This is a genomic window from Fibrobacter sp. UWR2 (assembly GCF_002210285.1).
In the GTDB taxonomy this organism is placed as follows: Bacteria; Fibrobacterota; Fibrobacteria; order Fibrobacterales; family Fibrobacteraceae; genus Fibrobacter.
Window position 1 is genome coordinate 1 of sequence record NZ_MWQE01000012.1, and the last position, 57,671, is coordinate 57,671.

At 54.4% G+C, this 57,671-nt stretch carries 48 protein-coding genes (1 of these 48 running past the window's edge); 36 read left to right on the forward strand and 12 right to left on the reverse strand.

Translation table 11 applies throughout. From position 1 onward, the window contains the following. The 3 genes from B7994_RS12780 to B7994_RS12790 all read left to right on the forward strand — a co-directional run. A partial coding sequence (locus tag B7994_RS12780; protein WP_198957849.1) for a PLP-dependent transferase occupies positions 1-240 on the forward strand: 240 nt, incomplete at its 5' end. Positions 241-332: 92 nt separating this feature from the next. Further along, entirely contained in the window at positions 333-1,493 is a 1,161-nt protein-coding gene (locus B7994_RS12785; protein ID WP_088638856.1) for an iron-containing alcohol dehydrogenase, read from the forward strand. A 58-nt stretch (positions 1,494-1,551) separates the two neighbouring features. After that, a complete protein-coding gene (locus B7994_RS12790) occupies positions 1,552-2,109 on the forward strand; it encodes a carboxymuconolactone decarboxylase family protein (protein WP_088638857.1) in 558 nt (185 codons plus the stop codon). A gap of 78 nt (positions 2,110-2,187) precedes the next feature. Here the strand turns inward: B7994_RS12790 and pdxT are convergent, their stop codons facing one another. Together pdxT and pdxS are read right to left on the reverse strand one after the other, a co-directional pair. Next, entirely contained in the window at positions 2,188-2,802 is a 615-nt protein-coding gene (gene pdxT / locus B7994_RS12795) for a pyridoxal 5'-phosphate synthase glutaminase subunit PdxT (protein ID WP_088638858.1), read from the reverse strand. Further along, positions 2,802-3,680 (reverse strand): pyridoxal 5'-phosphate synthase lyase subunit PdxS, encoded by an 879-nt coding sequence (pdxS, locus tag B7994_RS12800; RefSeq protein ID WP_088638859.1) that lies wholly within the window; start codon positions 3,678-3,680, stop codon positions 2,802-2,804. Before pdxS ends, pdxT begins: the two co-directional genes overlap by 1 nt. Positions 3,681-3,820: 140 nt before the next feature. On the opposite strand from pdxS, the gene B7994_RS12805 reads away from it, so the two are divergent. Further along, on the forward strand, positions 3,821-5,245 hold the full coding sequence (locus B7994_RS12805) for a PLP-dependent aminotransferase family protein (RefSeq protein WP_088638909.1): 1,425 nt from the start codon (positions 3,821-3,823) through the stop codon (positions 5,243-5,245). A gap of 1 nt (position 5,246) precedes the next feature. Here B7994_RS12805 and B7994_RS12810 read toward each other — a convergent pair whose 3' ends face one another. Together B7994_RS12810 and B7994_RS12815 are read right to left on the reverse strand one after the other, a co-directional pair. Next, positions 5,247-6,023 (reverse strand): hypothetical protein, encoded by a 777-nt coding sequence (locus tag B7994_RS12810; protein ID WP_144063894.1) that lies wholly within the window; start codon positions 6,021-6,023, stop codon positions 5,247-5,249. Positions 6,024-6,124: 101 nt separating this feature from the next. After that, entirely contained in the window at positions 6,125-7,054 is a 930-nt protein-coding gene (locus B7994_RS12815) for a LysR family transcriptional regulator (RefSeq protein ID WP_088638861.1), read from the reverse strand. Positions 7,055-7,193: 139 nt separating this feature from the next. Here B7994_RS12815 and metE point away from each other — a divergent pair, with 139 nt between their 5' ends. The 6 genes from metE (at position 7,194) to B7994_RS12845 (ending at position 16,526) form a co-directional block, all read left to right on the forward strand. Beyond that, the gene (metE, locus tag B7994_RS12820) at positions 7,194-9,467 is read left to right on the forward strand and encodes a 5-methyltetrahydropteroyltriglutamate--homocysteine S-methyltransferase (RefSeq protein ID WP_088638862.1); all 2,274 of its coding nucleotides are present in this window, start codon (positions 7,194-7,196) and stop codon (positions 9,465-9,467) included. 263 nt (positions 9,468-9,730) lie between these two features. Then, positions 9,731-11,017, forward strand: coding sequence for an O-acetylhomoserine aminocarboxypropyltransferase/cysteine synthase family protein (locus tag B7994_RS12825; RefSeq protein ID WP_088638863.1), 1,287 nt, complete (start codon positions 9,731-9,733; stop codon positions 11,015-11,017). Between the two features lie 24 nt (positions 11,018-11,041). Further along, a complete protein-coding gene (gene cysK / locus B7994_RS12830) occupies positions 11,042-11,968 on the forward strand; it encodes a cysteine synthase A (protein WP_088638864.1) in 927 nt (308 codons plus the stop codon). A gap of 132 nt (positions 11,969-12,100) precedes the next feature. Continuing rightward, the gene (locus B7994_RS12835; RefSeq protein ID WP_088638865.1) at positions 12,101-13,663 is read left to right on the forward strand and encodes a phosphomannomutase; all 1,563 of its coding nucleotides are present in this window, start codon (positions 12,101-12,103) and stop codon (positions 13,661-13,663) included. A 109-nt stretch (positions 13,664-13,772) separates the two neighbouring features. Continuing rightward, positions 13,773-15,725, forward strand: a complete 1,953-nt coding sequence (locus tag B7994_RS12840) for a glycoside hydrolase (RefSeq protein WP_088638866.1) — start codon at positions 13,773-13,775, stop codon at positions 15,723-15,725. A gap of 21 nt (positions 15,726-15,746) precedes the next feature. After that, the gene (locus tag B7994_RS12845) at positions 15,747-16,526 is read left to right on the forward strand and encodes a hypothetical protein (RefSeq protein WP_144063895.1); all 780 of its coding nucleotides are present in this window, start codon (positions 15,747-15,749) and stop codon (positions 16,524-16,526) included. Positions 16,527-16,879: 353 nt separating this feature from the next. Here the strand turns inward: B7994_RS12845 and B7994_RS12850 are convergent, their stop codons facing one another. Both B7994_RS12850 and B7994_RS12855 read right to left on the reverse strand, forming a co-directional pair. Then, on the reverse strand, positions 16,880-17,209 hold the full coding sequence (locus tag B7994_RS12850) for a hypothetical protein (protein ID WP_088638868.1): 330 nt from the start codon (positions 17,207-17,209) through the stop codon (positions 16,880-16,882). Positions 17,210-17,252: 43 nt separating this feature from the next. Further along, complete coding sequence (locus B7994_RS12855; protein ID WP_088638869.1) at positions 17,253-18,203, reverse strand: hypothetical protein; 951 nt, start codon at positions 18,201-18,203, stop codon at positions 17,253-17,255. Positions 18,204-18,372: 169 nt separating this feature from the next. Between B7994_RS12855 and uvrC the strand changes: the two genes are divergently transcribed. Beyond that, positions 18,373-20,232, forward strand: a complete 1,860-nt coding sequence (gene uvrC, locus B7994_RS12865) for an excinuclease ABC subunit UvrC (RefSeq protein WP_088638871.1) — start codon at positions 18,373-18,375, stop codon at positions 20,230-20,232. Positions 20,233-20,313: 81 nt separating this feature from the next. Here the strand turns inward: uvrC and B7994_RS12870 are convergent, their stop codons facing one another. Continuing rightward, positions 20,314-21,186, reverse strand: coding sequence for an FISUMP domain-containing protein (locus tag B7994_RS12870; protein WP_088638872.1), 873 nt, complete (start codon positions 21,184-21,186; stop codon positions 20,314-20,316). Positions 21,187-21,254: 68 nt separating this feature from the next. Here B7994_RS12870 and B7994_RS12875 point away from each other — a divergent pair, with 68 nt between their 5' ends. Continuing rightward, positions 21,255-21,647, forward strand: coding sequence for an NADH-quinone oxidoreductase subunit A (locus B7994_RS12875; protein ID WP_088638873.1), 393 nt, complete (start codon positions 21,255-21,257; stop codon positions 21,645-21,647). A gap of 147 nt (positions 21,648-21,794) precedes the next feature. On the opposite strand, the gene B7994_RS12880 is transcribed toward B7994_RS12875, so the two are convergent. After that, positions 21,795-22,901: a hypothetical protein gene (locus tag B7994_RS12880; RefSeq protein ID WP_088638874.1), complete on the reverse strand. Its 1,107-nt coding sequence runs from the start codon at positions 22,899-22,901 to the stop codon at positions 21,795-21,797. A gap of 164 nt (positions 22,902-23,065) precedes the next feature. Here B7994_RS12880 and B7994_RS12885 point away from each other — a divergent pair, with 164 nt between their 5' ends. The 4 genes from B7994_RS12885 to B7994_RS12900 all read left to right on the forward strand — a co-directional run bounded on the left by B7994_RS12885 (position 23,066) and on the right by B7994_RS12900 (position 30,520). After that, on the forward strand, positions 23,066-24,589 hold the full coding sequence (locus B7994_RS12885) for a hypothetical protein (protein ID WP_088638875.1): 1,524 nt from the start codon (positions 23,066-23,068) through the stop codon (positions 24,587-24,589). 4 nt (positions 24,590-24,593) lie between these two features. After that, entirely contained in the window at positions 24,594-25,778 is a 1,185-nt protein-coding gene (locus tag B7994_RS12890; RefSeq protein WP_233143216.1) for a sialate O-acetylesterase, read from the forward strand. A gap of 118 nt (positions 25,779-25,896) precedes the next feature. Beyond that, complete coding sequence (locus B7994_RS12895) at positions 25,897-27,726, forward strand: ATP-binding cassette domain-containing protein (protein WP_088638876.1); 1,830 nt, start codon at positions 25,897-25,899, stop codon at positions 27,724-27,726. Positions 27,727-27,826: 100 nt separating this feature from the next. Beyond that, a complete protein-coding gene (locus B7994_RS12900; RefSeq protein ID WP_088638877.1) occupies positions 27,827-30,520 on the forward strand; it encodes an Ig-like domain-containing protein in 2,694 nt (897 codons plus the stop codon). A gap of 65 nt (positions 30,521-30,585) precedes the next feature. Here the strand turns inward: B7994_RS12900 and B7994_RS12905 are convergent, their stop codons facing one another. Next, positions 30,586-31,758: an acetate/propionate family kinase gene (locus B7994_RS12905; RefSeq protein ID WP_088638878.1), complete on the reverse strand. Its 1,173-nt coding sequence runs from the start codon at positions 31,756-31,758 to the stop codon at positions 30,586-30,588. Between the two features lie 66 nt (positions 31,759-31,824). Here B7994_RS12905 and B7994_RS12910 point away from each other — a divergent pair, with 66 nt between their 5' ends. From B7994_RS12910 to B7994_RS12995, 18 genes are all read left to right on the forward strand, one after another. After that, complete coding sequence (locus tag B7994_RS12910; protein ID WP_088638879.1) at positions 31,825-32,370, forward strand: phosphatase PAP2 family protein; 546 nt, start codon at positions 31,825-31,827, stop codon at positions 32,368-32,370. A 24-nt stretch (positions 32,371-32,394) separates the two neighbouring features. Next, positions 32,395-33,111 (forward strand): histidine phosphatase family protein, encoded by a 717-nt coding sequence (locus tag B7994_RS12915; protein WP_233143217.1) that lies wholly within the window; start codon positions 32,395-32,397, stop codon positions 33,109-33,111. Positions 33,112-33,149: 38 nt separating this feature from the next. After that, on the forward strand, positions 33,150-33,905 hold the full coding sequence (locus B7994_RS12920; protein WP_088638881.1) for a co-chaperone YbbN: 756 nt from the start codon (positions 33,150-33,152) through the stop codon (positions 33,903-33,905). Positions 33,906-33,986: 81 nt separating this feature from the next. Next, positions 33,987-35,972 (forward strand): FISUMP domain-containing protein, encoded by a 1,986-nt coding sequence (locus B7994_RS12925; protein WP_088638882.1) that lies wholly within the window; start codon positions 33,987-33,989, stop codon positions 35,970-35,972. Then, entirely contained in the window at positions 35,972-37,927 is a 1,956-nt protein-coding gene (locus tag B7994_RS12930; RefSeq protein WP_088638883.1) for an FISUMP domain-containing protein, read from the forward strand. The genes B7994_RS12925 and B7994_RS12930 overlap by 1 nt, the downstream gene beginning before the upstream one ends. 14 nt (positions 37,928-37,941) lie before the next feature. Further along, entirely contained in the window at positions 37,942-38,922 is a 981-nt protein-coding gene (locus B7994_RS12935; RefSeq protein ID WP_088638884.1) for an SIR2 family protein, read from the forward strand. A gap of 61 nt (positions 38,923-38,983) precedes the next feature. Then, entirely contained in the window at positions 38,984-39,583 is a 600-nt protein-coding gene (locus B7994_RS12940; RefSeq protein WP_088638885.1) for a flavodoxin family protein, read from the forward strand. A 77-nt stretch (positions 39,584-39,660) separates the two neighbouring features. Continuing rightward, complete coding sequence (locus tag B7994_RS12945; RefSeq protein WP_233143218.1) at positions 39,661-40,137, forward strand: RNA polymerase sigma factor; 477 nt, start codon at positions 39,661-39,663, stop codon at positions 40,135-40,137. Further along, positions 40,134-40,940: a hypothetical protein gene (locus B7994_RS12950; protein WP_144063896.1), complete on the forward strand. Its 807-nt coding sequence runs from the start codon at positions 40,134-40,136 to the stop codon at positions 40,938-40,940. Before B7994_RS12945 ends, B7994_RS12950 begins: the two co-directional genes overlap by 4 nt. A 1-nt stretch (position 40,941) precedes the next feature. Further along, on the forward strand, positions 40,942-43,257 hold the full coding sequence (locus B7994_RS12955) for a caspase family protein (RefSeq protein ID WP_144063897.1): 2,316 nt from the start codon (positions 40,942-40,944) through the stop codon (positions 43,255-43,257). Positions 43,258-43,436: 179 nt separating this feature from the next. Then, positions 43,437-45,917 carry a TonB-dependent siderophore receptor gene (locus B7994_RS12960; protein ID WP_088638910.1) on the forward strand — a complete coding sequence of 827 codons (2,481 nt, stop codon included), beginning with the start codon at positions 43,437-43,439 and terminating at the stop codon, positions 45,915-45,917. Continuing rightward, on the forward strand, positions 45,901-47,535 hold the full coding sequence (locus tag B7994_RS12965) for a hypothetical protein (RefSeq protein ID WP_088638889.1): 1,635 nt from the start codon (positions 45,901-45,903) through the stop codon (positions 47,533-47,535). Before B7994_RS12960 ends, B7994_RS12965 begins: the two co-directional genes overlap by 17 nt. Positions 47,536-47,609: 74 nt before the next feature. Further along, the gene (locus tag B7994_RS12970) at positions 47,610-48,446 is read left to right on the forward strand and encodes a DUF3450 family protein (RefSeq protein ID WP_088638890.1); all 837 of its coding nucleotides are present in this window, start codon (positions 47,610-47,612) and stop codon (positions 48,444-48,446) included. Then, the gene (locus B7994_RS12975; protein WP_088638891.1) at positions 48,443-49,957 is read left to right on the forward strand and encodes a MotA/TolQ/ExbB proton channel family protein; all 1,515 of its coding nucleotides are present in this window, start codon (positions 48,443-48,445) and stop codon (positions 49,955-49,957) included. The genes B7994_RS12970 and B7994_RS12975 overlap by 4 nt, the downstream gene beginning before the upstream one ends. Continuing rightward, positions 49,954-50,634: a MotA/TolQ/ExbB proton channel family protein gene (locus tag B7994_RS12980; protein WP_088638892.1), complete on the forward strand. Its 681-nt coding sequence runs from the start codon at positions 49,954-49,956 to the stop codon at positions 50,632-50,634. The genes B7994_RS12975 and B7994_RS12980 overlap by 4 nt, the downstream gene beginning before the upstream one ends. 8 nt (positions 50,635-50,642) lie before the next feature. Continuing rightward, positions 50,643-51,047 (forward strand): biopolymer transporter ExbD, encoded by a 405-nt coding sequence (locus B7994_RS12985; RefSeq protein ID WP_088638893.1) that lies wholly within the window; start codon positions 50,643-50,645, stop codon positions 51,045-51,047. Positions 51,048-51,127: 80 nt separating this feature from the next. Beyond that, the gene (locus B7994_RS12990; protein ID WP_233143219.1) at positions 51,128-51,709 is read left to right on the forward strand and encodes an energy transducer TonB; all 582 of its coding nucleotides are present in this window, start codon (positions 51,128-51,130) and stop codon (positions 51,707-51,709) included. Between the two features lie 26 nt (positions 51,710-51,735). After that, positions 51,736-52,809, forward strand: a complete 1,074-nt coding sequence (locus B7994_RS12995) for a lipopolysaccharide assembly protein LapB (RefSeq protein ID WP_088638911.1) — start codon at positions 51,736-51,738, stop codon at positions 52,807-52,809. A gap of 48 nt (positions 52,810-52,857) precedes the next feature. On the opposite strand, the gene B7994_RS13000 is transcribed toward B7994_RS12995, so the two are convergent. Both B7994_RS13000 and B7994_RS13005 read right to left on the reverse strand, forming a co-directional pair. Continuing rightward, positions 52,858-54,651 carry an FISUMP domain-containing protein gene (locus tag B7994_RS13000; protein WP_088638895.1) on the reverse strand — a complete coding sequence of 598 codons (1,794 nt, stop codon included), beginning with the start codon at positions 54,649-54,651 and terminating at the stop codon, positions 52,858-52,860. 121 nt (positions 54,652-54,772) lie between these two features. Continuing rightward, on the reverse strand, positions 54,773-55,636 hold the full coding sequence (locus B7994_RS13005; RefSeq protein WP_144063899.1) for a hypothetical protein: 864 nt from the start codon (positions 55,634-55,636) through the stop codon (positions 54,773-54,775). Positions 55,637-55,785: 149 nt separating this feature from the next. Between B7994_RS13005 and B7994_RS13010 the strand changes: the two genes are divergently transcribed. Then, a complete protein-coding gene (locus B7994_RS13010; protein ID WP_088638897.1) occupies positions 55,786-56,853 on the forward strand; it encodes a glucokinase in 1,068 nt (355 codons plus the stop codon). A 41-nt stretch (positions 56,854-56,894) separates the two neighbouring features. Here B7994_RS13010 and B7994_RS13015 read toward each other — a convergent pair whose 3' ends face one another. Continuing rightward, positions 56,895-57,503 (reverse strand): hypothetical protein, encoded by a 609-nt coding sequence (locus B7994_RS13015; RefSeq protein WP_144063900.1) that lies wholly within the window; start codon positions 57,501-57,503, stop codon positions 56,895-56,897. Between the two features lie 112 nt (positions 57,504-57,615). Between B7994_RS13015 and B7994_RS13020 the strand changes: the two genes are divergently transcribed. Continuing rightward, positions 57,616-57,671 carry the 5' portion of a DEAD/DEAH box helicase gene (locus tag B7994_RS13020; protein WP_088638899.1) on the forward strand. 1,417 nt of this gene lie beyond the right edge of the window, so 56 of the gene's 1,473 nt are visible here — the first part of the coding sequence; its start codon is at positions 57,616-57,618; its stop codon lies beyond the right edge, outside the window.

The window sequence follows — 57,671 nt, forward strand, 5'->3', positions numbered from 1 at the left end:
AAGGGCGGCCAGGAAGAAGCCTTCAAGTTCATCGATAGCCTCAAGATTTTCAGCTTGCTCGCTAACGTCGCCGACGTGAAGAGCCTCGTGATTCACCCGTACACCACCACGCATTCGGAACTCACTCCGGAAGAATTGGCTGCAGCCGGAATTACGCCGGCAACGATCCGCGTGTCTATCGGTACGGAACATTACGAAGACATCATCGCCGACCTCGAAAACGGATTCGCGGCAATTTAGTTTGGTTACGTGAAGTATCCTGATCCGGCAGCGTTTTCACCATTAGGAAACGACTGTCGGGCTGGATTCTTTTTTTTTGTACGGAGAATACAATGATAGATTTTGAATACTACAACCCGGCGAAAATTGTATTTGGCGAACATAGTGAACAGAAGCTGAAATCGCTTTTGGCTTCGTTCGGGGTGAAGTCGCTCCAGCTTGTTTACAGCGGAGACTTTATCAAGACGCTCGGCATTTACGACGCTATCAAGGATGCTGTCAATGAACTCGGGATTCGCTTTTCCGAAAACGGAAACGTGGTGCCGAACCCATCCATCGACCTGGTTCGCGAACTCGTGAAGCAGGGCAAGGAAAACGGGGTAGACTTCGTCTTGGCCGTCGGCGGCGGAAGTTCCATCGATACCGCGAAGGCGGTGGCACTCGGAATACCTTACCAGGGAGATGTGTGGGATTTCTTTGAAAAGGGAATCTCACCGGAACAGGTATTGCCGATTGGTGTCATCGCCACGACGGCATCGAGCGGTTCCGAAACATCCAATGCGGCAATCCTTTCGAGTGGTGAATGGAAGCTCGGTTTTGAAGATGACCGAATCATTCCGAAGTTCGCCATCATGAACCCCAAATACACGGTGGGCCTGCCGGCATACCAGACTTTCGTGGGCATCGCTGACGTGCTTTCGCACTTGTTGGAACGCTATTTCTCGGACGAGAAATATTCCGACACCACGGACTACCTGATAGAAGGCGCGATTCGTGCGTTGCTCGTGAATGCAGACAAGCTCATCGCCAACCAGAAAGACGTGAACGCCCGCGGAGAAATCCAGTGGCTTGCAAGCGTCGCTCATGGCGGGTTCCTGGATGCAGGGCGTCGTGCGGACTGGGGCTCGCATCGAATCGAACATGAACTTTCTGCCCAGTACAACATCACTCACGGCGAAGGCATGGCGGTGGTGACTGTTGCTTGGACAAAGTACATGGCGGTGAAAAAGCCCTGGAGGCTTGCGCTCCTTGCGAGCCGTGTGTTCGGTGTAGATTCCTTCAACTACAGTGAAACCGAACGTGCGCTGATCCTTTCGGAAAAGCTTGCGGCATTCTTCAAAAAACTGGGGCTCGCGACGACGCTTGCAGACTTGAAGATTGGCGATAAGGACTTCGACGCGATGGCTGCCCGTGCTACGCGCAATGGCAAGGTCGGGCACTACGTGCCGCTGGATGCTGCCGCCATCAAGGAAATTTTGAAAATCGCACTGTAATCAAAAAACTTAAACAAAAACAAAACGGTGCCAACGCACCAAAAGGAGAGTACAAACAATGGCAAGAGTAAAATTTATTGAATCGGTTGACGAAGCTCAGGGCAAGGCCAAGGAAGCCTACGAAAAGCTCGTTTCTACAGGCAAGATCACCAACATGAAGCGTGCGTTGTTGCAGGACTACGCGACGTTCGACGCCTTCATGGGCTGGTATACCAGCTGGGCCCGCCTCGTGGAAATCATCGGCCAGCGCGCTGCTACGGTCTACGCCCACGCGGTTTCTACCACCAACAGCTGCCAGCTCTGCTCGCTGTTCTTCATCAGCGACCTGAAGGCTCTCGGAATCGACCCGAACGGGTTCGAATACGAGAAGAACGAAGAAATCCTCGTGAAGCTTGCAAGGCAAATCGTGAAGGACCCCACCTCCGTTCCGGATTCTTACTTCGAGGAACTGCACAAGTTCTACAACGATTCCGAAATCGTGGCCATCGTGGGCTTTGCCGCCCAGATGATTGCGACGAACAACTTCAACTCCGTGTTGAAAATCGACGTGGACCATCGCTTGCTCCCGATTGTGGGTGAATTCAAGCCTGCCACCTGGAGAAAGGACATCAAGTAGTTTTGTACTCTCCGCACAAAAGGGACGTCTCTGGAAAAAAGCGATGTTTTTCAGAGGCGTCTTTTTTTTGTACATTCCCTATGCAGCGACCAGGTCCAGGAAATATCGGTGGATGCTTGTGTCGCTGTTGAGTTCCGGGTGGAACGAGAGTGCGATTTGATTCCTGTATTTCACGGCGACAATCTGCTCGGTGTTTGCGCTATCGGAATTTCCGTTTGTACTTGCCGTCCGCGAAAGAATCTCCACATCGTCGCTGACGGATTCGAAGAATGGGGCACGAATAAATGTCTGCGGGACCTTCCCGATATGCGCGACCTCATTTTCGGTGAAAAAACTGCCGAGCTGTCGGCCGTAAGCGTTGCGACGGATAATGGCGGGGAGCGTCGCGAAGTGGGCGTCTTTTTCGCCTGCGATTTTTTCGGCAAGCAGGATGGCGCCTGCACATGTCGCAAGTACGGGCAATCCAGCTTGAATTTTAGCCCTGAGCGGTTCAAAAAGCCCGAGGTCGCGCAGGAGTTTCCCTTGTACGGTACTTTCGCCTCCGGGGAGAACGAGTCCGTCGATAGTGCGGTCCAAGTCTCGCAGCTGGCGGATTTCAAAGACATCGGCGCCGAGCGCTTGCAGGATGCGTTCATGTTCGATGAATGCCCCCTGTACCGCTAGCACGCCGATTTGCGGCTTGTCAATATTCATTATTTCCCCCTTTCGGCCATGAGCAGAGCAATTTCCTGTTCGTTGATGCCGACCATGGCTTCGCCCAGGTCTTCGGAAAGCTTGGCGATGAGTTTTGCGTCGGTGTAGTTGGTGACTGCCTGCACGATGGCGGCGGCGCGTTTGGCGGGGTTGCCCGACTTGAAGATTCCGGAACCCACGAATACGCCTTCGGCGCCGAGCTGCATCATAAGGGCGGCATCGGCAGGGGTGGCGACGCCCCCGGCGGCGAAGTTCACCACCGGGAGTTTCTTGTGGTCGTGAACGTAGCGCACCAGGTCGTACGACACCTGGAGTTCCTTCGCACGGTTGAAAAGTTCGTCTTCGCGCAGGCTCGAAATGCGGGCGATTTCCTGGTTCATGAGGCGCATGTGGCGTACGGCCTGGACGATGTCGCCCGTGCCCGGCTCGCCCTTGGTGCGAATCATGGAGGCGCCTTCTTCGATACGGCGGAGCGCTTCTCCCAAATCTTTTGCACCGCAGACGAACGGAACTTCGAAATCGCGCTTGTTGATGTGGAAAACGTCATCGGCAGGGGAAAGAACTTCGCTTTCGTCGATGTAGTCAATTTCGATGGCCTGCAAAATCTGCGCTTCTGCAAAGTGACCGATGCGACATTTTGCCATGACCGGGATGGAAACGGCGTCCTGGATTCCCTTGATCATTTTCGGGTCGCTCATTCTGGAGACTCCTCCGGCGGCTCGGATGTCGGCCGGGATGCGTTCAAGGGCCATGACGGCGGCGGCGCCTGCGGCCTCGGCAATTTTGGCCTGTTCGGGGGTGGTCACGTCCATAATGACGCCGCCTTTGAGCATTTGGGCAAGATTCTTGTTGAGTTCGTAACGGTTCTGGTCTGCCATGTAAATCTCCTTGAAAAAGTGAATCGTTTGTTTTCAAGGCGTAATTTAAAACATTCCCTAGACTTGCTCAATATTCAGTTTTTTATTATTTTAATAAGGTCAGTTTAATACCAGATATACAAATAGAATAAGGTCAGATGATGTTTAGTTATGATATGTCTAAGGCGGGTGCAAACAGCCTCTACCATTACCTTTACCAGTGCATCAAAAAGGATATCGTAAGCGGGAACATCCTTGCCGAAGAGCAGCTCCCTTCCAAAAGGAATTTGGCACGGAATTTGGGCGTCAGCGTAGTGACTGTCGAAAACGCTTATGCGCAACTCCTGACGGAAGGCTTTGTCTATTCGCTCCCTAAGAAGGGATTTTTTGTCGCTGATATCAATGCTTCTGTAAAATCTACTACACAGCGCAAGCGAAAGGTGCCGCACACCCGTAGGTTCCGTGCGGGTATGCTTGAAGAATCGGAACATACAGATTCCAAATACATCGCCGACTTTGCGAGTAACGGGGCCGATATCGAGGCGTTCCCCTTTACCACTTGGGCAAAGATTACTCGCGAGGTTCTTTGCGAAAGGCAGAGGGATTTGCTGAAGGTCTCTCAAGGCTCTGGCACATTGGAATTGCGCTGCGCTATTGCCCGCATGCTCCGGGAATTCAGGAATATTCAGGTGGCACCGGAGCAGATTGTGATAGGTGCCGGTACGGACTATCTGTATGGGCTGCTAGTCCAGTTGCTCGGCTTTGACAAGTGCTATGCCGTCGAGGATCCGGGCTGGGCCAAGATTTCGAAAATATATGGCCAGTACGGTGTCAAGGTTTGCCACATTCCTATTCAAGGTGATGATTTTACCGATGCTGTGAAAAAGTCCGAAGCGGACATCGTTCACATTTCCCCGTCGCACCATTTCCCGACGGGAAAGGTGATGCCTGTGGGAGAGCGTTATCGCTTGCTCAGTTGGGCGGCAGAATCCCCGAAACGCTATATCGTAGAAGACGACTACGACAGCGAATTGCGCATGACCGGCAAACCGATTCCCGCCTTGCAGAATATCGATGTTACCGAAAAGGTCATCTATCTGAATACATTTTCCAAGACAATGACGTCGGCCATCCGAATCGCATACATGGTGCTCCCGCCGCACCTTGCCGAAAAATTTCGCGACGAGCTTTCGTTCTATTCGTGTACAGTATCGAATCTTGACCAATACGTGATGGCGAAATTTCTGAATCTCGGGTATTACGAAACGCACATCAATCGCATGCGCAACTTATACCGCGCCAAGCGCGATGCGTTGCTGACTGCTATTCGCAAGAGCCGCCTTTCCGATGTTGCAAGTATTTATGAAGAAGATGCTGGCTTGCATTTTATTCTGGAAGTCCGCACCAAATGCTCCGACGATGAAGTATGCAGGCGCCTGCGTCAAAAGGGTGTCAACATAAAGGCTCTCTCGGAATACTATTTCAAGGCTGAACCTTCCGTGCACAAATTCGTCATCAACTATTCTTCTGTTGAAAAGAAGAACATGCAGAAGGCTGTGCAGGCGCTGGTTCAGGGTTACATCTAACCTAATACTTTTTGTTTACGGTTCGCCCGAGAAGGTCAAACGAACGGCTCTTCGGGAGAACAGAAGCGCGGATTCCCTTTTTGCGGATGGCCGTCGTCTCTTGCTTCGTATAGGTGAAGTAATAGTAAGTCGTGAATTCGTCCGATTGAATTTTCAGGGTATAGTTGTTTTCGCTGGAGGCGTACGTGATGGTCGAAACCGTATCACCCTCGGAAGAGGTTTCGTAACATTTGGAATCGCTTGAATCGCTTACGTACACGTCTATTGAACGAATTCCTGATTCCTTGTCGGCCCCTTTATAGGTTGTATGCACAATGGAATCGCCTGTAAGGATTATTTCGGAATATCCGGATGTCCCGAAGTCTAGGCTTTTTGTCAATATTTGCGCCGCGTTGGCTGTAAGCTTGATGGAACGTTGTTGCCCCAATGTTCCAAAGCCGTAAAAGTCTTCAGAAATATACGTGGTGTCTGCAGACGAAGAATCCTTCATCAAATATTCATAGCCTGTTTTAGTCAGCTTGTTGGGGTCTTGATTCCAGTAGTACTTGTATTCTGTTGTCGAATTGTCCTGATAGGATGTCGATTGATAATTGTCGAGTCTGCCTTCGGCATAGGAGTATTTCATTGAGCCTACTCCGGGCATGGAAAGGGAATCTAGCTGGAATTCGGCATTAGGCTTCAAGTATAAATTGGACAGAATTTGGAAATAGAGGCCGGTGCAGGAATTTGCCGACGCATATTGCATTGCTGCCAAAAGGCAGAATAAGATTTTTTTCATGTTCCCTCCATATTTTTACTAACGCATCTAAAATTAGTTTTTATTGAAAGGATAATGTGTGCCGAACTTTTTTACGTGACAGGCGTCATTGAAAAATGTTGTCAGGAATCATCTCTTTTTTCTTTGACATGGCAGTGCCGCATTAGGGCGGCGATATAAGCTTGGGCGTAGCGCGATGGCGTTACGCTTTTTCGCATTACGTAGCCGATGGTCATCTTGTCGATTACAGAAAGCGGCTTTGCGATAATTTCCTTGCCGTTTAGCTTGTGGCTGATGACGCCGGAGCAGATGGTGTAGCCGTCGAGGCCAATCAGCAAGTTGAAAAGTGTGGCGCGGTCACGGACTTTTATATTTCGCGGGCAGTCGAAGTCGATGGCGGTGAGCGGTTCTTCGGCGAAGTAGAAGGAATTGAAGTTGCCTTGTTCGTATGTCAGGTACGGGAACGGTTTTAGATCGGCAAGCGTGATGCGTTCCTTTTTGGCGAGCGGGTTCTTGGACGACATGAACACGTGCAACGGTGTAGTGAACAAGGGCTCGAATACCAAGTTGTTTTTCCGAATCAGGTTGCGAATGACTTTTTCGTTTTTGCCGCTCAGGTAGAGCACTCCAATTTCACTTTTCATCTTGGTGACATCATCGATGATTTCGTTTGTCTGCGTCTCGCGGAGCGTGAAGTCGTAACTGGGGCCGCCAAACTTGCGGATAACATCGACAAAGGCGTTTACGGCGAAGGAATAGTGCTGGCAACTGACGGAAAAAATCGTGTTCCCGTTTTCGCCCCCCTTGTAGTGTTCTTCGAGGAGCGAGGCTTGTTCAAGAACCTGACGCGCATAGGAGAGGAACTCGTCGCCTTCGTTCGTGATGGTGACGCCCTTGTTGCTGCGAATGAAAATCGTTACACCCATTTCTTCTTCGAGTTCGTGAATAGCAGCTGTCAGGCTGGGCTGCGATATAAAGACTCGCTTGGATGCTTCGGTGATATTTAGCGTGTCGGCGACCGCTACGGCGTATTTAAGTTGTTGTAAAGTCATAGTGTTATTTTATTGCTGGTTATCCACCATAGATTTAAACTATGGTGATGTGATAAAAAATAGTATTTTACCTATTTCAAAAAAGATGGTATATTTGCACACGAACAAAATAACATATAAAAAAGGTAGGTAAAGCGGTATGACAACGAAAAAAACATCAGTAATTGGTTTCCCGCGTATTGGTAAGGCTCGTGAACTCAAGTTTGCAAGTGAAAAATTCTTCAAGGGCGAAATTTCTGAAGCAGAACTGCAGAAGACGGCGGCCGAAATCCGCCTGTACGGTTGGCAGAAGCAAAAGGCGGCTGGCATTGACTTCATTCCGTCCAATGATTTTTCGTTCTACGATAACGTTCTTGATACGGCGTTCTTGCTCGGGGCCGTGCCTGCGCGCTACAAGGAACTTGGACTTTCTGAACTTGAAACGTATTTTGCCGCTGCGCACGGCTATCAGGGCGAAAAGGGCGATGTCAAGGCCCTCCCGATGAAGAAATGGTTCAATACGAACTATCACTATATTGTTCCCGAATTGGACGACTCTACTGAACTTGCTGTTGCAGGCGATGTGAAGCCCCTTCGGGAATACAACGAGGCGAAGGCCGCCGGGGTACATACAGTGCCTAGCCTCGTTGGACCTTATACCTTCTTGAAGCTTGCCCGCTACAATGGCAAGAGGAATGCTTCTGCATTCGCGACACCTGCGGTGAACGCCTACTTGAAGCTGGCCGAACAGCTGGCGGCGGCCGGAGCCGAGTGGGTTAGCTTTGCCGAACCCGCGCTCGTCTTCGACTTGAGTGAAGAAGACAAGCAGTTCTTCAAGGCCATCTATAGCGCCCTTCTGGAACAGTTGCACGCGAAGGCTTCGGTTAAGGTCCTTTTGCAGACTTACTTCGGTGATATCCGCGATGTCTATCAAGAAGTCGTTTCGCTCGGTTTCGACGGTATCGGTATCGACTTTGTCGAAGGCATCAAGTCCCTTGAACTGCTCAAGACGGGCTTCCCGAAAAACGCCACTTTGTTTGCGGGCGTGGTGAACGGCAAGAACATCTGGCGCGCCGATTACGAAAAGAAAAATCTCCTTCTGATTGAAATCGAGAAGGTTGTCGATGCTTCCCGCCTGGTTGTGGGTACTTCGTGCTCGCTGTTGCATGTGCCGTATACGGTTGCTGCTGAACAGAAGCTCTCTCCGGAAATCTTGAAGCATTTTGCCTTTGCCGAAGAAAAGCTTGTGGAACTTTCTGATATTGCATCGGAAAATCCGGATGCCATCGAAAAGAACAGGACGCTCTTCGGGATCGACCGCGTGAAGGCTACACCTTCGGTGCAGTCTGCGCTGGCTGCCCTCAATGATTCTGACTTTGTGCGTAGCCCTGCCCGTGCGGAGCGCCGCAACATCCAGGCTGCCGAATTTAACCTCCCGGCTTACCCCACGACGACTATTGGGTCGTTCCCGCAGACGGCCGAAGTCCGTGCGAACCGCGCCGCCTTCAGGAAGGGCGAAATCACCCGCGAACAGTATGTGACGTTCAACCAGAAGAAGATTGCGCAGTGCATTGCCCTGCAAGAAAGCATCGGCCTCGACGTGATTGTGCATGGCGAATTCGAACGCAACGACATGGTGGAATATTTCGGTACGCAGATTGACGGGTTCATCTTCACGCAGAACGCCTGGGTGCAGAGCTACGGCACGCGCTGCGTCAAGCCGCCTGTAGTGTGGGGCGATATTCACCGCAGCAAGCCAATCACTGTCGAGTGGTCCGTGTTTGCGCAGAAGCAGACGAGCAAGCCCGTGAAGGGTATGCTTACCGGCCCCGTGACAATCCTCAACTGGTCTTTCCCGCGCGAAGATATTTCGCTCAAGACGCAGGCACAGCAGATTGGCCTTGCCATCCGCGACGAAGTTTTAGACCTCGAAAAGAACGGCATCAAGATTATCCAGATTGACGAAGCCGCCCTCCGCGAAAAGCTGCCGCTGCGCAAGAGTGACTGGCACAAGGAATACCTCGACTGGGCTATCCCCGCGTTCCGCCTGGTGCATGCAAAGGTCAGGCCCGAAACGCAGATCCACACGCACATGTGCTACAGTGAATTCAACGATATCGTGAAGGATATCGATGCGATGGATGCCGATGTCATCACGTTCGAGGCAAGCCGTTCCGACCTCAAGCTGCTCGATGCGCTCAACGAAGCCCGTTTTGAAACGCAGGTGGGCCCGGGTGTGTACGACATTCATTCACCGCGCGTGCCTTCCGTGGATGAGATTGTGAAGACAATCCACAAGATTATAGACAAGGTTCCGCAGGCTAATGTGTGGGTGAACCCCGATTGCGGCCTCAAGACCCGTGGCGAAGCAGAAACGACCGCAAGTCTCAAGAACCTGGTTGCCGCAGCAAAGCAGTTGCGCGCCGAAGTCTAAGAAATTTCCGTTTTACACCTCAACAAGTCCTGCAGGCTCCCCCGCTTGCAGGACTTTTACGCTTTTAGGGTGATTTTTGTTGATTTGGGGCGTTTTAATAGCCTTTTCCTATACACTAGTTATAGGCAAAAACTATTGGTAAGAAAAATGTAAGAAAAATTGACTCCGTTTTCGTTATTTCCCTATTGAAAAGGTAGGAAAAAGGTTCTAATTTACACCCAGTACAGAAAATTAATCACCCCGATTAAAAAGGAATTTCACAAATGACAACACAGAACAAACTCCATTTCGAAACGCTTCAGCTCCACGTTGGCCAGGAACAGGCAGACCCCGCAACCGATTCCCGCGCGGTTCCTATTTACCAGACCACCTCTTACGTTTTCCACAGCGCTCAGCACGCCTCTGACCGCTTCCATCTGAAAGATGCGGGCAACATCTACGGCCGCCTCACCAACACGACGCAGGACGTTTTTGAAAAGCGCATCGCCGCTCTCGAAGGCGGTATCGCTGGCCTCGCCGTCGCTTCCGGTGCAGCTGCCCTCACTTACGCCATCACGGCTCTCGCCCGCAAGGGTGACCACGTGGTTGCCCAGCGCACCATCTACGGCGGCACCTACAACCTCTTGCAGCACACGCTCCGCCCGTTCGGCATCGACACTACGTTCGTGAACACCCGCGACCTGAAGGAAGTCGAAAGCTCCATCAAGGACAACACGAAGCTCGTGCTCATCGAAACTCTCGGCAACCCGCACTCCGACATCCCGGATATCGAAGCGATTTCTGAAATCGCCCACAAGCACAAGATTCCGGTGCTCATCGACAACACCTTCGGTACTCCTTACCTGATCCGCCCGCTGGAACACGGCGCCGACATCGTGATCCACTCCGCCACCAAGTTCATCGGCGGTCACGGTACGACCCTTGGCGGCATCATCGTCGATGGTGGCAAGTTTGACTGGGCTGCAAGTGGCAAGTTCCCGCAGTTCACCGAAACGAACCCGAGCTACGGCGTTCCGTTTACCGCTGCTGCCGGCGCTGCTGCCTACATCGTTTACATCCGCGCTATTCTCCTCCGCGACGAAGGTGCTGCGATTTCCCCGTTCAACGCTTTCCTCCTGCTTCAGGGCACCGAAACGCTTTCGCTCCGCCTTGACCGCCATGTGGAAAACACCAAGAAGGTTCTCGAGTTCCTCGTGAAGCACCCGAAGGTCGCGAAGGTGAACCACCCGAGCTTTGCCGACCATCCGGACCACAAGCTTTACGAACGCTACTTCCCGAACGGCGGCGGTTCCATCTTCACGTTCGACGTGAAGGGCGGCCAGGAAGAAGCCTTCAAGTTCATCGATAGCCTCAAGATTTTCAGCTTGCTCGCTAACGTCGCCGACGTGAAGAGCCTTGTGGTTCACCCGTACACCACGACCCACTCGGAACTCACTCCGGAAGAACTCGCCGCTGCAGGCATTTCTCCGGCAACGATCCGCCTCTCCATCGGTACGGAACACTACGAAGATATCATCAACGACCTTGACCAGGCATTGAACAACATTTAATTAAACAAAAAAAGGAATTTCACCATGTCAAAAATTTATACCTCTGCCGACCAGCTCATTGGTCACACCCCGCTTCTCGAACTCACCCACGTCGAAGAAGGCCTCGGCGCCAAGATTTTGGCGAAGCTCGAATACTTCAACCCCGCAGGTTCCGTGAAGGACCGTATCGCCAAGGCGATGCTCGATGACGCCGAAAAGAGCGGAAAGCTCAAGAAGGGCGCTGTCATCATCGAACCGACTTCCGGTAACACCGGCATTGGTCTTGCTTCCGTCGCCGCTGCCCGCGGTTACCGCATCATCATCGTGATGCCGGAGACCATGAGCGTGGAACGCCGCCAGCTGATGAAGGCCTACGGTGCCGAACTTGTGCTCACCGAAGGTGCGAAGGGCATGAAGGGCGCTATTGCCAAGGCCGATGAACTTGCTAAGGAAATTCCGAACAGCTTCATCCCGGGCCAGTTCGTGAACCCGGCCAACCCGGCTGCCCACAAGGCTACCACTGGCCCCGAAATCTGGGAAGATACCGATGGCAAGGTGGACATCTTTGTTGCCGGTGTCGGTACGGGTGGTACTGTTTCTGGCGTGGGTGAATACCTCAAGAGTCAGAACCCGAACGTGAAGGTCGTGGCCGTTGAACCTGCCAGCTCTCCGGTGCTCAGCAAGGGCGTCGCAGGCTCCCACAAGATCCAGGGCATCGGTGCGGGCTTCGTTCCTGATACGCTCAACACCAAGGTCTACGACGAAATCATCGCTGTCGAAAATGAAGCTGCTTTCGAAGCCGGCCGCGAAATCGGCAAAAAGGAAGGCGTGCTCGTGGGTATTTCTTCCGGCGCTGCTCTCTGGGCTGCAAAGGAACTCGCAAAGCGCCCCGAAAACAAGGGTAAGACGATTGTCGCTCTCCTCCCGGATACCGGCGACCGCTATCTCTCTACCGCCTTGTTCGCAGATTAGTGTATAACTTTCACATCTCCGGCCCCCTGGGTTTTATACCTGGAGGGCCTTTTTCTATTTTTCAATTGCGAAACTTTCGGCATGGCGCGCAGTTAAAAAATGGAAGCGCCTGTTGAACAAAATGAGGTGTTTATGAGCGTTACGATGCAAGAAGTGATGAAACAGTCCGGCGTGGCATTCGGCACGAGCGGAGCCCGCGGCCTGGTGACCGCGATGACGGACCGCGTGTGCTATGTTTATGCACGCTCGTTCATCAAGTACTGCGAACAGAGCTACAAGTGTGAACACGCGATTGCGATTGCGGGTGACTTGCGCCCGAGTACGGAACGCATTTTGAAGGCGCTCGTGAAGGCGGGCGAGGACAGCGCGTGGAAGGTTGTGTACTGCGGTCGCATTCCGAGCCCGGCGATTGCGCTGTACGGCATCGACAAGGCGCTCCCGACCATCATGGTGACGGGCAGCCACATTCCGGCCGACCGCAACGGCATCAAGTTCAACCACCCGCAGGGTGAAATTTCCAAGAAGGACGAACAGGGAATCGTCTCGCAGGCGGTGGACTTTGACGAAAATATTTTTGATGCGAACGGCATGCTGAAAAATGCGCCCGCTCTCCCGGCAGTCGAGATGGAAGCCGAAGAAAATTACTGCAAGCGCTATCCGGAATTTTTCGGTACCAAAGCCTTGCAGGGCCTTACCATTGGCGTGTATCAGCATTCCGCCGTGGGCCGCGACATCGTGGTGAAGGTCTTGGAAAGCCTGGGCGCTACGGTGAAGCCTTTTGCCCGCAGTGAAACTTTTATTCCGGTGGATACGGAAGCGATTCGCAAAGAAGATGAAGAACTTGCCCGCGAATTTGCGCACAAGGATTTTGTGGATGCGATTTTCAGTACCGACGGCGATAGCGACCGCCCGCTCTTGGCAGACGATGTGGGCATGTGGCTGCGTGGCGACGTGCTGGGCATCCTCGCTGCCCAGGCGCTTGGCGTCAAGCGCATTGCAACTCCGGTGAGTTGCAATACGTCGCTCGAAAAATGCGGCAGCTTCGAGAAGATTTGCCGCACGCGCATCGGTAGCCCGTATGTAATCGCCGGCATGGAAAGCCTGGTCGACAATGCCGACGCATCCGTGTCCGTCGCAGGCTACGAGGCCAACGGCGGCTTTTTGCTGCAGACGAATTTAACGCGCGAATTTATTGATAGCGATGGTCGCGGCGGCGAGATGCGCGCGACCCGCACGCTGCCGGCGCTGCCGACCCGCGATGCGTTGCTCCCGATGATTGCCGTGATGGTCCGCGTGCGCGAAGAACGCATGTGCGTGGTAGACCTGCTCAAGAAACTCCCGAAGCGCTTTACTGTGAGCGACCGCCTCAAGGAATTTCCGACCGAAATCTCGAAGGCAAAACTTGCCGAAATCCGCGAACAGAAACTCGGTGCAAAACTCTTCGGTTCCTTGACAGCGAAACCCTCCAAGTTCAAGCCCAAGGACGGTTCAACTCCGAGGCCCTTCCATGGTGAAGTTGTCGCCATCGATGAGACGGATGGTTACCGCATGGAATTTGATTCCGGCGATATCGTGCACCTGCGCCCGAGCGGCAACGCTCCGGAATTCCGCTGCTACGTGGAAACCGAGGCCAAGGACCGCTCCGACGAACTGCTTGCGGGCTGCATGAAGGTTATGGAAGGCTGGCGCAAGTAAGTTGCCGGTTTTTGTAAATCAGGCCGAAAAAGTCCACATTTGACAATCGACTCCAGTTAGGGTATATTTAGATATATGCCCTTTTCGGCATGTGGAATGGAGTTGGTCTATGAATTTTCTTTCGCACAGTCATGTTGTTCCGTGCGTTGCTGCGGCTGTATTCGCGACGGCTTTTTCGTCGTTGGCCTTTGCACAAACTAAGGTCGTTGTCGACCCCGGCAAAAAATACCAGGTTTTCGAAGGCTGGGGCACGAGCCTCTGCTGGTGGGCCGTGAAGGCGGGCGCCTGGAGCGAGGCGAACCGCAGCAAGCTCATCGGTGCGATTGCCGACCCCGATACGGGACTGGGCTACACGATTTTCCGCTACAACATCGGCGGCGGCGACCAGCCGGGCCATGACCACCTCACGAAGGGTGACGGCGGCGGCAAGGTTCCGGGTTACAAGCCGACAGAAAAAGGCGATTACGACTGGACGGCCGACCCGTACCAGCGCACGATTGCATTGGAACTCGCCAAGCGCGTGAAGGACCCGATTTTCGAGGCATTCAGCAATTCGCCCCCGTGGTGGATGACCAAGAGCGGCTGTGTTTCGGGAAGTAGCGACGGCAGCGACAACCTCAAGGAAGACTACTTTGACGACTTCGCGGATTACCTCTCCGAAGTGGCGCTGCACTTCAAGACGGAATGGGGGCTCACGTTCCGCACGGTGGAACCTTTCAACGAGCCGAGCGCCGGCTGGTGGAAGTCGAACGGCGGGCAGGAAGGCTGCGGTTTCAAGAACAACCAGTCCAGGATGATTGTGGAACTCGGCAAGGCGCTCCAGAAGAAGGGGCTCTTCCCGGAGACGTCGGTGAGCGCTGCCGACGAGACGTCCATCAAGCAGGCGCACGACCAGCTGGGCAACTACACCGCGGAGGCGCTCTCTTACCTGGGTCAGGTGAACACGCACAGTTATTCCGACGGCAGCTACCGCAAGCAGCTTTTCAACCGCGCCTTCGGCCTGAACAAGCGCCTTTGGCAGTCCGAAACGGGCCCGCTCAGCAAGAGCGGCGACGAGCACATCGCGCTCTGGATGGCGAACGTGATTATCCAGGACCTGCGCGACATGCATGCGGAAGCGTGGATAGACTGGCAGATTGGCGACCCGGCCGAAAACTGGCGCAGCCTTGCGCTCAACCACAGCAAGCAGACCTTTACGCCGAACGCGCGCTACTACATGCACGCCGCATTCAGCCGCTACATCCGTCCGGGGTCCCGCATTATCGATAGCGATAACGGCAATACGCTTGCGGCACTCACGCCCGATGGCGCCCTGGTGCTTATCGTGCGCAACAGCGGCTCTAGCGACGTGAAGTATGAATTCGACCTGGGCGAGTTCGTGAAGATTGGCACGAGCGCGAAGGTGGTGCGGTTCGAACTGCCCGGCAGCTTGACCAAACAATCTGATATCGCGGTTTCGGGCAAGGCACTCTCGATGACAGCGAAGGCCAACACGATCACCACGATGGTGATTGACGGTGCCGAAGGTGGCGCCTGCAAGCCGGATTCCATCATCCCGTACGTGAAAATCCACAACAATACCGGCTGGGACGAGACGACTGACGTGAAGCTGAACAAGGGTGACTCGCTGGTGATTGGCCCGCACCCGTGGGAAGGCGGGCGCTGGGTGTGGAGCGGCCCGAACGGCTTTACTTCTACCAGCCGCGAAATCCGCTTCAAGAACATGGACGGCACCAAGAGCGGCTACTACAAGGCGGTGCATACGAACGCTTCGGGTTGCGAAGGCTCCGTGACCTTCAAGGTGGTGGTGGACGATCCGGCGCACCCGTTCGTGGAACCCGATACGAGCGAGCAGGATTCTACAGGCGATACGTCGGCGGTGGCATTGCGCGATTTTGGCATGTGCCCGCTGGGGGCGCTTTGGACCAACGAACCGGTGCAGGTCTTTGACGTGCAGGGTCATTACCTCGGTGCAATGCGCGAAGAAAAGGTACGTTCGCTGAATGCAGGCGTGTACTTGCTCCGCGCCGGGAAGAACGTGCGCAAGGTTCGCGTGGAATAGCGATTTACTATACTTTTGCACATGCTCTTACAGACAACTGCACGGAAAGTTATACTTGCTATTATTGCCGCCTTGCTGCTTGTTACTACAGGCAAGGACTGGTTTGATTTCTACAGGTGCGGCGCTGTGGACCAGTGCCTCATGGATGCAGGAGTCTTGCAACTTTATACAAAGTTTGCGATATCGTTTTTGCTTACGGTGCTGGCATTTATCGTAACGCGCGATTCGTTTTCCAAACTTGATGCAAAGATTCTCCGCATAGCGTTCATCTTCTCGCTTCTTGCTGATTCCTGTTTCAATATCATCAAGATAGCTGCTCCGGATGAACGCGCGCTTAGCAATACTCTCGGCATCGCGTTCTTCATTATGTTCCAGGTAGGGCTCATCCACAGGCATACGCGCAAGTCAGAAACCGACGATAAGCCAGGGAAGGTGCACAAGTTCCTGCTGATACCGGTGGCGGGTTTTGCGGCATCGCTTTTGGGCGGTAAAGTCATCGAGCCTACGCTCGGCAACGTCATGCTTGTGGTTGTCGCCGTGTACGCCATCTTCCTTATCACGTCGCTGGTAGTTGCACTCTTCGTTTCACGCAACAGCTATTTTCCGGCGGCAAGCGCGCGGCTTATCCGCTGGGGCATGGTCGTGTTCTTCATTGGCGATGCACTTGTCGGCCTTGCGCTAATGACGGGCGAAGACCACAGCACCCTGCAGGCGGTTGCGGAAGTTGCAAACAACTTTGTCTGGTGGGCGTACGTGCCTGCGCAGCTGATGCTTATCGCCTCTTGTCGAAAATCAGTTTAGCAGATTAAAAAAGAAATGGCGGGTAGAACCCGCCATCACTTTTTTGTAGATACAAAAAAAGGCATCCGTCCACGGTGGAACACTCGAAACTACTATTTAAAAAAGATAGCAGTGCCTTGGTGCTTCGTTTTTCACGTCAAAGCGCGCCTAAACTAGACCACAAGAGCCACGAGCTGTTATTATCTTGTTAGATCGGGCGTTAATCCGTGCGATGCCTGTGTTACAAATATACCTTTATTTCTGGGCAGAATCAATAGGGCTTATGCCCTATTTTGCACTTTGTTTGTCATGGAAATGTAAAAAGCCCAGCAATGCCGGGCTGAATGTAAAAACTGAATTACGTAGAGCGTGCCTTAGACCCAGTCGCTGTCGCGCGATTCCGGATGTTCCAGACCTTCGTCCAGGAGAGCCGCAATTTCCTTGATTCCATTGTTCAGTTCGTCGCGTTCCACCTTGACCTGGTGCAGCATTTTCCGGAGTTCCGAAATTTGCTGGCCGAATTCCAGTGCGAGCAGGGCGAATTTCTTGCCTGCTTCAAGGTTGTAGCGGTCGTAACTGGTGTAGCGTTCATCGATGTAATCGATGATATCCTTCAATTCCCCGTCGGGAAGGTCGGTCCTGATCTGTAGCCGTTCGCCGGCTACAGTCACGCTTACGGACCTGTGTTGGTTCAATTCTGCCATTATTTCATTCCTACGCCGAATGGATCGTCATCCATCAGCATCCTTAGCCGAAAAAACCGGTAGGCGAGCCTCCATTGCTCGCGAAAAGGTCCGGTTCCTTCTCATTGGCGGGGTGAATTTCGATGGGCTCTTCCTCTTCTTCGGCTGCCTGGTTGAAGTCGAGTTCGGGCTCGCTAAGTTCTTCGGCGGGTTCAACGACGGGCTCGCTGGCCTGCGCCTCGGCGACTTCAGGTTCGCCCTGTTCGGCGGGCGCCTCGGCCTGAACGGATTCCTCTACTGCGGGTTCTGCGGCCGGGGCTTCGCTTGCAGCCTCGGGTTCGTCAGTGAAGGACACGTTCACGGGAATCTCGGTGCCGAGTTCGCTTTCGATGGTCGAGACCATCTGCTTGAACTGTTCCTGTGCCTGTAGGATTTCTTCGCCCTGTTCCTTGATGGTCTCGTTGAGGCTAGCCTTCTCGGCATTCAGGGCCTCGATGGCGGCATCCTTCTCGGCGATGGTCTTGTCGAGTTCCGCGATTTTCCCGTTGAGGATGGCCTCGTTCGCCTTGGAGGCGGCGCAGTCGTTGCGGAGGGCGTTGTTCGCCTCGTCCCTTTCGCGGATTTCGTCGGAAAGTTTTGCAATTTCGTTCTTGGTGGCTTCCAGGCTTTCGTTCGCCTGGCTCAGCATGGCGTTCTTCTCGTTGAGCATGCCTTCGAGTTCGGCGATGCGTGCGTTGGCGCCTTCGAGTGATCCGCGGAGCCCGTCAATTTCGCCCTGTTTCTGGTTTATGGCCTCGTCCTGTGCGGCAGCCTGGTTTGCGCGTGCCGTCAGTGCCGCCTTGCAGTCCGCTATTTCGCTGTTGAGACTCTCGACGACGAGGTCCCTGTCCTGCATTGCGGCCTCTTTGCTGGCTAGGCTCTGTTTTAGATTGGCGACCTCTTGCCGTAGGTTGCGGACGGTCGCCAGTACTCCATCCACCCGTTGCGAGAGAAGATTGATGTTCTCTGAATTCATTTATCGCTCCGTAAAAATCAGGGGATACATATCACCAATAAAAAGATATATAAAAAAACTTGCCCAAAGTATGAAAAAAAACATAAAAATTGACATAGCGCAAAAATGCGGTATTTTTGATGTCGAGTTCCAATTTGTGCCGGAAGGGCTTTTTTACTTTTGAAAGCGTATGCTTCCCGTGAACGAGCACATAGAACGGCGCCTAGCCGAGCTCCCCGCGTTGCCGGGGGTCTACATTATGCGGAATTCGCAGGGGAAGATTATCTATATCGGCAAGGCGAAGGTGCTCAAGAACCGCGTGAGGAGCTACTTTGACGGCAGCGACCATGCGGGCCACCGGGCCGCGACACTCATGCTGCCCTTTATCCGCGACATCGAGTGGATTATTACCGAGAGCGAGTCCGAGGCGCTTATCCTGGAAGCGAACCTCATCCGCAAGCACACGCCCAAGTACAACGTGCTGCTGAAGGACGACAAGCATTTCCCGTACCTGGCGTTCTCGGTGCACGAAGACTTCCCGAGGCTGTTCCTTTCGCGTGCGGTGCGCAAGGACGGCTGCCAGTATTTTGGTCCGTACCTGAATTCCCGAATGATAGCACAGTTGCAGGACATTGCCGCACGGCTCTTCAAGATACGCGAATGCAAGCTGAAACTCCCGCTCAAGACCCCGCAAAGGCCCTGCCTCAATTACCACATAGGGCGGTGTAGCGCCCCCTGCGCGGGGCTTATAACGAAGGAGGAGTACCACAAGGCGGTGCTCCAGACGCAGATGCTCCTGAACGGCAAGCGCGACGACCTGATTGGGCAATGGGAACGCGAAATGCAGGAGGCGAGCGACCGGCTGGATTTCGAAACGGCGATGAAAAAGCGCGACGCCATCGAGGCTTTGCGGGCCACGGGAATCCACCAGAAGACGGACGTGACCGACCCGAACCTTTCCCTCGATGTGCTGAGCCTGCGCCGCAACGGAACGATGGCGGCCGCCGTCATTTTCGAGTACAGGAACGGCGTGTTGAGCGGCCGCCGCCACTACCGCCTGGAATGCAAGCTCGAAGAAGACGAGGCGGGCATCCTCCAGCAGATGCTGGTGCAGTGGTACCTGGACGTGGAACACATTCCGGGCGAGATTGCGACGGACGTGATTCTGGATGCGGACCGCGAGCCCCTTGAACAGGCGCTCGCCAAGAATGCGGGCCACAAGGTGAATATCACGAACCCGCAGCGCGGCGAGAAGGTCGGGTTCCTCAAGCTGGCTGGCGCGAACGCCGACATGATTCTGGTGGAAATGCGCGCCGAAGTGCAAAAATACAGCGAAATCGACCAGAGCGTCTTTGAACTGCAGAAGGTGCTGGGCCTCAAGAAGACTCCCTTCCGCATCGAGTGCGTCGACATCTCGCACCTCTCGGGCACGAACACGGTGGCGAGTCTCGTAGCCTTCAAGAACGGCAAGCCCGACAAGGCGAACTACCGCAAGTTCATCATCAAGACGGTCACGGGTGTGGATGACTTTGCGAGCATGCGCGAGGTGATGACCCGCCGTATCCGCCGGCTGGAAGAAGAAGGTACGCCGATGCCCGACCTCTGGGTATGCGACGGCGGTAAGGGCCAGGTAGATGCCACCATGGAGATTCTTAAAGAACTCGGGCACGACAAGGATCTGCCGCTCATCGGGCTTGCGAAGCGCCTCGAAGAAATCGTGTTCCCTGACGACCGCAAGAGCATCGTGCTGCACCGCACGAGCCCCGCGCTAAAGCTTTTGCAGAACGCCCGCGACGAGGCGCACCGCTTTGCCATCACGTACCAGAGGAGCAAGCGCAAGAAGGACTTGGAAGTGGAATGGCTCAAGATGCCCGGTGTGGGTCATGAGACCCGCGTGAAAATCCTTTCCAAGTACAGGAGCGCCGAGGCCTTCATGGCGGCCCCGCTCGAAGACATCGTCGACTTGCTGGGGAAGGTGCGCGGGAACAGCGTCCGCGAACAGGTAAAAGAATACTGCGCGAAATTTATTGAACCGCCTGCGGACATGTAGCCTGCGCACGGTACAAAAAAGGCCCGCTTTTGCGGACCCTTAACTTGTCATCCTCGCGACGGCGAGGATCTTTTTAAACTTCTATTCCTGCACACAGCGCACGTTGTAGGCGCGTTCCGTCCCGGAGCCATTCTGCAACACATGTTCATGGTCGCCATCGTAGTTCTTGACGCGGAAGGAGTTGTTGTTACCGCTTTCTTGTATCCATATGTAGCCTTGGTCGCCGTCATGGCCGAATTCGGTCAATGCGCCGTCGGCGAGTATGAAGCGTCCACCGATACTCCACCATTCGTGTTCCACGGCTGCGTCGAGTGCAGTTACTTCATCGGCGGTGGGGAGTCTCCATCCGGACGGGCAGGCGCGCATGGCGGCGGAGTAGGTGTAGTAGCGCCCGTACTTGGCGCAGTGGTCTTCACCGCCCTCGAGGGAGCAGAAACTGTTGGAGGTCTCGTAGTTCAGGTTTTCCGCCATCCACATTTTGCCTGCGACGTTCTGCAGCTTGTAGTTCTTGCCGTCACGCTTGTCGGTCATCCTGTCGCCGTTGACCTCGGGCGGTTCGGAGGATTCCGAAGACATCTCGATGATAATCTTTTCGCTTGAACTGGATGCGACGGAAGAGGAGGAGGAGTTGAGCCTGGCGTCGCAGTTTTCGTCCCAGCAGAAGATGCCGCTGCTGGGGTAGCTGTACACGACTTCTTCGGAATCGGAGACAAACACCTGCTGGTGCGTCGTGTCCTTAGGACTGGAACTGCCCTTGGCGCTGGAACTGGAGGCCTTTGTGCTGCTGCTGGATTTGGCTTTTTCGGTAGAGGATTTTCCACCCGAGGAATCGGAGGATTCTACGGTTGCTTCACCATCGTCATCGAGCGGGTCCAGACCCTTATCTTTGACAGTACATGCCGCAAAAAGCGAGAAAACACCCAAAACACCCACAAACAGAACGTATTTTTTCATACCCCCAAATATACTTTACAATTGGCAGGGTTAACAGAAAAAACTTTTTTACTATCTTTGATATCACTATGAGCAACGTTGAAATTTTCGACACGACATTTGCCATGACTATCCTTGTCATTTTGGCGCTCTGCATCCCGACCGTCCTCCTCCTTGCCAACTGGTTTTTGCACCCGGGCAAGATCAAGAACGTGCTCATCAAGGGGTCTGCCTACGAGTGCGGCCTTGCCCACGTTTCTGGCACGGCTAACGAGCGCTACCCCGTGAAATACTACCTGGTTGCCATGCTTTTCCTCGTTTTTGACCTGGAAGTGGCGTTCCTCTACCCCTGGACGGTCCAGTTCCTTGCCGGCGGCTGGGAACTCCTGTTCGTACTCCTCGGGTTCCTGTTCATCCTCGAAGCGGGCTATATCTACCTGTACAAGAAGGGTGTGCTCGACTGGACGAGCATCAAGGACTAGAGTTTTTTCGGCTATTCTATCTCAAAATAAAAAGTGCGGATTCCACCGGGAGTCCGCACTTTTTATGTATACAGAAGGGCTCAAAATGCTCTCTTTTGGGTGGTTCGTGCCGTGATTTAAATCACCTTAAAATGCCCGGCGGAAGGTCTAAAACGCTTCTCTAAAGTAGAACGTCATGCCGAGGCTCTTGAAATCCACCCAGGAGAATTCGGCGCGGGCATACAGGCGCTCGCTCTTGTTGAGTGCGAACTTGCCCCCGAACCCGACGGCGCGGTGCCATTTGTTGCGCATGAGCTGGCTGAAATACGGCCCGACCTTGCCGCCTTCGAAGAATATGTCGCCGGCGAGCCTCCAGAAGAGTTCCTTGCGGAGTTCCACCTGCAGCACGGTCGCCTGATTGTCGCGGAAATACTTTGTCTCTACTCCGCGGAAACGCTTGATGCCGTCGGGGCCTGCCATGTACTCGAAGGGCACATCGCCATCGGTGCGCTGCCACAGGAGGGCAACAGCCATCGAAGTGTTCCAGATGGTCTCGCCGTAGGCGCGCAAGTCTAGTTCCTGGTACGTGAACCCGAAGTCACCGAACGCATCGCTGTAGAAACGGTGCTCCCACTGGAAGAGCACGCCGTGTCGCGCCCAGTTGGGGTTGTCGCGCGTGTCGAAAGTGAGGTGGTACCCGAGGGCGTTGCGCCAGCCGTCCGTGTTTGTGGGCTGGACTATTTCGCCGTCGTATTCCCTGAATTCCATCTCGCTGTGGTTGATGTCGAGCACCATGCCGTAGCGGAAGTTCTGGAGTGCCTGCGGGAGCCCGAGGTTCGATTCTACGAGCGCCATGAAGAAAAATGTCTCGCGGTCGAAACTGATGTAGTCGTCGATGTCGACGTCGTTGCCGATGCCAAAGAAGTGCCCGACCCAGTTCTGGTAACGGAAATCGAGCCAGCCCGAAATGCGGTCATGTGCAAGGTAAAAATAGGGCGTGGCTGCAAACTGGAACTGCTTGCGCGTGGAACCGTAGGCGGCGATGTCTATCTCTTGCGAGTTGCCGCCCTTGAACGATGACGGAATAAAGAAGTTCACCATCGCGCCGTACTGGAGCTCCGTCTCTTCGGTATAGCCGAGTACGGGCACGGCACTCCACCACTGGAAATGCGAAGTATCCGCGGCGGCGGAATCCGCGGTTTGCGCCAGGGCGGGCGCCGGAAGCAGTGTCCCGATGAGCATGGCGGCGAGAAATGTCGTTATACGGGTCGTCACATAGGGAAATTTAGTTAAATAATGGCGAAATTTTATCATTTGTCGCAAAATTCGCTCTTTTACATTTTGTAAATAGTTTTTGTTTTGGGGCTTTCTTTTAACGTTTTTTGGAAATTATATTATAAATGGGTGTGGTGTGGGGAATGGTTGGTAAAGGAGACAGAATGAACAAGTTCTTTGGTGCAGCCCTTGCATTTGGGTTGTGTTCGGCTATATCTGCTGAAATTCCCCTTAATTTTGACGTGGAAAATCGCGGCAAGGATCTGGGCGCTACGGCAGGTGAACTCAAGACAAACAACAAATTGCCCGATCCGTTCCAGTTCCATGACGGTTCCAAGGTCACCAAGTATGGCGACTGGAGCAAGCGTCGTAACGAAATCAAGGCGGATATCGAAAAATACGAGATTGGCGACAAGCCGATTCCTTCCGACGTGAGCGCTACCTACAGTGGCGGCACCCTCACGGTGACGGTCAAGGAAGGCGGCAAGACGATGACCATTACCTCCAAGTTCAGTATGCCTTCCGGTAACGGACCGCATCCGATTATCATCGGCATGAACAGCGGTACGGGCTCGCTTTCATCGAGCCTGTTTAGCGGCTTTGTGCAGGTACCCTTCAGCCATGACCAGGTGGCAAAATATTCCATGAACGGCCAGAAGGACACGAACGTGGGCTTCTACAAGTTCTATGGAAACAAGAATTCCAATGGTGACTATTCCGCATGGTCGTGGGGCGTGAGCCGCCTTATCGATGGCCTTGCTTTGATTGCCGACGAATACCACCTCGACATGAGCAAGATTGCGGTCACGGGCTGCTCCTATGCCGGCAAGATGGCCCTCTTCGCGGGCGCCTTCGACGAGCGCGTGACGCTCACCATCGCCCAGGAATCGGGTGGCGGCGGCATCAACTCCTGGCGTACTTCCGATGATTTTGCCAAGCGCGGCACGAACATCGAGAAGATTGACAACACGAACTACAGCTGGTTCATGCAGAGCCTACAGCGTCAGGACCCCTACAAGCTCCCGCACGATCACCATGAACTCATTGCCATGATTGCCCCGCGTGCCGTGATTGCACTTGGCAACCCCGGCTACGAATGGCTCGGCGACGAATCGGGCTACAAGTCCATGATGGCGGCGACCGAAGTGTGGAAGGCCATGGGCATCGAGGACCGCATCGGCTTCGACTTTACCGGCGGCCATGAGCATTGCCAGGCGGCTAGTAGCCAGACTAAGTCCGTGACGGCGTTCGTGGACAAGTTCCTCCGCAACAAGGATGCCAATACCGATATCCACGTGAAGCCCACGAACGGCAAGGGATTCAAGATTGACAACTATGCGGACTGGATAGCCTGGGAAACGCCGACCCTCCCGTACGAGGAAGCGCCCATTGATACGCAGACCGTTGTTCCTCCCGATACGCAGAGCGTTGAACCGCCTCCGTCTTCCCTTGCTAGCGACTGTTCTGCTCCGGCTCTCGGGATGCGCGTGGCTACGGGTCGTCTGGAAGTCACCGGTGCGCCGGATGGTGCACGCGTGAAACTCTACGACGTGCGCGGTAACGTGGTGGCGACGCTGGGTGCGACTGGTGGCGACCTCCCGAAGGTCAAGGGAAGGTTCCTCGCTGTTGTCGAAAGCGCTTCTGGGTCACGTCTCATGACAAAGGCTATCATAAATACCGGATTCTAGAAATATGAACAAAGTAATCTTGACTGCGCAGGCGATGCTGTTTGTGGTTTGGCTCCTTGCCACGGCATGCCTTGCACAGGATCCAAACCTCCATATTTATCTGGCCTATGGGCAGTCCAACATGTCGGGGCAGGCGACTGTTACCGACAAGGACCGCGTGCAGGACCCGCGCTTTCTTGTGCTCCGCGCGGCGAATCATTCGAACCAGAAGGTGGGCGAGTTCTACCCGGCGGCACCCCCGATGGGCCATAGTGCATCCAAGGTCGGCATTGCCGACATTTTTGGGCGTACCATGGTCGCGAACCTCCCGGATAGCATCAAGGTGGCGGTAGCGAACATCGCGATTGGCGGACAGAGCATTGACCTGTTCGACAAGGACCGCAACAAGGCCTACGTGCAGAACGCGAAGAACAAGGGTGATACCTGGTGGATCCAGTATCTGGACGAATACGGTGGCGATGTGTACAAACGCATTGTCGAGATGGGCAAGATTGCCAAGCAGAAGGGCGTCATCAAGGGGTTCCTTTTCCACCAGGGAGAGGCGGACTACCAGATGAACGATTGGCCGAGCCGCGTCAAGAAGGTCTATGACGACCTGATTGCCGAACTGGAACTCGACCCGGAAAAGACCCCGATACTGATTGGTGAACTCGCGCCTACGGGCGACCTGGGCTGGCGTAACGACGCCGTGAAGCAGGCTGCCGACCTTATCCCGAACGGTCACCTGATATCGGCGCAGGGCTGCCCCGCGCTCAAGGAAACGAGCTACACGTTGCACTTTACGCGCGAAGGCTACGAGACGTTCGGCAAGCGCTATGCCGAAACGATGCTTGAGCTTTTGAAGACGATGGAACCGGAAGTTCCCGTAGATACTGCGGTTGCCGATACGCTCCCGCAGGATACCGTCGTGAACGATACCTCTGCAAATGATACGGTTCCGGGAGCCGTGCGCGGCGTAAAAACTCCTTCGGGCATCGCGATGCATGTTACGGGCAAACTCCTCGCGGTTGCCGGTGCGCCTGCCGGAGCGCGGGTCAGGCTGTTCGACATGCAGGGCAACTTGCTCGGCGTGCTCGGTGCGCAGGGTGGCGCCATGCCGCAAATTCGTGCGGGTCGCGTGCTGGCTATCGTCGAAAGTGCTGGTGGCAAGCGCCTCTTGACCAGGGCGTTCAACGTCACTGAATTCTAGATGAATCCTGAATGCTGCGCCGGAACTTGGCGCTAAGCGTAGGTTTGTAATGATGCCGTGCGTAGCCGCACGGCATTCTTGCTATAACAGGGTCCTAAATTTTTTAAATTATGTGCAGATGCCTATCCTGTCTGCACAGAACATCTCCCTGCGCTTTAGCGGCCCGCCGCTCTTGGACAACGCCTCGTTCGACATCGAGGCGGGCGAGCGCATTTGCCTTGTGGGCCGTAACGGCGAAGGCAAGAGCACGCTGCTCAAGATAATCCAGGGCGAGATGGGCATGGACAGTGGCGAAATCGTGAAGCGCACCGGCCTGAAGGTTTCCCGCATGGTGCAGGAAATCCCGGCCCACATGGAAGGCACCGTGCGCGACGTAGTGATGGCAGGCATTGCGCAGGACGGCCACCACGATGCCCACGCTGAGGCAATACTTGGCAAGACGGGCATCGCGGCCGACGCTTTGTTCGACGGTCTTTCCGGCGGGCAAAAGCGTCGCGTGCTGTTCGCACGGGCCGTCGCCGAGAACCCGGACTTGCTCCTGCTCGATGAGCCTACGAACCATCTGGACATTCCTGCAATACAATGGCTGGAAGGCATCGTTTCGCGCCTGGAATGTGCGGTGCTTTTTGTGAGCCACGACCGCGCCTTTGTGCGCCGTGTGGCGACCCGCATCTTTGAACTTGACCGCGGGCGTGTGCGCACATGGAATTACCCGTACGACAAGTTCGTGCAGTTCAGGGATCAGGCCCTCGCCGAAGAAGAGAAGGCCAACAAGCTTTTTGACAAGCGCCTTGCCGAAGAAGAAGTCTGGATACGCAAGGGAATCCAGGCACGCCGTACCCGCAACGAGGGGCGCGTGCGTGCGCTCATCAAGATGCGGCAGGAACGTGCGGAAAGGCGCACGCGGACCGGATCGGTGAACATGCAGATTACCGAAGCCGAGCGATCCGGTCGCCTCGTAGCCCGCCTCACCGACGTGAGCTTTGCCTACGAGGGCGCCCCGTTGATATCGCATTTCAGTACCGAAGTCTCCCGCGGGGACCGCATCGGCATTGTTGGCCTGAACGGTTCCGGCAAGACGACCCTCCTCAAGCTTATCCTCGGCGAAATCCAGCCCGACGAAGGCGAAATCCGTCTGGGCACGAACCTGCAGATTGCCTACTTCGACCAGATGCGCACCCGCCTGCGCGAAGACAAGAGCCTCGTGGAGAACGTGGGTGACGGTCAGGCCTACATTACGCTCAACGGCGTGCGTCGCCATGTGCTGAGCTACCTGCAAGATTTCCTCTTCTCGGCGGAACGTGCCCGCGGGCCCATCAGCGCCTTGAGCGGCGGCGAACGCAACCGCCTGCTGCTCGCCTGCCTGTTCAGCCATCCGAGTAACGTGCTCGTGCTCGACGAACCCACGAATGACCTGGACATGGAAACGCTCGACCTCTTGGCCGAACTTTTGGCCGATTACAACGGCACGGTTATCGTCGTAAGCCACGATAGAGCCTTCCTGGATTCTGTGGCTACGGGCATTTTTGCCATAGAAGAGGGCGGAAACGTGTTCGAAGCCGTCGGCGGGTACACAGATTACGAGAATAACCGCAAGATTCGCGAAAAAGAAGCGGCCAATGCAGCGAGAATTGCCGAAGAAAGGGCGAGTTTACAGAAAAACTCGGGCTCGGGACTGCCGAGTTCGGTGAAAAATGCACCTCTTGACCAGAATTCTGTAAAGAAAAAGAAACGTAGTTATAACGAAGAACGCGAATACGCGGCACTTCCCGAAAAAATAGAGAAACTGGAATCCGAAATTGCCGGTTTTCAGGCCGAACTTGCCAAGCCGGAAGTCTATACCGACGCAAAACGCATAGTCGAACTGCAGAAGGAACTGGCTGACCGCGAGTCGGAGCTCGAAAAAGCCTACGAAAGGTTCGGGGAACTTGACGCCCTAGGTGGATAATATATCCAAAAAAAGTGGCTAGGGGTACTTGTGCGCTAAGTCACAAAATATTATTTTCTTACTTGTAGATTATCCAATTGAACTTGAAAGGGGGAACGTCATGAACGTGAAACTTTCTATACTCGCTCTTGCCCTGTTTGGGGGTATGGCTGCCGCTGTCACTCCGGTTTGGAGCATTACGGACGGCAATGGACCGGATATTCATCCGTATGGCAAGAATTGGTACCCGTTTGTGAGCATCAAGGATTCCACAGTCTCGGCAGACACTGCAACATTGTCGAATGCTAGGGCCCTTATCCTGTCGGTGAGTAAGACAAAGGAGAGCTCTGCCGGTGTCGCCTTTGCGTGGGCCAAGGACGACGGTATCAAGGACCTGAGTGCATACGCGGGCGTGTGCCTCACCTATACGGCAAGCGCACCCTTCCGCCTGGACTTCAAGCAGTCCAACATCACGGACTATAACTACAACGGCGTCATTGTTCCGGCGCAGTCTTCGTTTAATACGGTCTACTTCCCGTTTAGCGAATTCGAGCAGGAGGACTGGGGTGACGACACGAATGTGAAGAGATTCGACCTTACGAAGCAGACTGGCGTGCAGTTTGTCTACAAGAAGTCGCTTGCTGTGGAAAGCGGCAAGACAGGGAATACCATCAAGGTTTCTGCAATCGCTTTCGGTTCTTCGTGCGAGAACCATGCCCCGAGTCTCAAGACGGGCGTGAAGGCTAATGATGCGGATAACCTCCTGGAAGGCGACGTGTACGAGGTTGTCCTCAAGGATATCTTCGAGGATGAGGACGGTGATGAACTGAACATTACCCTTGCGAAGGACGACAGTATTGTCGAGATAGACGCCATGAGGAGCTACCCGCTTTCTGGTACCGTGAAACTGAAGAGCGTACCGAACCCCAAGACGGGCTCGACCTCCACGATTACGTTTACGGCCAAGGATGGCGCAGGCCTTTCGGCTACCTACAAGCTTGTCCTGACGCTCGAAGACCGCAAGAACGCTCCGGTCGCCGTGGATGACAGCTATACGGTGGACGAGGACTCTAAGCTGACCGTTTCTTCTGCAAAGGGCGTACTCCGCAACGACTACGATGACGACGATGGGGATAATTCGGGGCTTACGGCTACGCTTGACGAGACGACGTCACACGGAGTGCTTGACTTCAAGGGTAGCGGCTTCACCTATACTCCCGATCCGGATTTCTATGGCGAAGATACCTTTACCTACCATGTGACCGATGGTGATCTCCTCGATAGTGAGCCTGCAACCGTGACCATCACGGTGAAGAATGTGGAAGACCCCGCGACGCTTACTATCAACCAGCCGTTCTTCTATGTGGGTTCTCTTGACGAAGACGCCATTAATTTCGAGGACGGTGTCAAGGTTGCCGAGGATTTTGAGGACTTTGACATCTTTATCCCGCTGGGAAATCTCGAGTTCTCCGATCCCGATGTGTTGACGCCCAACTTCCCGCTCCAAGTGGCAAGTGCCAAGGGCGTTGTCAATGTGGCATACACGAAGGTTTCCGGCAACCACGCCATTTCTGTGAGCGCCGTGCCCAATGCGAACGGCAAGGATGTCATCAAGCTCTTTACGATCGATGGCAAGGATACCGTGGGTATCGATATCCCGATCGAAGTCGAAAAGGTTGCGGACAAGCCGGTTGCGGTCGCCGATGCCTACGACATGGCGCAGGATACGGTGAATGCGGTTTCTGCTAAGCAGGGCGTACTTGCCAACGACTTCAACCCCGATGGCGAATCCGTGCTGAAGGCCTACCTCTTCGAAGATGCGGATGAGGGTAAGGTCAAGCTCGCGACTGACGGCTCCTTCACCTATGAAGTCGGAGATTTCGATGGCGAGGATGTCTTTACCTACTTCGTGGTCAATGCTGAAGGCGATACGTCGGAGGTCGTGGCCGTAACGCTCACTGTGAAATACAGGAACCGCGGTCCGCAGGTTCTCGCGGGTGTTGCGGATACTGCTGGCAACCGTGTTGCTGGCCTGAAGGAAGATTTTAATAACTCCATCATGTTCAAGGGAGTCGAAGTGAAAAGCTGGTTCGAGGACCCCGAAGGCGACGAGATTACCTTGAAGGCGGTTAATTCCGATAGCCTGCTGAATGTCACCATCAACACTCTCGGTGCCATTACGATCAAGTCTGTGAAGAATGCCTGCGGTGAGACGACGCTCGATGTGATTGCGACTGACACCCAGAAGAACTCTACAACCCTCTCCATCCCGGTCTCGATTACCTGCGTGAACGATGCCCCGATGCGTATTGGCGGTGCGGTCGATACGGTACTTGAACCGCCTAGCGGCTGGCGCGAGGCCTTCTATGTGTTCGATGTCTTCGAGGACCCGGATGATTCTGTCCTTACCATGTCGGTCTCCACGCCGGATAAGGAGAAGGTCGTGAATGCGGTGGTCGAAGGCGACAGCCTTATCTTCCAGCTGTTCGACGAACAGCGCTACCTGCAGAACTTTGTCCCGTATACCGTCAAGGTTACCGCGACGGATGAAGCCGGCGAAAAGGCGATTGCCAAGACGTTCATCTTCATGGTGGGCGAAAAGGCTGGCATCCAGCAGGTTGCCACCGCCACCAAGCTTGGCTGGCAGGGTGCAATCGGTGCCGAACGCGGCATGGCGGCTATCTTCGACATGCAGGGCCGCGTGATGTGGAAGCATGCCCTCCCGGTAAGCGAGGCGCAGGTGCGTAACGCTGCCGCGAAGGTGCAGGGCCGCAAGATCCTGATGGTGAACAAGCAGACCTGGACCATCAAGTAGACTTTGGTTAATAATGAGAAAGGCTCCGCAAAAGCGGAGCCTTTTCTGTAATGCTTTGATGTCGCTTATTTCACCAGCGCTTCAGTATCCAGAGCAATCAGCAGTTCTTCGTTCGTCGCGACGACCATAGCGGTTGGCGTGCCGTCCTTGCTGATGATATGGCCGGAGTTCTTGCCGTTGTCCTCGTTGCGGGCGTCGTCAATCTGGTAGCCGAGCAGGGCGAGGTTTTCCATGACCGTCTTGCGGACGAGCCTGCTGTTTTCGCCGATACCGCCGGTGAACACGAGCGCGTCGATGCGTGGGAGAGCCATGGCGATGCCGCCGATTTCGCGGGTGAGCTTGTAGCAGAACGTCTCGATTGCGATCTGGGCGCCAACGTTACCTTCGCTTGCGGCCTGTGTGAGTGTACGCATGTCGTTGCTGAGTCCGGAAAGGCCGAGCAGGCCGGATTCCTTGTTCACGAGCTTGTCGAGGCGGTCGATGTCGTAGCCGTACTTTTTGCTGATGAAGAAGAGGATGGCCGGGTCGAGGCTGCCGGAGCGCGTACCCATGATGAGGCCGTCGAGCGGGGAGAAGCCCATGGTGGTGTCGGCGCACTTGCCGTTCAGGATTGCAGAGCAGCTGGAACCGTTGCCGAGGTGGGCCGTGATGAAGCAGCATTCCTCCGGCTTCTTGCCGAGGATCTTGGCGGCTTCTGCGGTAACGAAGCGGTGGCTCGTGCCGTGGAAGCCGTAACGGCGGATGGCATCATTTTCGTAGAACTTGTAGGGAATGCCGTAAAGGAATGCCTTGCGGGGCATCGTCTGGTGGAATGCTGTATCGAATACCGCCACCTGCGGGAGCTTGGGGAAGAACTTTACGGCGCATTCCATGCCGGTCGCGTGTGCGGGTTCGTGCAGCGGGGCGAACAGCGTGATGCTACGGATGTAGTCGATGACTTCCTGCGAGACCTTTTCGCTCTTGATGTACTTGCCGCCGTGCACCACGCGGTGACCGATGGCTTCGATGGAGTCGATCAGTTTCTGTTCGCCGAGGAACTTTTGGACTTCGGCAACGGCTTCGGCGTGCGTGGGACATTCGAAGTTGAAGTCGATTTTGCCTTCGGGGCCCTTTGCCTTGATATGGCCGTCTACGCCGATATTTTCGACGAGGCCGCTCGAGATGGATTCCTTTGTCTGGGTGTCGATGACGGCGAATTTCACCGAGGAACTGCCGCAATTAAGAACGAGTACGCGCATATTGCTTCCTTTATAATTTTTTCTTGCATTCAAATAATAGGAATTTTATTAACTACATTTAATTTGATGCTCAAGAAAATCGCAGATTTTGACAACCGTGTTTCGGTGTGCTGGACCAACCGGCATTTTTCGGCGAAGACCGACCGCTGGCTCAAGTTTTATGTTCGCCTTGGGGATGGCTACATCTGGGCGCTGTTTGTACTGTTCATTATTTGGCGAGTCGGGCTCGACAACTTCTTGCCGATTCTGTGGCAGGCGCTGACATCGCTTGCGGTGAGCCTTATCCTGTACGAGGTCGTGAAACTCGGTACCAAGAGGCCGCGGCCGTTCGCTGCGAACCCGCAGATCAAGGCCGAGGTCCCGCCGCTCGACAAGTACAGCTTTCCTTCGGGACACACGATGAACAACCTCGCGGTGGCATCGACTGTGCTCTATGCGGTTCCGCAGTATGGCTGGGTCATGATGCTCCTGCCGCTCACGTGGGGCCTGTTGCGCGTGTACTATGGTGTGCATTGGCTATCGGATATTGTCTGCGGATTTTTCCTTGGCATATTGAGCTTTGTTATCGGGCATGCCGTCTGGATCCCGATTTCCGGGGCGATTGGCGCCTGATGCGCTGATCCGCTTTTTCTGGCTATGGATTTTGTAAAGGCGCCTACATTCTTCTCTACGCTCGGGCCCGACGAACGCGTCTACCTCTTGATTCGTCATGGGGAACGCCGGCACATTACGCCCGAAGATCCTGATTTCGGTGCGCACGTAGGCCTTACCGACAAGGGCCGCGAACAGGCTTTGAACCTTGGCAAGTGCATCTCGCCCGAGGGCGATATTGTCTTTTTCTCTAGCCCGGTCGGGCGTTGCGTAGAGACTGCACAGTGTATAGGCAGGGGCCGTGCATCGGTCCGATGCATGTCGCAGGTAGGGAACGCCTCGCAGGATTCAAGTGCGCCGCATGTAGAACCGCTTGACTGCCTGGCGGAATACTTTGTACAGAATTACGATGAGTACATGAAGGTACTGCGAGCAGGGTTTTACGAAGGCATTTGCGCTTGGCTCGCAAGCGAGGCCGCAGGCAACCCGCGTGGCGACAAGGAGGCATTTGCCCCGCTGTCTGCCCGTTCCGAAGAAATGCTTGCGATGATGCTCGAGAAGGGAGTGGGGCGTTTCAATATCTTCGCGACGCATGACGCCTGGGTGGTCCCGTGCCTCACGCACTTCTGCAAGATGCGATTTACGCCTCAGCGCTGGATGAACTACCTCACCGGAATGGCCGTCGTCACCGGCCCGGAAGGTGATACGCCCCGCCGCATTGTTCCCGTGACAGCGCTTGAAACCGGCTGGCTAGAGTTCTAGGCACCGGTTTGCAATAGCTTTTTCCTATATTCTCCCACATGAAACGGATATTTTTTATAGCACTCGCCTGTGCGGCCATGTTGGCATCGGCAGCCGAGGACATCAAGATTGTCAAGGTCAACGACAGTAACTTCGAGAAGGAAGTTCTGCAGTCCAAGAAGCCGGTGATTCTGGATATCACTTCCACGAGTTGCCCGCCGTGCCTCATCATGATACCTACACTTATCGGTATCGCGAAGAACTATCCCGACATCAAGATTGCGACGGTCGGCATTGACGAGCCGGGCATCGACAAGATAAAGGCCTCGCTCCCGATTCAGGCGTTTCCGACGTTCTTTATGGTGCGAGACGGCAAGATTATCGACCAGCTAGTGGGTGCCGTGAAGGAGGAGGAACTCTTGAGTGCACTCAAGTACACGCCGAGTCCACTTGCGAAGGCGGCCAAGCCGAAGAAGGTGAAGAACGCACACAGAAATCTCGTGTGCAAGACTCCGGGACAGTTCAACGGGCTCAAGAACATGGTGACTATCTCGTTCGTGTTCGGCGATTACGAAATCGAGAACGCAGACATCGTGACGGACGTATTCGTGCCGCCCGAGATGGAAAGCCGCCGCATGCAGATGATGGAACACGTGCGCGCGAGCGGGAAGGGCGAGGTGACCCCGACGATGACGGGTTTCCAGATCCACATCGACAACAACTGCCGATTCATGAAGGCGATGGACATGAAGCGTATTTCCACCTACGGCGAGATGCGTGCGGGCCTCGAACTGCAGGGATTTACCTGTAATTAACTGCTCCCGTTTTGTGGAGCGGGCCCAATTATTTTTATCTTGTCTATAGATAAATTGTTGCAAAGAAGGCAAGGGGTGAGAATGAGATTTTCGTGGTTAGGGCTTATTGCATGCCTAGTCCTCTGGGCGTGCGGTTCGGATGAACCGTCCAATTACGGCGGTACAACCAAACCCGCCGATGCCGAATTGATTGAGGATGAAGGGGATGAACCGGGCGAAAAGTCGGAACCCGAAGAGAAGAGGGATACGACTGACAAGGAATACTACATCAAGTCGAACCTGGAAGCGACCGGGGATTTCTCGGTAGACTCGGTATACGACAAGAATACAAGTTCCTATACCTACAGGATCCGTACGGGCAACATCGTATGGTACTCGCAAAGGGTGACGAAAAAGGCAATGGGGGACGAGAGTATATGCTACGGCGAGCAGGACAGCAACTGTAGCGATTACGGGCGCCTGTTCCTAGCGACGGACTTTCATACCGAGTTTGCCTGCCCCGACAGCACGCGCCTGCCCTCGACAAGGGAATGGAACCTTCTGGAAAGTTACCGCGCCAAGTATGCCGTAATCGACACGCTGATGGCCCTCGAGTATGGCGGCACCTGCGAAAAGGATAGCGTGCTCAAGTGCTCCGGCATCGATACGACGGGCTACTACCTGACAGCGGACGGAAAGGTCTATGTGAGGAAGAAGGACAGTGAAAAGGCTTCGTTCATCAAGGCGAAGGATTCCAGCTTCTACAATATCCGCTGCGTGGGCTACCCGGACTTTGTAGAGTCGAAAAAGGAATTGCCTCCTTGTGATACTGCATTGTACGTGCCGGCGCGGATTTACGTGTTCAGCGAAAAGGAGAACTACCGCTGCTATCCGGGAAACGGGGGGTGGCACCCGGACTTTAGCGAAAGCTGCCCCGAGGGGGGCAAGTCCATAGTCTATCACGACACGATGATGATCTGCCTGAGCAACATCTGGCAATTGGCGGACATAGACTATTCGCCCGACTCGTGTACCGCCAAGACCAAGGATTCACTTGTCTGGTTCAACGGCATAAACTACTACTGCACGGGAGAATCCTGGCGCAGGCTCACGCCGCTGGAGGATTCCATCGGGGTCTGCAACCAGAGGAAGGCCGGGGTCAACGACACGGTGTTCTCGGGAGTCGATATAGAACTGTACCACTGCGATAGCAACGAATGGAGAGAGGCCGTATTCGACGACTATGTGGGGCGCTGCGACGACAGTTCTACGGTGCACATGAACGATACGATTGAGTTCAAGTACGTACGCTATATTTGCCGCGGGAAGGGCTGGACGCGCTACACCGACCTGGAAGAACGCTTTGGCGTATGTACCCCCGAAAAGTTGTTTATGCTCGAAAATGGTACCTACGATATCGAAAACAGGAAAATGGAATTCCTGTGCGACACTTCGGGCTGGGTTAAGTACACGGCGACTACCGTGATTGGCAAGTGTGACGCTTCTAATGCTGGATCAGTCGCCTTGTATAGGGACCTGTATTATGAATGCAGTTTTTCAAGATGGAACTATGCAGAGCGGTTGCAAAATACTTATGACAGCGTGCTTGTCTGTAGCCCCAAAAACGACGGACACGTAATAAACGCAGAGGATAATCCATTGGAACCGTATATGAAGGTTGTCCAGTGTCATTACAATTCGGTTACTGATAAGTTGATGTCTCTGCTGACTGCATTCCCTAAATGTTATAAGGAAGACGAAGGCAAGGTTCACTCTGAAGGGTCTAGGCAGTTCTACTGTGGGGGAGCCGGTTACTGGCACGATTACTTCGACGACCTGCCCCTGTGTACGACAAGGAATATCGGTGAACTCGCCACGTCGAAGGACTACGGCCGGGTTGCCTGCACGGAAAGGGGCTGGCGCAATATTTCGGACCTTGAAGCCAAATACGGCGTGTGTTCCAAGCGTAACGAATATACCTTCAAGGAAGATGGTGAGGAACGGTTTATCTGCCTCCAGGAGAACTGGCGCAGGTACAAGGATCCGAGTACCTTCCGCATACAGGGGAAAGCAGGGGAGGATAAGTAATGAATACCGTCAAGAAGACTCTCCTTGCCTCCTGTGGCTTTGCAATTGCAGTGGCGCTGTATGCCTGCAGTGACGAAGAATCAGATTTTTTGAGCAATCGCGACGATGTAGGAGCCGAAAGCAGCAGTAGCAACTCGAAGGGCTCCGGCACGAAGGGTTCCAGCAGCAGCGTCGAAACCATTGTCGACATAAAGGATGGCCCCATCAGCGAAACGGATTCCATCGACTTGAGCGAGTACGGTCAGGACGATGCCGTTGTAGACAGGGACGGCGGCAAGGTCTATAACCTGATGACCTCGGGAATCGACGTCTGGACTCTTGAAAACCTCGACAGCAAGGCGGCGCACCCGACAAGCGGCTGCTACGATTATGCGGATTCCCTGTGCAGGGATTACGGAAGGCTGTACCTCGACGATGACGATGCGGCAGAACTCTGCCCCGACGGTTTCGAGATACCCCGCGCTGTTGACTACAGGTTGCTGCTAGAATCCAAGGACGACTACAAGCCTGTATATGCCGGCAGCTGCGAGATAGAGAAGAACAACATGCTTGCCTGCACGGGAATCAACGATACGGCCTTCTACATGACGAGCGATGACAGTATCGTTGTCGTTCCGAAAAAAGGGTCTTGGACAGTGATGAGGGACGACGGGCGCTTGGGCAGCGTGCGGTGTATCAAGCGGCAGTCGATTACCGATAAGAAAAAGAATTTGCGCGATTGTTCGGATGGCTATTACGGACGGACTGTCTATGTCATTGAAAGTGATTCCACCTTCGAGTGTAAGGCGGGCGAGTGGAAGCTTATCGCGGGGTATCCATGCGAAGATGGCGAGACGTACCTTTATAGGGGCCGGTCGGATACCCTGTATGTTTGTTCTGATAACATGTGGATGGTGGCCGGGCTGAAGGATATCGGCAGGCCCTGCCTAAATGACAATAGGCACGAGGTCGTGCTATTGAGCGGAATGCACTACGCCTGTTCCGATTCCGGTTGGGTTGCCCTGAGATACCCTGCCACGGAACTGGGCGAATGCTATGCCGATCTCTTTGGGTCTGTTGTCAAGCTCGATTCCAATACCACGTTTATCTGCAGGAATACGGGGCGGTGGGAGCGCGCCACTGCCACCGATATATATGGCTTATGCATGGAAGAATTGGATGGAGTCATAGTCAAAATCGATTCCACTCAGTATTTCTGTTCTGTAAAGAGGTATGAAAGCCTTATAGGTTTCCGGTTTACCTGGGATTCGGACTATGAGAATGCCAATAGCGCGAGCGGCTTCTGTACGGACGAACGTTTTGGGGATACCACTCTTTACAATGACAACTATTACAGGTGTACATCGAATAATATGTGGCAACCCCTCGACAACACGATGGTTCTGCCCAAGTGCGATTCTACCCGGTGGGATACGACGGCGTATGTGGGCCGTAAGGAATACCTGTGTAACCGCTACGCTCAAAAGTGGCAAGAAGTTGAACGCGAACTTTTTAACGGACAGGCGGATTCCGTGTCGTGCTCGATTGAGGAATTCGGTAATATATACGAGCGCGGTTTTCACATGTATATCTGCAAGCTGAATAACAAAAACTTATTCGCCTTCCAGTCGGTATCTGAAATTGAAATGAAATACGGTGCATGTGGCCTGGATACGACATACGTGATTGATGAAGATTCAATCGCCTATGTTTGTACTAACGGAAAATGGGACAAGCGTAAGCTGAATGAATATGAAAAAATGTTTGGTATTTGCCCGCGGGATACGACTTATCAGGTTCCCCAAGATACCGCGATATACACTTGCAATATGGGCTATTGGATGGAATACGTGTTGAACGAATACGAAAGGAAATTAGGTATTTGCCCACGCGATACGACTTATCAGGTTTCCGAAGATACCGTGGTTTACACTTGCAATGATGGCGACTGGTCGGAATATGTGACGGACGACTAAAGGAGTACATGGCTATGGATACTACATCGGGTACATACCGCCGCATCTTTGTGCTGGGCTCCGGCTTCAGCAAGTCTTTCTGCCCGCAGATGCCCACGCTCCGCGACCTGAACGAGCATATTCCCTTCGGCATTCCGGACGAGTTCCCGCACCTGCGCGAATACTGCACGCGTTTTTTGGAACTGTGCAACAGCCAGCCGGATTACCTGGACATCGAGCGGCTTTCGACCTCGATACTTTCGGCGCAGATTTTCCCTGGCGTGCGCGAAAGCCTGTACCATTCGAGCCTGCGGTTCGAACTGCTGCGGTTTATCGCAAACGAGATTCGGCATGACCGCGCGGTGGATGATGACTGCGCGGCGGTGCTCCGCAAGTTCCTTTCGGGTTGCGAGAACTGCCCGGGCGAGGGCGTGCGCGATACGCTACTGCTATCGTTCAACTACGATACGCTTATCGAGGATGTGATTGCGGCCGACCCGGAGATGAGTTCCCGCGTGGCGGTGGATTACGGCGTGCGTATCGACCCTGCGGACCGGAGTGCGGTACGTGCCCCGCGGACGCTCACGGTTGACCTCATCAAGTTGCATGGTTCGCTCAACTGGTACCCGGTGAAGGGAGCCTCGGACCCGCTCGACCTCAAGAACGTGTGCCAGGTGGAGCCCTGCGACCGGAGTTTCCCCATCTACCGCGAAGACACGCCCATCTACATCCCGATGGCGCACGCGAAGGAATCCTTCTTGCGCGGGAGCCTTTTCAACCTGCTTTGGAGCAAGGCGGATTACTACCTGAAAAATGCCGACGAAATCTACTTCCTGGGCTACGGGTTCCCGAAAACGGACATGAACAATTTGGAATTCCTGCTCCGGCACCGCGAACGCTTCAAGAAGGTGGTCGTTTTCGAGCCGGAAAATTCCCCTGTGCTGGAGCGGTTACGCAGGCTGCTCGGCAACTTGGTCGAAAGTCGCGACGCGAAGGAATACCTCGCGAATTTCTAGAAAAAAAACGGTAACACTTTTGCCTCCCTGGGGTGTTATACCTTAAAAAGGGAGGTTTTGCATGAAAATCCTGATATTGAACGCGAGCCCGCGCAGGCACGGCACGATTTCGCAGGCCGTGGAACGCTTCGCCGACGGTGCGAACTATTCGCACTTGGGGGATTTTTCCGACGACACGCAGGTGGAAATCGTGAACGTGAACGACCTGAAATTCTCGCCCTGCAGAGGTTGCATGCAATGCCGCAAGTGTGGGCACTGCTGCCTTCCCGAAGATGACGCGCACCGCGTCGCCGAGAAGATTGCCGCCTGTGACGTGCTGGTGGTGGCCGCTCCCGTTTACTGGGGCAACATGCCCGGCACCCTCAAGACGCTTTTCGACCGTATGGTATACGCGCTGATGTCCGAATCTAGACTCGGAATCCCCAAACCGCTCCACAAGGGCAAGGACGCCTATATCATTACGAGCTGTACGACCCCCTTCCCGTTCAATTTCTTCTGCAGGCAGACTTCCGGCCTGGTGGCCGCCCTCAAGGAAATTTTGGGCACATCGGGGTTCAAAATCCGCGGAAAAGTGGTAATTCCGGGCACAAAGGCCAAAAAAGGACTCCCTGCGTATGCCGGAAAATGCGCCTACCGGCTGGGCTTTTCCCTTTCTATATAATTTTTTAAATTTGCGGTAACACTTTTGACCTCCCCAGGTGTTACAAAGGCATGGAAAGGATAAATCCCGCAGGAAACATGGAATTTTCGAAACTGTACGAGGTGTACGCCCCGATGGTTTATCGCCGCTCCATGATGCTCCTGCGTGACGAATCCGAGGCCGAGGACATGATGCAGAACGTTTTTCTGCGCGTGTTCGAACGCTGGGACAGCCTGGACGTATCGCAGCCGTCGAGCCTGTTGTGGAATACGACGACGAGGCTCTGCCTGAACCGCATCCGCGACAAGAAGCGCCGCGGACTCGATACGGACACGAGCGAACTCTTGCTCTCGATTGCCTGTGCCGATGACGACGAAGGCGAAAAGGAAGCGAAGGGCATTCTCGCGAAACTGTTCTCGCGCGAGCCGGAATCTAGCCGCACCATTGCCGTGCTGCACTTTGTGGACGGCATGACGCTCGAGGAAACTGCCCGCGAGGTAGGGCTCTCGGTGAGTGGGGTGCGCAAGCGTTTGCGTGGCCTGCAGGCCAAGGTAAAGAATCTGGAGGTAAAGTGATGATCCCCGATTGGAAACTGGAACGATACCTTACGGGCGACCTGCCCGAAGGCGAGATGCGCGAGATTCGCGAACTCGAAGAGACGGACGAGATTTTCGCCCATCGCGTGAAGATGCTGCGCGAAGATAACGCGGCAATCCTCCGCAAGATGCCTTTCGAAAGGCTCTCGGAAAAGATGGAGGCGATGCCGAGCCGCCAGAATTCCGCCGGCAATACGGTGCGTGTGAATTTCAAGCTCGTGAAGTTCGCTGCCGCTGCGGCTCTCGTGCTTGCGGTGGTTTCGGTGGCACTCTTCAGCCAGCGCGAGATTGCAGGGCAGGGTGCGGGCGACCAGCTCGCTGCCAGCGATGCAGACGGCGCATCGGTTGTTGAAGTCGCGATGGCCGATACGCAAGACGACGGGACCCGTATCAAGGGACTTTCCCCCCGCATGGAAGTCTGGAAGAAGACCGGCGACAGCGCCATACAGATGATGAACATGGGCGAGGCCCGCGAAGGCGACGAGATCCAGCTGCGCTATTCCGTACCCGAGAAGTGCTATGGGTTGCTCTTTAGCATGGACGGCAACGGCACGCTCACTATGCACATGGCCGAAGGCAACAAGGCGATTGCCCTTGAACCTGGTAAGATGACGACGCTTCCGTTTGCCTACAAGCTCGATAACGCGCCGAAATTTGAGAAGTTCTTCTTTGTGACTTCGCGTGAGGCGTTCGAACTGGATGCAAATGATGTGGACGCAGTACTCAAGAATAAGAATGTGCATGCGGAATCTGTGAATCTGCGCAAGGTGGAGGGAAATTAAGATGATGAGAAGAGTTCTTGATGTTTTGGATGCATCGCTTTTGTTGCCGCTGATGACCCTGGTTTTCGTGTTTATTTTTGCGGCCCAGGTGAGCGCGGCTACCGAGAATGCCCGCATCAACCGCTACGTGATTGCGGTGAGCGCGAACTACGGCGGTGAGGGCCGACCCGTGCTCCGCTATGCCGAAAGCGACGCGAGGTCCTTTGCGAAAGTGCTTGGCGAAATGGGCGGTGTGCAGCCGGGTAACGTGATTCTGGTGAAGGAACCGGGCGTTGCCTCTCTCCAGAAGCAGCTCGATGGTCTTGACGGCAAGATTGCGAAGGGCAAGAATGCCGTAGACCGTAACGAAGTGCTTTTCTACTACAGCGGCCATGCCGACGATAAGGGCCTCCGCCTGGGTAACGAAGTTTATGCCTGGAAGGAACTGCGCAAGCGCATCGACGCGATGAGTGCCGACGTGAAGATTGCGGTTATCGACGCCTGCGGCTCGGGTGCTATCACCCGCCTGAAGGGCGGTGTGGCGGTGCCCGCGTTCATGGTAGACCAGAGCAGCGACATGAAGGGCTATGCGTTCATTACCAGCAGCACGCAGGACGAATCCAGCCAGGAAAGCGACAAGCTGAAGGGCTCGTTCTTCACGCACTCGCTGGTGAGCGGGCTCCGCGGCGCCGGCGACCTGAGCGGTGACGGCAAGGTTACCCTTTCCGAAGCGTACCAGTTCGCATTCAATGAAACGCTGCAGAAGACCGAGAAGACGATGGGCGGCGCCCAGCATCCGAGCCGCGACATGAACCTCGCGGGTACGGGCGATGTGGTGATGACCGATCTGCGTAGCACAAGCGCTGGCCTCGAACTCGATGAGGATGTGGATGGCCGTCTGTTCATCCGCGATGCGAACGGTGAACTCGTTGCGGAACTCTACAAGAAGTCTGGCCGTGCGATGAGCCTCGGGTTCCCTGCCGGCAAGTACACGGTGCGCCTGGAACGCCCTGCGGAATTCAGCGAGGCGGTGGTGACACTCCAGAATAACCGCCGCGAGAAGCTTTCGCACAAGCAGTTTGCTGCCGTGAGCGCCGAGCAGACGACCCTCCGTGGCGAAATCGGCGGCGGCAGGGATTGCACTTCGGGCGATTCGATTGCATGCTCGCTCGATTCGCTGGACCACAATGGTAAATACCGCGTGACATTCAATGCTGCAGATATCGATAAACAGCCGCGCAAGGGAATCCAGATTGGTTTCTTTGTTACGAAGACAGAAGACTACATGCTCGGTACGCAGGTAAGCCTTTTCGCGAACGTCGCAGAAAAAGAGATGCATGGCTTGCAGGTGACGGATTTCTACAATGGCGTGAATGCACATTTTGAAGGTGTGCAGCTCAGCGGCTTGGCCAACTATGCGGAATCTTTCGAAGGTGCACAGATTGGTTCGGTGGTGAACGTCGCTACTAAAAAGTCTTCTGGTGCGCAGATCTCTGGTACGTTGAACTTTGCCGCTGATTCCGTGGAAGGCGCTCAGGTTTCTCCGGTATTAAACTATGCGGGCCAGGCCGACGTGCAAGTGACCGGCGTCCTGAATATTGCAGGGGAATCCGATGTGCAGGTCTCTGGTGCGATGAATGTCGCGAAAAAGGCCGACGTGCAGGTGACCGGCGCGATGAACATTGCCGGCGAAACTGATGTGCAGGTTTCTGGTGCGATGAACATTGCGGGCAAGGCGAAAGGTACACAGATTTCTGTAATGAATATTGCCGGCCGTTCCGAAGGCCCCCAGATTGGCGTTGTCAATATTTGTGGCTACTGCGAATCTACTCCGATTGGCCTCTTGAATATTGTCGGTAACGGTGTGTGGAGCGTTACCAGTTCCTTCAACGAAATGGGCGCTCTTGGAATTTCGTTCCACATGGGTACGGCTTACCTTTATACTGCCCTCGAAGGCGCTCGCTTGATTGAAAAGGGCACGGATTTTGAACACTTCAGTGACGTGTATGAAAGCGGTGTCGGTCTTGGAACGCAGTTCGGCAAGTATGGCAGCCATTTTGAACTTGAATACATGTTCCTGATTTTCCATGAACGCATGTTCAATAAACACGATTACGAAGACGGTTACCATCATCGACTGCGCCTGGGCTATACCAGCCGGCTCTTCACGGGCTTTGGCCTCTCGGTGGGCGGTACATTGAACGTGGCGACCCGCGGCTATGCCGACAAGATCTTGGTGAAGCCCTTGGCTGAATACCACGACGACTTCGGCAATGACAAGCACAAGGGCCGCTGGTGGCCTGGCTTCTACGCCGGCGTGACGGTAGGAAGGTTCTAGAAAGTTTAGGCCGCAAACGCGGCCTTTTTTGTATTTATTCAAAAATAAGGTGACACTTTTACCACCGCAAGGTGTTACATGGGCAAATAGGGATTCCTATTTGCTATTTTTTTCGGAATACGAGAAGTTTGTTGAAGATATATACTGGCATTGTTTTTTTATTGGCGGCGGGGGCTGCCTTGGCGCAGGGGCCGGCGGCCGGTTCCGAGGGCGTTGCTGCGGATTCTGCGCAGGTCCAGGGAATCACCTTCAATGGTGTGGTGCAAGATGCCTCCTTTGCTGCAGGCGAAAAGCTGAACGTTGAAATCCTTGAATCAGGCGAGGCGCTACAGACAACTGTCGGGGCGCCTTTCAGCGTCGTTCTCCCGGAAGACACGCTCTGGAATGTTTGCGTGACCAATTCCGACACGGCGGGTGCCGAGAAAGAAAGGTGTTATGAACTTGTCTACACCGGCACCGAGCGCTCCTTCTCGCAGGTGCTGGGCGATGCTTTTGCAGAGCCGGACAGTTCTAATAAGGGAGAAGGGGAAAGTATTCCCCTCGCTTCTGCCGCTGACTCGGCATCCGCTACCCCTTCGAGCGGGGATACCCCGCAACGCCCCGATTCTTCGGGCACCAATACCGCTCCTGAAAAAGACGTCGATGTCGATGCGCTCCTCGCCGGCGGCAACAACGAGAAGGTGACCGAACTCAAGAAGGTCGTGGTGCAGTTGCGCAAGCGCCCCAAGCGCAAGCCGGGCGAATCGGTAGTCTCCGCCAAATCCATCAAGCGCATGCCGGGCCTTGCCGAAGCCGACGTCATCAAGAGCATACAGGCGCTGCCGGGCGTGGTGGCGAGTTCCGATTTCAGTTCCAAGATCTACGTGCGCGGCGGCGCCGCTGACCAGAACCTGTTCCTGTTCGATAACGCGGTCGTCTACTCCCCGGTGCATTTCTTCGGACTGTTCAGTACCTTCCTCGTGGAAGGTATCGACGATGTGCAGTTCTACAAGAGCGGTTTCCCGGCGCAGTACGGCAACCGTTTGAGTTCCGTGCTCAAGATGGATGGTCGCGCGGGTGGCCAGGATACCGTTGAGGAATGGTTCAGCAAGTCGAGCGTCAAGATAAGTACGTTTGCCGCGCAGCTCCATACCGAAGGCCACAAGGGAGGTGCCCGCTGGGTTTTTGCCGGCCGTACTACCTACATCGGTTACATGCTCGATTTGTTCAATGCCATAGGGCTCCTGGATCTCGCGCTCGACTACGAGTTTACCGACCTGCAGGGCACCTTCATGTACAACTTTACCGAGGATACGCGCTTCAAGTTCAGTTTCTACGTGGGCAAGGACCGCCTGAGTTTTGACCCGCTCTACATGGACTGGGGTAACGTCGCGATTCCCGTGAACATTACGCACCGCATCAACGGCGACTGGGATTACAATGCGACGCTTGCATACAGCAAGTTCTACCAGACTATGGAAGTTGGCGACTTGATGTCCATCGAGATGTTCCTCTACACCTTTGCGGGCAAGCAGTGGGTGAACTACCGCGGTATCGACAATCATACCTTCACTGCGGGCTACGAACTGGAATACGACTACGAACGCTACCAGGAACAGATGTCATCCATGAAGATTGCCGATATCCAGAAGGCATTCCACCACGTGGCCTACGTGCAGGATGCCTGGAAGGCGACTCCCGATCTGTTGCTGCAATACGGCATGCGCTTCAATTACCAGACGGCGGCAGAACACTTTGGCGTGGAACCGCGCGCATCGTTGACACTGAATATTGACGATACAAAGTCCGTGGAAATTTATGGTGGCTACTACCTGCAGTACCTGAACTCGATTGTCTATACTGATCAGGAAACGCTCAACGAATTCTACTATCCGGCGACCACGACCACCAAGGGCAGGCATATCAAGCCGGCTTCTTCGTGGCTCCTTGCCGCGGAATATAGCCACCGTGAACTGTTCGAAGGTTACGATGCGACCGTGGGTGTCTATTACAAGACGCAGAATAACCTGAACACGTTCCAGGCGGTTCTCGACAGTAACGAAGAAACGGCTTCCAAGGACTTTGTCGTGGCCGATGGTTTCGGCACGGCCGAGGGCTATTCCTTCGGTTACGAGCTTTCGCTGCGCAAGAATAAGGGTTGGTGGTTCGGAGGAATCAACTGGAGCCAGGGCATAAGTGTACTCAAGACGAATGACGGTACCAAGCCGTATTTCCCGAGCTGGCACCAGCCATATGCATTGAAACTGGACCTGGGAATCAACTGGAAGGGCGACGAGGATGCCCTCTGGAAGCATGAGGTCAAGGGCCGCTACGTGCGTTCTTCGCTTGCGCTCAAGTATTCCGCCGGTATGCCTATCAGTGAATACAAGGGGTACTACTACCCGCAGGAACTGGGTGACCAGGAATACACGGACAAGATAACGGTTGTGCCGGGCAGCCGCAATGCGGGCCGCCAGACGGACTACTTCCGCATAGACGTGAAGGCTCTCGATATCGGGCGCGAAGGCAAGTGGAACTTTAGCTGGACCATCATCAACCTGACCGACCACGAAAACATGTTCTATACCTTCTACGATACGAGCAAGAACCCGCCAGAGAAGACTTCTATTTCGCAGTTCCCCTATTTGCCGATTATGCTGAACTATGAATACTATTTCTAGACTCCTCTGTGCATTTGCGCTCGTGCTTGTTGCCTGTGATTTCCACGGCCCGTGGGAGTACTATCCCGACGAACGCGACGTGTATACGGGCATCTACACCTACGGCTATATCCTCGACGGGGGCGAATCCAGGATCTGCTTCTCGAAGGTCTATGAACTCGACGAAACTTCTGCTGAAGGATTCGCGTTCTACGACAGTGCATACGTGACGGTGACGGGAAGGTTCAATAGCACTATCGACAGTACGACAATCAAGCTTGAGCCGATTGTAGACAATCCGAACTGTTTTGCAAAAGACGACATGCATTATTACGGGCTTTCCGGCGAAACCTACACGATGGAAGCCTTCTTCAAGTGGGACAGCGCTGGTCATACGGCGAAATCTACTTACAGGGCGCAGGCGACTGTGCCCGCTCCGGTGAAGGTAAAAGGGCTCAGCGTGCCCCAGCAGGACGGAAGCTTTGAGTGGGTCGAAAGCGACGGAAGCGATACCGTGCACATCAAGTTCCTGGAATTCCCGCTGGACATGGAGACCGTGAAATGCGCGCTGGATTATGACAAGTCCATCAAGGGCGTGATATCTATTCTACAATACGGTATGGAAAACGAGGAATCGATGAACACGACCATCAATAAGATGATAAGTGGCCTCGTGGAGCCGGATTCAGAGGGCTATACGGGTATGGCCATGCACGATCCGTTGGAATACGAGCAGAATCTTGGATACACGACGAAGCAGAGCATCGGCGGTATCCAGGCGCTTGATACATTGTTCTTGCCGAATATGATGATGCCGCTCGGGCCGGTGACAGTCGTGTTCTACACGACGGACGAACACTACATCGACTACGAGCAGAAAGTAAAGGGCTCTGTTTCTGATTCGCGTGTTGTTCCGGAATCGAATATCGAAAACGGCATGGGCGTTTTTAGTGGAATGGCGAAATCGACGTTCTCCTTCTATGTCGAAGGCGAGAATGGCGTGCCGATGGATCACATTGCCGCTGCCAACTGCGACGTGACATCTGAGGGCAAGAACAAGAGCTGGGCTTCGCGCGGCTGCAGACTCTACCAGGACGTGTACTGCTCGGGCATGCCGGTAGAGGATTATGAGAAGTACAGCCTGCTTGAAGCCAATGCGATTGCCTACGAATACTATGCGAATGTTGATGAAAACATTGAACGGATTCGATTTTCCAAGACCTGCTATGCCTCGGGCGTGAAGGCGGCGATGATGCTGGATACTACCAAGTGGTCCCTGTTCCTGCCCGATACCATCAGTGACGAGGACAAGTCTAATGCCTATGGCGACGGACTCAAGCGTTACTGCGTGGCGAGCGGTTTTGAAAGCAACCATATTGCCGACTGTTCCGAACTTAAGAAGGAATGCCTTGAAGATGCCGAGAAGAACGGCTGCAAGGAATACCTTTGGAACTGGTGCGCTGACCGTGGCTGGAATATGAGTTCGTCGAAGTGCCGCAGCGCACTGGTGAGCCGCTACTACCTCGAGAAGCAGACGTCAAGTATCCTGGAACGCAAGGTCAAGGAAATTTGCGACCCGAAGGACCCGTTAAGGCCCCTAATCTGCGAAACGTTGCCCCAAAAGGGAAAGAATAAATAAAATGGGGTGACAGTTTTTGCGGGTTCGGGTGTTTTAATAATGTAATTTTTGAACAAAACCTATTGCGGAAAGTTATGAAAAGATTTAATTTGTTGCCTTTTGCGCTTCTGGTGCTTATGATGTCGGGGTGGGCGTTTGCCGACCGGGATTCCGAGATTCGCGACCTCAAGCTCGAAAAGGAAAAACTGAATTCCGAAATCCAGAAACTGAATCGCCAGATATCGTCGACCGATTCGATGCTCAAGGCGGATGATTCCCGTTACAGGACTCTCCAGCAGCGCTATAAGGCCGATACGGACCGCCGCCGCGCCGAAATAGACAGCCTGAATGCGAAAATCAAGGCGGTGGCGGGCGACCTGCAGGCGGAACGCAGCAAGCAGGCGCGTGCGAAGAACCGTTCCGACAATGTGGAATCGAAGCGCAAGGCCCTGCGTGCGGCGCTTGCCGGCATCAGCAAGAGGCTCGAGGTGCAGGTGGAACAGACTCTCCCCTGGGAACGCGAAAGCAGGCTCGATCGCGTAAAGTCGCTCACTCGCGATATCGAGAGCGGCAACGCCAGTGAGGAGGAGGCCTTTTCTCGCCTCAAGTCGCTGATTGCCGAAGAGACAAAGTTCGGTGACGAGGTGGCGATAATCAATAGCCCGTTTACCCGCAAGAACGGCGAACTCATCAATGCGTCGATTCTGCGTATCGGAAACCAGTGGATGGTGTATAGCGACGAGAACGGTACCGTATTCGGTTCGCTTGTACGCAAGATGGATGGTGACAAGGTTGCCTACGAATGGAACGAGGAGTTGAACCTGGAAGAACGTGCTGCGGTGAAGCTTGCGCTCGAGGTGAAGCAGGCGAAGAAACCGCCCCAGATTGTGAAGTTGCCCGTAAGCCTCTCTATCGTGGGAGGTGAAAAATGAAAAAGATAATCGCAGTCCTCCTGTGTGCCACATCCGCATTTGCATGGCCGTGGTCCTCCGGCGAGAAGAAGTCTACTGCCGAAGACCAGGCCCGCATCAAGGATTCCCTGCAGATGGAAGAAGTCCGCACCTTGCAGCGCGAAGTGGAAACGCTTACCCGCATACGCCTGCAGAAGGCTGACTCGCTCGAAAAGCTTGAAGCGGAACATTGGCGCAAGCGCTATGCTGAGTCGCAGTTGACCGAAGAACACCAGGCTACATCCCGTGAACTTGACGGTCGCTATTCCAAGCTCTCGACAGACCTTGGTCGTGTGAGCGAAGAGGTCATGGCGAGCAGGAACATGACGGGCGATGCCGAAGAGAAGGCTCAGTCCGAAGAGAGCTCTTACGATGCGCTCAATACGCAGGTGAAGCTTTCGATCGACAAGACTCTTGGCGACGTGATGGGTGATTACCCGGTGGGCATGAATGGCCGCCTGCTGAGGCTCCGTCAGGCATCTGACGAGGCCGACAAGAAGGTGCCGAATACGGTCGGTGCGGTACAAGGGTTTATGGACGACCTGCTGCTCCGTCACGAATTGACCTATACGCAATCCTACGGCAGGGAAGTTTCGCAGGTAGGGAACCGCCCCGATGTGAACGTGAATCGCTTGCGCCTGGGAACGGTATTCCTGGGTGAGGTCGCGCAGGATAACGGCGAGGTGCAGGCACTGCTGCGCTCCGGCGCACTGCAGGGCAAGATTTTCGAATGGAATGCGACGCTCCCGCCCGAGATGGCAGGGAACATCAAGCAGGCTGTAATGCAGGCCGATTCCGCAATAGTCGCGATTCCGCTGGATGTATTGCAGAACAAGGCCGTCAAGAACGCCATTACCGACACGAAGGAACTCACCTGGACCGAGGAATTCCAGGCCTTCTTCAAGAAGGGCGGCATCGTGATGTACCCGCTTGCGCTGGTGGCGATTCTTGCGCTGCTGCTTTGCCTGGAACGATTCCTGGTACTTAGCTACCGCGGGCACCTGAGCCGCCGCTTTATCAGGAAACTGAACGCGCTGGTGAAGGATACGCGTTATGAGGATGCAGCCAGTCTCTGCCTCAAGAAGGAAACGAGCCTCTCGATGGTGCTTTTTGCGGTGCTGAACCGCGCCCGCGAAACGCGCGAAGATGCGGAACGCTCTCTGCAGGAAGCCCTGCTCCGTGAACAGCCTAAACTTGACCGTCGTATGGGTCTCCTTGCTGCAATGGGTACAATCGCGCCGCTGCTCGGCCTGCTCGGTACGGTGACGGGTATCATTACGCTCTTTACCGTTATTACCGAGGTGGGCACGAATGATGCTCGCGTGCTGGCAGGCGGTATTTCCGAAGCGCTCGTGACGACGGAAACGGGCCTCGTGATCGCTATCCCCGTGATGATCTTGCACGGCCTCCTGAGCGAGAAGATCGAGAAGGTCACTAGCGAAATGTACGTGCAGAGCACCGCGCTGTTGAACAGGATATTTGGGAAAAAGTGAGCAATACCCACTACATACTGATCGAATCTCTCGAGAATACGTACCACGCCGGTGGCGTGGTGATGCTCCCGATTCTTTTGGCGGGTGTTATCGGGTTCTATTTTCTGTTCTCGAGCTGGTTCCGTATCGGCAGTGACTTTTTCCGTACCGATATCCACAAGGTCATCAAGCGCATGCGCGTGGACCTGAACGGTGGAATCGAGGAAGACGAGAAGAATGCAGAGCCGCCGAGCGTGAATAAGGCAGTACGCCGGCTTCGCAAGCGAGGCGGACTCCTGTCGCGTGAACTGTGCTATGCGATAGATGTCGCGCAGAACAACCCCGAAGGCTTCCGCGACTACATGCAGGTGCGCCTTGCAAAGACGGTGCGCTATATGGAACAGGGAAACCACATCGTCTCCGTGATGGCTTCTGCGGCTCCGCTGCTCGGCCTGCTCGGAACGGTGACGGGAATGGTTTCTACCTTCGAGGTGATTACCCTGTATGGAAACCAGAACCCGGTGCTCATGGCCGACGGTATTTCGGAAGCGCTTATTTCGACGCAGAGCGGGCTTTTGGTGGCGTTCCCGCTTACGCTCCTGAAGCAGCGCCTGGATGAACGCGTAGATGTCCTGCGCCAGAAAATGGAACTCGGCGCGACGGTGATTGAGAACTATTTCGTAGAAAAGGTGGAATAAGGGTTTATATGGAATTCAACTTGCCGCAAAGAAAGCAGAAGGATATGGGCATCGAGATGGGCCCGCTGATGGACATCGTGTTCATCCTGCTCATCTTTTTCGTGGTGACGTCGTCTTTTACCCGCGAGACGGGTGTCGATGTCACGAAGCCGCAGGCACAGTCCGCAAGCCAACTTGAAAAGGAAAACCTGCTGATTGCGATTACGCGCGAAGGCACGATCCATATGAACGAGCGCCAGGTGGATCTTGCGAGCCTGCAGGATATCCTGAAGCAGTCGCTTGCGAAGACGCCCGACAGGGAGGCCGTCGTGATTGCCGATAAGGGCGCCGAGACAGGCGTGCTCGTGCAGGTAATCGACATGTGCAATCTCGCCGGGGTGAAGAAGGTATCCATCGCTGCACAGGCGGAATAGTCTCCCGAATGATTATCTGGTTATACATAAAGAAGTTATTTAAGCGTTTTTGCATATTGCTCGCGGCAATTCTCGCGAGTATGCTTCTCGTGTTCTCCGTGACAATGGCGAACCTCTTCTTGACGGGCAAGGTTTTTCACGAGAAGAAATACAACAAGACCGAAATCGCCGTGAAGAAGGTGGATGAAGTCGAGAAGAAGGTCGAGAAGAAGAAACCGGCCCGCAAGCCGAACCGCCAGAAATCCAATTCCCGTTCTCCCAAGGCGGGCCCGCGTTTTGCGATGAACCTGGGGGCGGCCTCGGGTAATGCCGGTGCCGCTGTTAGCGAAGAAATGGTGGCTGATTTCCGGGGCGGCGCCCTTTCCGTGGAAAAGGGTGACGTGGACAAGAAGCCTGAAAGTAGGGCTTTCCCGAACTTCCAGGTGCCCCCGCAGATCCGCGACCGTGAAATTGATGCGATGTTGCGCCTCAGTTTCTGCGTAGATGCAAGTGGCCGCGTGTACGATATCAAGGTGCTGGAGGAATCTCCGGCAGGTACGGGGCTTGCGGCAGCGGGGAAGGACGCGCTTTCGCGCATGACATTTGCTCCTGCGGAAAAGGCCGGCAAGGCTGTACCCTTCTGCGGCATGGAGCAGCCTTTCGAAGTGAAGTTCAGGGATTAGTGAGCGTTATGAATTTTGGCAAATTGATGAATATTTGTTATGAATCTAAGCGAGGCCTGCGCGGGCATCTCGTTACCCGCTGCGCCCTGCTTTTCGCTATCCTTATCGCGGTGCCCTCCTTCGCTGCCCAAACCGCATACGACCTGATGGAGCGCGCGAACTCCCTCTACCGCGACGGCAAATTCAAGCAGGCCATTACGCTTTACCGCAAGGCGGAATCCCGCGGCGCCGACCCCGTCGCCACCAGTTTCAACATCGCGAACAGTTATTACCAGACAAATGACCTGCCGAATGCCGCCGCCACCTACCGCAAGGCGGTCGACTTTTCGAACGGGACATTCTCCCCGGCGCTCTTCAACATGGCAAGCGTGTATTTTCGCCTGCGCCAGTACCCCGAATGCGTGGCGGCGTACCACCGCGCGTTGAAACTGGAGCCGGAAAACGTTTCCGGCTGGCTTTACCTAGGCGAAGCCTACAGTAAAACCGGCGACGCGGTCGGCGCCCTACGCGCCATCGAGAAGGCCTACCAGCTCGACAAGGAAGATATCAGCATTGTCTACCAGCTTTCGGAAGCGAACATCGCGCTGAATGATTTCGAGCGGGCCGTAGCCGTCATCCGCGAAGGCTATGCCGCACATCCCGAAGAAATCGACTTCCTCGTGTATCTCGGCGACGTGTACCGCCTGAACAAGCAGTTCGAAGAAAGCGCGGGAGCCTACCGCGAAGCGCTGGGTGTGCGCCCCGACGACACCGCGACCATGTACAAGCTTGCCGACGTACTCGCCGAAGACGAGAAGCCTTTTGTCGCGATGGATGTGCTCAACAACCTGGTGCAAATCAAGCCCGACTTCAGCGATGCGGCCATATTCCTTGGGAACCTTGCCTACGATGCAAAGTTCTATGATCGCGCGGAATCTGCCTACGAACTTGCCGCCAAGCAGGGCAACGCCGAATCTACTTTCGGCTTCAAGAACATGGCTTACGACGCCCATGCCCAAAAGCGCGACGACGAAGCGCTCCGCCTGCTCCGCTTGGCGCAGAAGTACTTCCCCGACGATGTCACCGTGCAGGCTGACATCCTGGAATTCGAGAAAAATTAAAAAGTCCGGCGTTATACCCGCCGGACCCATACTCTTAACGGATGTAAATTAGTCCTTCACGCAGCGTACGCTGATGTGCATTTGAGTGGCGGTATACTGAAAGACCGCTGCATGGTTATCGGAGCTTCGGATTAATAAATAAGTCTGGCCGCCTTCGGCATAAACCCACACGAAAGCATCTTCGCCGAGGTGCTCGAAATGCTTACTAGAGTCGTAGTCTCCGGCCCCGATCAGGGATAGCCCAAGACTGTTGCTTCCCGTTGCTATAGACGATTTCCAGCTCTCCGCCGATATCAGCGGCAAGGCCTTATTGCCCGCAAGGCTTAACAGGTTTAACATTTCGGATTCTGACGGAATGTGCCAGCCGCTGGGGCATATGCCCTGTATGGGAGCATCGCCCAGGTCGCAACTGGTTTTGTTGCACCCGGCGTCATTCATTGCCGCATCGCGGCTGTACAGGCGACCGTAAACATCGCAGAAACGGTCTTCGTCGTTGAAGCAGAAGGATTCCCCTATTGCGTTACCGGCGTAGTTCAGGTTTTCGGCCATCCAGGTCTTGTCTCCGATTTTTACGGTCTTGTATGTCTTGCTGTCACGCGAGTCTGTCATGGTGCCGTATGTGATTTCAGAGTTGAACTGCGTGCCGGCTTCCAGGAGGGGTTCGGGTTTCGTGGAACTGCTCGACATTGAACTTGAGGAACTGGAACTCGACGAACTGGAACTCGATGAACTGGAACTCGACGAGGGAAGAACCGCATCGCCTTCTATGCAGCGGACGGTGGCGTAGTATTCGCTCGAAGAATGGTCCCAGACTTCTGCAGAAGATGATACCAGGAGGAAATACTGGTAAGAACTCGGTGTGTAAAGCCACATGACTTCGTAGGACTGCATATCCTCGAATCCGTCATCGGAATCCCAGTTTCCGGCTCCCACGAAGGAGAGTCCATAAGAGTCGACACCCGGATTGCTCCAAGCCGCTCTTGCCGATCTCAGTGCCGATGCAGAACTGGCGTAGTCCAACAGGTTCTGTACTTCTTTTTTCGTCGGGATATGCCAGCCATTGGGACAGACTCCCTGTATGGGGCCTTCGCCCAAATCACAGCTACTCACGTATTCACACCTGCTGTCGTTCATCGTCGCATCGCGGCTGTACATGCGGCCGTACAGTTCACAATTGTCGTCACTGTCGTCGTAGCAGTTGGATTTTCCTATGGTGTGGCCTTCATAGTTCAGGTTCTCGGCCATCCATGTGACGCCATCGACAACGACGGTCTTGTAAGTCTTGCCGTCGCGGGAATCCTTCATTGTCCCGTAAGTGATGTCCGGGTTGAAGTGTGATTCCTTGGTCTCTTCGGAACTGCTGGAAGAGCTGCTTGAGGAACTACTGGATGAACTGCTGGAGGAGGAACTGCTCGAAGAACTGTAACTCGAGGAAGACCGCGAACTGCTGGAGCTGTCGTCGTCTTCTTCAGAACTGCTGGAAGCCCGAGAACTGCTGGAGTCGTCGTCTTCTTCAGAACTGCTGGATTCGTCCTCGCGCACGAACTTCTTGCCGGTTGCTGTGAGCGTGTCGTTTTCGCCGACCCAGAGGTAGAGGGAATCCTGTTTGTCAAAAATGCACTCATAGAGGTCTTTATCGCGCCCCACGATGGCTTCGCGGCCTTCGCGCATTTCGTTGCACGGGTAATCCGCAAATTCCTTGTTCGAGGTAAACGCGTAATCGTACCCGCGGTCTTTTGCAATTGGGGAGAAGCTGTCGTCGTCGCCGCAGGCGGAGAAAAGCAACGTGCCCAGGGTAAGGCCTGCGAGGCAAGGGATGGTTTTGAATGTGGAGTGGATCATTCGTTCTCCTTAAGTTAAACAACATAAAAATGTAATAAAATCTACGAATTCTGTTTTGCAGACTAAATAAAAGAAAGCCCTCGCTTTTGCAGGGGCTTATGGAATATGAATGCCAGGAATGCTATTTCAGGAACAGCGTCTCTTTCCCGTTGACCTGCAGGATGACGGGGATGGCCGGGGCCACGAATACGTTGCCCGTAAAGATTCCCTGTTCCAGCAGTTGTCCGTTGGTGCTGAACACCTTGTAGGATTTTCCCTTCAGGACGTTGTCTATATGGTAGTGCCTGGGCTTGATCTTCAGGAAAGACAGGCGCGGTGCGAACTTGCTCAGTTTCTGAGTTACATCGGCCTGATACTTGAACCAGGGGCATGTATTAAGCGTGTCGAGGAGCCGGTTGAAGTCTGCGACAAGGGCTCCCAAGGCTAGAGGCATATCGACTTGGTCGATATCCTGCCCTCCGTTTTTCCTGTTTCTGACATCGGGAGGGTTGTATTCGCAACCGCCGTAACCGAAAGCCTTGGAATAGAAAATCCTGCACTTTTCAAAAACATGCGTAACAAGGGAATCGGCTTGTTCTTCAGTACCCTTGTAAACGCCTGCTTTCTGGAGGCGCTGGAACTCGTCCCTGAATACATCGTCATAATGTACCGAGTAGAGCGAGTCCGTGTAAGCGTTCGGATCGTCGGAGTAGGGAACACGCGCCACCTTTACCGCTTTTTCGGAAACGATAACGATCATGGTGGAGTCCAGTTCGGACCTGTACACCCATGCTGTATCGGTGCACGAAATGTTCACGACCGCAGGCTCCCTCTTGTCCATGTTCGACATGTCGAGATAACTGTCTGCGAACAGGTTGAGCGCAGTTGCCAGATACCCTTGGCTAATGTCTGCGCTGGAACGTCCTTCTTGGTGTACGACGTTACATTCAGCTGCATATAGGCTTGCAGCGAGGATGCCTATCGTTAAAGTTGGTGCGAAGTTCATATTTTCCCCTTTTTGATTTAATTGTTACCTGTGTAAGGCTATTTTAAATGTTAGCAAAAGGCAAGCTCATTCGGGGGCGTAATATTGGCTAGTGTCCCCTCAAATCGCCGAAATTTCCTATATTCCTAGGTGAAAACCTGGAGTTTTTTATGGAAATCAAATGGCTTAATCCCGATGCAAAGTTTGACCGCCTGGTTTTGGCAGGCGATATTGGTGGCACCAACACGAACCTCGGCCTGGTCGGCTACAAGGACGGCAAGTTCACGCTGATTCTCGAGACGGTTTGCCCCTCGAAGGATATTGACGGCCTTGAAGCCCCCATCCGCGAGACGCTTCGGATTGCGGCAGAGAATAGCGCGAACCTCAAGCCCAGCCACGTGTGCATCAGTGCCGCGGGCCCGGTGGCGAACAACAAGTGCGTCATGACCAACCTCCCGTGGAGCGTGGACGGTGACGCCCTCACTGCGGCGACCGGAATTCCGACGCTGGTCATCAACGACTTCATGGCCATCAGCTATGGCATCCCCACGCTCGACGTGGAAGACCCCAAGCAGATTTTCAAGCTCACGCATACCGACGGCAGCCAGCCCGCCCCGCAGAAGGCGACCAAGGCGGTCATTGGCCCGGGTACCGGCATGGGTGTTGGCTTCCTTGCCTTCGATGGCGAAAAATACATCCCCGCTTCTTCGGAAGGCGGACATTCCACCTTCGCCCCTTTCGACAAGGATTCCCAGGAATTCCACGACTACATGGAAAAGAAGATTGGCACCGTGCCGGGCGTGGAACCGCTCGTCTCGGGCATGGGCCTGCGCAACATGTACGAATGGTGGAAGGAAACCCGCGGCGTTCCCGATAACGAGGCCTTCAAGAAGATCGAGGAGACCGAACCGAACGATCGCCCGAAGTACATCAGCCGTGCCAGCGATACCGACCCGGTGGCTGCCGAGATGATGCGCCTGTTCGTGAAGATGCTCGCCCGTTTCGCAAGCGATGCCTCCACGCTGTTCCTGCCGCTGGGTGGCCTCTACCTGGCTGGCGGTACGGTGCAGAAGGACCTGCGCTGGCTCGAGCGCGACAACCTGTTCATGAAGTACTTCGAGAAGAACTACAACCCGAACATCCGTCCGCTCCTGAACAAGATTCCGGTGTACATCATCAAGGATTACAGCATCAGCCTGTATGGCGCCGCGAACGCGAGCCTGAACCTGCAGAAGTAAGATTGTGGGGTAGGCATTGCCTACATCGAAGAACTCGTTGTTTAGAACAGCGAGTTCTTTATTTTTTTCATCTGGTCGTCAATCTTGTCCCACTCGACATTCCACAATTTGCGGTAGTAATTGCAGTTCGAGATGATAGGCTTGATTTGCTTTTGCTGCCCGGCCAGCATGGCGAACATCGTGCAGCGCATGGCGCAGTCCCTGTAGAGGAACATTAGGCGGAATATCTTCTGGATGCTGTTCCCTAGGTTCGCATCGAGCAGGAATCCGTGCTGTTGCCACAGGTACTCGATTTTTTCGACGAGAGCCCCGAATGCGTTGATTTCCTTTTGCATGTTCGGCTGGGTCATCTGAGCCGAAATGACGACGGAGTTCTTGTCGGCATCTAGCACGCGGTCGGCGATTTTCGACAGGATGAATAGCAGGTCCCTGGCGTTCTGGCGCTTGTCCCTGAATTCTTCGAGCTTTTGTTGCTGCTCGGCCCTCTGCTTTTCCAGTTCTACGGCGAGCTGGAATCTCTTTTCTTCGTTCGCCATGAATGTATTCTCGTTGCGCTTTCCTAGGAAATATGCTACGAGTGCAGAGGCAAGCCCGCCGCCAAAGGCGCCGAGTAGTGCGGTTGCGAATAGGATTAATGGCGAGTTTCCCATAGGCCTGATGAAATTTAGAACAAATTATACTATAAGTTTGATATGAAAGTACCAATAATTGTTTATTTTATTGTTGCAGGCTGTTGCCATTTTTCTAAATTTGCCACCTGTTATGCTTTTTTCTGAACTTCCCCTCGCAAATCCCTTGCAGCGTGCGGTCCGCGCTGT

Bases quoted from the DNA above. Each gene is read 5' to 3' on its own strand.
- B7994_RS12785 (WP_088638856.1), top strand. From the start codon at position 333: ATGATAGATTTTGAATACTACAACCCGGCGAAAATTGTATTTGGCGAA.
- B7994_RS12790 (WP_088638857.1), top strand. From the start codon at position 1,552: ATGGCAAGAGTAAAATTTATTGAATCGGTTGACGAAGCTCAGGGCAAG.
- pdxT (WP_088638858.1), bottom strand. From the start codon at position 2,802: ATGAATATTGACAAGCCGCAAATCGGCGTGCTAGCGGTACAGGGGGCA.
- pdxS (WP_088638859.1), bottom strand. From the start codon at position 3,680: ATGGCAGACCAGAACCGTTACGAACTCAACAAGAATCTTGCCCAAATG.
- B7994_RS12805 (WP_088638909.1), top strand. From the start codon at position 3,821: ATGTTTAGTTATGATATGTCTAAGGCGGGTGCAAACAGCCTCTACCAT.
- B7994_RS12810 (WP_144063894.1), bottom strand. From the start codon at position 6,023: ATGAAAAAAATCTTATTCTGCCTTTTGGCAGCAATGCAATATGCGTCG.
- B7994_RS12815 (WP_088638861.1), bottom strand. From the start codon at position 7,054: ATGACTTTACAACAACTTAAATACGCCGTAGCGGTCGCCGACACGCTA.
- metE (WP_088638862.1), top strand. From the start codon at position 7,194: ATGACAACGAAAAAAACATCAGTAATTGGTTTCCCGCGTATTGGTAAG.
- B7994_RS12825 (WP_088638863.1), top strand. From the start codon at position 9,731: ATGACAACACAGAACAAACTCCATTTCGAAACGCTTCAGCTCCACGTT.
- cysK (WP_088638864.1), top strand. From the start codon at position 11,042: ATGTCAAAAATTTATACCTCTGCCGACCAGCTCATTGGTCACACCCCG.
- B7994_RS12835 (WP_088638865.1), top strand. From the start codon at position 12,101: ATGAGCGTTACGATGCAAGAAGTGATGAAACAGTCCGGCGTGGCATTC.
- B7994_RS12840 (WP_088638866.1), top strand. From the start codon at position 13,773: ATGAATTTTCTTTCGCACAGTCATGTTGTTCCGTGCGTTGCTGCGGCT.
- B7994_RS12845 (WP_144063895.1), top strand. From the start codon at position 15,747: ATGCTCTTACAGACAACTGCACGGAAAGTTATACTTGCTATTATTGCC.
- B7994_RS12850 (WP_088638868.1), bottom strand. From the start codon at position 17,209: ATGGCAGAATTGAACCAACACAGGTCCGTAAGCGTGACTGTAGCCGGC.
- B7994_RS12855 (WP_088638869.1), bottom strand. From the start codon at position 18,203: ATGAATTCAGAGAACATCAATCTTCTCTCGCAACGGGTGGATGGAGTA.
- uvrC (WP_088638871.1), top strand. From the start codon at position 18,373: ATGCTTCCCGTGAACGAGCACATAGAACGGCGCCTAGCCGAGCTCCCC.
- B7994_RS12870 (WP_088638872.1), bottom strand. From the start codon at position 21,186: ATGAAAAAATACGTTCTGTTTGTGGGTGTTTTGGGTGTTTTCTCGCTT.
- B7994_RS12875 (WP_088638873.1), top strand. From the start codon at position 21,255: ATGAGCAACGTTGAAATTTTCGACACGACATTTGCCATGACTATCCTT.
- B7994_RS12885 (WP_088638875.1), top strand. From the start codon at position 23,066: ATGAACAAGTTCTTTGGTGCAGCCCTTGCATTTGGGTTGTGTTCGGCT.
- B7994_RS12890 (WP_233143216.1), top strand. From the start codon at position 24,594: ATGAACAAAGTAATCTTGACTGCGCAGGCGATGCTGTTTGTGGTTTGG.
- B7994_RS12895 (WP_088638876.1), top strand. From the start codon at position 25,897: ATGCCTATCCTGTCTGCACAGAACATCTCCCTGCGCTTTAGCGGCCCG.
- B7994_RS12900 (WP_088638877.1), top strand. From the start codon at position 27,827: ATGAACGTGAAACTTTCTATACTCGCTCTTGCCCTGTTTGGGGGTATG.
- B7994_RS12905 (WP_088638878.1), bottom strand. From the start codon at position 31,758: ATGCGCGTACTCGTTCTTAATTGCGGCAGTTCCTCGGTGAAATTCGCC.
- B7994_RS12910 (WP_088638879.1), top strand. From the start codon at position 31,825: ATGCTCAAGAAAATCGCAGATTTTGACAACCGTGTTTCGGTGTGCTGG.
- B7994_RS12915 (WP_233143217.1), top strand. From the start codon at position 32,395: ATGGATTTTGTAAAGGCGCCTACATTCTTCTCTACGCTCGGGCCCGAC.
- B7994_RS12920 (WP_088638881.1), top strand. From the start codon at position 33,150: ATGAAACGGATATTTTTTATAGCACTCGCCTGTGCGGCCATGTTGGCA.
- B7994_RS12925 (WP_088638882.1), top strand. From the start codon at position 33,987: ATGAGATTTTCGTGGTTAGGGCTTATTGCATGCCTAGTCCTCTGGGCG.
- B7994_RS12930 (WP_088638883.1), top strand. From the start codon at position 35,972: ATGAATACCGTCAAGAAGACTCTCCTTGCCTCCTGTGGCTTTGCAATT.
- B7994_RS12935 (WP_088638884.1), top strand. From the start codon at position 37,942: ATGGATACTACATCGGGTACATACCGCCGCATCTTTGTGCTGGGCTCC.
- B7994_RS12940 (WP_088638885.1), top strand. From the start codon at position 38,984: ATGAAAATCCTGATATTGAACGCGAGCCCGCGCAGGCACGGCACGATT.
- B7994_RS12945 (WP_233143218.1), top strand. From the start codon at position 39,661: ATGGAATTTTCGAAACTGTACGAGGTGTACGCCCCGATGGTTTATCGC.
- B7994_RS12955 (WP_144063897.1), top strand. From the start codon at position 40,942: ATGATGAGAAGAGTTCTTGATGTTTTGGATGCATCGCTTTTGTTGCCG.
- B7994_RS12965 (WP_088638889.1), top strand. From the start codon at position 45,901: ATGAATACTATTTCTAGACTCCTCTGTGCATTTGCGCTCGTGCTTGTT.
- B7994_RS12970 (WP_088638890.1), top strand. From the start codon at position 47,610: ATGAAAAGATTTAATTTGTTGCCTTTTGCGCTTCTGGTGCTTATGATG.
- B7994_RS12975 (WP_088638891.1), top strand. From the start codon at position 48,443: ATGAAAAAGATAATCGCAGTCCTCCTGTGTGCCACATCCGCATTTGCA.
- B7994_RS12985 (WP_088638893.1), top strand. From the start codon at position 50,643: ATGGAATTCAACTTGCCGCAAAGAAAGCAGAAGGATATGGGCATCGAG.
- B7994_RS12990 (WP_233143219.1), top strand. From the start codon at position 51,128: ATGCTTCTCGTGTTCTCCGTGACAATGGCGAACCTCTTCTTGACGGGC.
- B7994_RS12995 (WP_088638911.1), top strand. From the start codon at position 51,736: ATGAATATTTGTTATGAATCTAAGCGAGGCCTGCGCGGGCATCTCGTT.
- B7994_RS13000 (WP_088638895.1), bottom strand. From the start codon at position 54,651: ATGATCCACTCCACATTCAAAACCATCCCTTGCCTCGCAGGCCTTACC.
- B7994_RS13005 (WP_144063899.1), bottom strand. From the start codon at position 55,636: ATGAACTTCGCACCAACTTTAACGATAGGCATCCTCGCTGCAAGCCTA.
- B7994_RS13010 (WP_088638897.1), top strand. From the start codon at position 55,786: ATGGAAATCAAATGGCTTAATCCCGATGCAAAGTTTGACCGCCTGGTT.
- B7994_RS13015 (WP_144063900.1), bottom strand. From the start codon at position 57,503: ATGGGAAACTCGCCATTAATCCTATTCGCAACCGCACTACTCGGCGCC.